56 protein-coding genes (2 of these 56 running past the window's edge) are annotated in these 55,493 nt (G+C 73.3%); 18 read left to right on the top strand and 38 right to left on the bottom strand.

Going from position 1 to position 55,493, the window contains the following annotated elements:
* Positions 1–402: the beginning of a cytochrome P450 gene (locus tag AC29IT_RS00795; RefSeq protein WP_488217461.1), read on the bottom strand. It extends 825 nt beyond the left edge of the window; the window shows 402 of its 1,227 coding nt (coding positions 1–402); it begins with the start codon at positions 400–402; its stop codon lies off the left edge, out of view.
* Positions 403–639: 237 nt separating this feature from the next.
* Here AC29IT_RS00795 and AC29IT_RS00790 point away from each other — a divergent pair, with 237 nt between their 5' ends.
* Both AC29IT_RS00790 and AC29IT_RS00785 read left to right on the top strand, forming a co-directional pair.
* The gene (locus AC29IT_RS00790; protein WP_358441647.1) at positions 640–1,785 is read left to right on the top strand and encodes a steroid 3-ketoacyl-CoA thiolase; all 1,146 of its coding nucleotides are present in this window, start codon (positions 640–642) and stop codon (positions 1,783–1,785) included.
* A 4-nt stretch (positions 1,786–1,789) separates the two neighbouring features.
* Positions 1,790–3,373, top strand: coding sequence for a FadD3 family acyl-CoA ligase (locus AC29IT_RS00785; protein ID WP_488217460.1), 1,584 nt, complete (start codon positions 1,790–1,792; stop codon positions 3,371–3,373).
* A gap of 150 nt (positions 3,374–3,523) precedes the next feature.
* Here the strand turns inward: AC29IT_RS00785 and AC29IT_RS00780 are convergent, their stop codons facing one another.
* From AC29IT_RS00780 to AC29IT_RS00740, 9 genes are all read right to left on the bottom strand, one after another.
* Positions 3,524–4,384: an SAM-dependent methyltransferase gene (locus AC29IT_RS00780; RefSeq protein WP_488217459.1), complete on the bottom strand. Its 861-nt coding sequence runs from the start codon at positions 4,382–4,384 to the stop codon at positions 3,524–3,526.
* Positions 4,385–4,448: 64 nt separating this feature from the next.
* Entirely contained in the window at positions 4,449–4,982 is a 534-nt protein-coding gene (gene hsaB, locus AC29IT_RS00775; RefSeq protein WP_488217458.1) for a 3-hydroxy-9,10-secoandrosta-1,3,5(10)-triene-9,17-dione monooxygenase reductase subunit, read from the bottom strand.
* Positions 4,979–5,881 (bottom strand): iron-dependent extradiol dioxygenase HsaC, encoded by a 903-nt coding sequence (hsaC, locus tag AC29IT_RS00770; RefSeq protein ID WP_488217457.1) that lies wholly within the window; start codon positions 5,879–5,881, stop codon positions 4,979–4,981. The genes hsaB and hsaC overlap by 4 nt, the downstream gene beginning before the upstream one ends.
* Positions 5,882–5,899: 18 nt before the next feature.
* Positions 5,900–6,778, bottom strand: a complete 879-nt coding sequence (gene hsaD, locus AC29IT_RS00765; protein WP_488217456.1) for a 4,5:9,10-diseco-3-hydroxy-5,9,17-trioxoandrosta-1(10),2-diene-4-oate hydrolase — start codon at positions 6,776–6,778, stop codon at positions 5,900–5,902.
* A gap of 11 nt (positions 6,779–6,789) precedes the next feature.
* On the bottom strand, positions 6,790–7,968 hold the full coding sequence (gene hsaA / locus AC29IT_RS00760; RefSeq protein WP_358441630.1) for a 3-hydroxy-9,10-secoandrosta-1,3,5(10)-triene-9,17-dione monooxygenase oxygenase subunit: 1,179 nt from the start codon (positions 7,966–7,968) through the stop codon (positions 6,790–6,792).
* Between the two features lie 111 nt (positions 7,969–8,079).
* On the bottom strand, positions 8,080–9,171 hold the full coding sequence (gene dmpG / locus AC29IT_RS00755; RefSeq protein WP_358441628.1) for a 4-hydroxy-2-oxovalerate aldolase: 1,092 nt from the start codon (positions 9,169–9,171) through the stop codon (positions 8,080–8,082).
* On the bottom strand, positions 9,168–10,079 hold the full coding sequence (locus AC29IT_RS00750; protein ID WP_488217455.1) for an acetaldehyde dehydrogenase (acetylating): 912 nt from the start codon (positions 10,077–10,079) through the stop codon (positions 9,168–9,170). Before AC29IT_RS00750 ends, dmpG begins: the two co-directional genes overlap by 4 nt.
* Before the next feature lie 19 nt (positions 10,080–10,098).
* Positions 10,099–10,893, bottom strand: a complete 795-nt coding sequence (locus AC29IT_RS00745) for a 2-keto-4-pentenoate hydratase (RefSeq protein ID WP_488217454.1) — start codon at positions 10,891–10,893, stop codon at positions 10,099–10,101.
* Entirely contained in the window at positions 10,880–12,478 is a 1,599-nt protein-coding gene (locus AC29IT_RS00740; RefSeq protein WP_488217453.1) for an FAD-binding protein, read from the bottom strand. Before AC29IT_RS00740 ends, AC29IT_RS00745 begins: the two co-directional genes overlap by 14 nt.
* A gap of 128 nt (positions 12,479–12,606) precedes the next feature.
* On the opposite strand from AC29IT_RS00740, the gene kstD reads away from it, so the two are divergent.
* Genes kstD through AC29IT_RS00715 form a run of 5 tightly spaced genes read left to right on the top strand, consistent with a single transcriptional unit; the run spans position 12,607 to position 17,643 of the window.
* A complete protein-coding gene (kstD, locus tag AC29IT_RS00735; RefSeq protein WP_488217452.1) occupies positions 12,607–14,322 on the top strand; it encodes a 3-oxosteroid 1-dehydrogenase in 1,716 nt (571 codons plus the stop codon).
* Positions 14,319–15,458: a 3-ketosteroid-9-alpha-monooxygenase, oxygenase component gene (locus AC29IT_RS00730; RefSeq protein ID WP_358441613.1), complete on the top strand. Its 1,140-nt coding sequence runs from the start codon at positions 14,319–14,321 to the stop codon at positions 15,456–15,458. The genes kstD and AC29IT_RS00730 overlap by 4 nt, the downstream gene beginning before the upstream one ends.
* Positions 15,455–15,763: a hypothetical protein gene (locus AC29IT_RS00725; protein WP_488217451.1), complete on the top strand. Its 309-nt coding sequence runs from the start codon at positions 15,455–15,457 to the stop codon at positions 15,761–15,763. The genes AC29IT_RS00730 and AC29IT_RS00725 overlap by 4 nt, the downstream gene beginning before the upstream one ends.
* Entirely contained in the window at positions 15,760–16,767 is a 1,008-nt protein-coding gene (locus AC29IT_RS00720) for a 2Fe-2S iron-sulfur cluster-binding protein (protein WP_488217450.1), read from the top strand. Before AC29IT_RS00725 ends, AC29IT_RS00720 begins: the two co-directional genes overlap by 4 nt.
* Before the next feature lie 9 nt (positions 16,768–16,776).
* On the top strand, positions 16,777–17,643 hold the full coding sequence (locus AC29IT_RS00715) for a MaoC/PaaZ C-terminal domain-containing protein (RefSeq protein ID WP_488217449.1): 867 nt from the start codon (positions 16,777–16,779) through the stop codon (positions 17,641–17,643).
* Between the two features lie 71 nt (positions 17,644–17,714).
* Here AC29IT_RS00715 and AC29IT_RS00710 read toward each other — a convergent pair whose 3' ends face one another.
* Complete coding sequence (locus tag AC29IT_RS00710) at positions 17,715–18,776, bottom strand: glycoside hydrolase family 76 protein (RefSeq protein ID WP_358441600.1); 1,062 nt, start codon at positions 18,774–18,776, stop codon at positions 17,715–17,717.
* 408 nt (positions 18,777–19,184) lie between these two features.
* On the opposite strand from AC29IT_RS00710, the gene helR reads away from it, so the two are divergent.
* A complete protein-coding gene (helR, locus tag AC29IT_RS00705) occupies positions 19,185–21,395 on the top strand; it encodes an RNA polymerase recycling motor ATPase HelR (RefSeq protein WP_488217448.1) in 2,211 nt (736 codons plus the stop codon).
* Positions 21,396–22,299: 904 nt separating this feature from the next.
* Here helR and AC29IT_RS00700 read toward each other — a convergent pair.
* Positions 22,300–23,535, bottom strand: a complete 1,236-nt coding sequence (locus tag AC29IT_RS00700) for an epoxide hydrolase family protein (protein WP_488217447.1) — start codon at positions 23,533–23,535, stop codon at positions 22,300–22,302.
* A 248-nt stretch (positions 23,536–23,783) separates the two neighbouring features.
* Between AC29IT_RS00700 and AC29IT_RS00695 the strand changes: the two genes are divergently transcribed.
* Positions 23,784–24,722, top strand: a complete 939-nt coding sequence (locus AC29IT_RS00695) for an aldo/keto reductase (RefSeq protein ID WP_488217899.1) — start codon at positions 23,784–23,786, stop codon at positions 24,720–24,722.
* Between the two features lie 174 nt (positions 24,723–24,896).
* Positions 24,897–26,162 (top strand): low temperature requirement protein A, encoded by a 1,266-nt coding sequence (locus AC29IT_RS00690; RefSeq protein ID WP_488217446.1) that lies wholly within the window; start codon positions 24,897–24,899, stop codon positions 26,160–26,162.
* Positions 26,163–26,204: 42 nt separating this feature from the next.
* Here AC29IT_RS00690 and AC29IT_RS00685 read toward each other — a convergent pair whose 3' ends face one another.
* The 6 genes from AC29IT_RS00685 to AC29IT_RS00660 form a co-directional block, all read right to left on the bottom strand.
* A complete protein-coding gene (locus AC29IT_RS00685) occupies positions 26,205–27,377 on the bottom strand; it encodes an MFS transporter (protein WP_488217445.1) in 1,173 nt (390 codons plus the stop codon).
* On the bottom strand, positions 27,374–28,027 hold the full coding sequence (locus AC29IT_RS00680) for a GntR family transcriptional regulator (RefSeq protein WP_488217444.1): 654 nt from the start codon (positions 28,025–28,027) through the stop codon (positions 27,374–27,376). The genes AC29IT_RS00685 and AC29IT_RS00680 overlap by 4 nt, the downstream gene beginning before the upstream one ends.
* A 184-nt stretch (positions 28,028–28,211) precedes the next feature.
* The gene (locus AC29IT_RS00675) at positions 28,212–28,397 is read right to left on the bottom strand and encodes a hypothetical protein (protein WP_358446161.1); all 186 of its coding nucleotides are present in this window, start codon (positions 28,395–28,397) and stop codon (positions 28,212–28,214) included.
* Between the two features lie 66 nt (positions 28,398–28,463).
* Positions 28,464–28,664: a DUF397 domain-containing protein gene (locus AC29IT_RS00670; RefSeq protein WP_488217443.1), complete on the bottom strand. Its 201-nt coding sequence runs from the start codon at positions 28,662–28,664 to the stop codon at positions 28,464–28,466.
* A 94-nt stretch (positions 28,665–28,758) separates the two neighbouring features.
* Positions 28,759–28,956, bottom strand: a complete 198-nt coding sequence (locus tag AC29IT_RS00665) for a DUF397 domain-containing protein (protein ID WP_488217442.1) — start codon at positions 28,954–28,956, stop codon at positions 28,759–28,761.
* A 4-nt stretch (positions 28,957–28,960) separates the two neighbouring features.
* Entirely contained in the window at positions 28,961–29,815 is an 855-nt protein-coding gene (locus AC29IT_RS00660; RefSeq protein ID WP_488217441.1) for a helix-turn-helix domain-containing protein, read from the bottom strand.
* A gap of 91 nt (positions 29,816–29,906) precedes the next feature.
* Between AC29IT_RS00660 and AC29IT_RS00655 the strand changes: the two genes are divergently transcribed.
* From AC29IT_RS00655 to AC29IT_RS00645, 3 genes are all read left to right on the top strand, one after another.
* Entirely contained in the window at positions 29,907–30,164 is a 258-nt protein-coding gene (locus AC29IT_RS00655) for an HC3 family zinc finger protein (RefSeq protein ID WP_488217440.1), read from the top strand.
* A gap of 560 nt (positions 30,165–30,724) precedes the next feature.
* Complete coding sequence (locus AC29IT_RS00650; protein ID WP_488217439.1) at positions 30,725–31,237, top strand: hypothetical protein; 513 nt, start codon at positions 30,725–30,727, stop codon at positions 31,235–31,237.
* 83 nt (positions 31,238–31,320) lie between these two features.
* Positions 31,321–31,677 carry a hypothetical protein gene (locus tag AC29IT_RS00645; RefSeq protein ID WP_488217438.1) on the top strand — a complete coding sequence of 119 codons (357 nt, stop codon included), beginning with the start codon at positions 31,321–31,323 and terminating at the stop codon, positions 31,675–31,677.
* A gap of 29 nt (positions 31,678–31,706) precedes the next feature.
* Here the strand turns inward: AC29IT_RS00645 and AC29IT_RS00640 are convergent, their stop codons facing one another.
* From AC29IT_RS00640 to wrbA, 4 genes are all read right to left on the bottom strand, one after another.
* On the bottom strand, positions 31,707–32,564 hold the full coding sequence (locus tag AC29IT_RS00640) for a helix-turn-helix domain-containing protein (RefSeq protein ID WP_488217437.1): 858 nt from the start codon (positions 32,562–32,564) through the stop codon (positions 31,707–31,709).
* A gap of 134 nt (positions 32,565–32,698) precedes the next feature.
* On the bottom strand, positions 32,699–33,313 hold the full coding sequence (locus AC29IT_RS00635) for an alpha/beta hydrolase (RefSeq protein WP_488217436.1): 615 nt from the start codon (positions 33,311–33,313) through the stop codon (positions 32,699–32,701).
* A complete protein-coding gene (locus AC29IT_RS00630) occupies positions 33,310–34,275 on the bottom strand; it encodes a ring-cleaving dioxygenase (RefSeq protein ID WP_358446132.1) in 966 nt (321 codons plus the stop codon). The genes AC29IT_RS00635 and AC29IT_RS00630 overlap by 4 nt, the downstream gene beginning before the upstream one ends.
* Positions 34,276–34,426: 151 nt before the next feature.
* Entirely contained in the window at positions 34,427–35,038 is a 612-nt protein-coding gene (gene wrbA / locus AC29IT_RS00625; protein ID WP_358446130.1) for an NAD(P)H:quinone oxidoreductase, read from the bottom strand.
* Positions 35,039–35,297: 259 nt separating this feature from the next.
* On the opposite strand from wrbA, the gene AC29IT_RS00620 reads away from it, so the two are divergent.
* The gene (locus AC29IT_RS00620) at positions 35,298–35,735 is read left to right on the top strand and encodes a MarR family winged helix-turn-helix transcriptional regulator (protein ID WP_358446178.1); all 438 of its coding nucleotides are present in this window, start codon (positions 35,298–35,300) and stop codon (positions 35,733–35,735) included.
* On the opposite strand, the gene AC29IT_RS00615 is transcribed toward AC29IT_RS00620, so the two are convergent.
* Positions 35,732–36,244, bottom strand: coding sequence for a 2'-5' RNA ligase family protein (locus AC29IT_RS00615; RefSeq protein WP_488217435.1), 513 nt, complete (start codon positions 36,242–36,244; stop codon positions 35,732–35,734). The genes AC29IT_RS00620 and AC29IT_RS00615 overlap by 4 nt on opposite strands.
* A gap of 192 nt (positions 36,245–36,436) precedes the next feature.
* Here AC29IT_RS00615 and AC29IT_RS00610 point away from each other — a divergent pair, with 192 nt between their 5' ends.
* Complete coding sequence (locus AC29IT_RS00610) at positions 36,437–37,195, top strand: TetR/AcrR family transcriptional regulator (protein WP_358446124.1); 759 nt, start codon at positions 36,437–36,439, stop codon at positions 37,193–37,195.
* Between the two features lie 341 nt (positions 37,196–37,536).
* On the opposite strand, the gene AC29IT_RS00605 is transcribed toward AC29IT_RS00610, so the two are convergent.
* The 6 genes from AC29IT_RS00605 to AC29IT_RS00580 all read right to left on the bottom strand — a co-directional run bounded on the left by AC29IT_RS00605 (position 37,537) and on the right by AC29IT_RS00580 (position 44,497).
* The gene (locus AC29IT_RS00605) at positions 37,537–38,553 is read right to left on the bottom strand and encodes an Acg family FMN-binding oxidoreductase (protein ID WP_488217434.1); all 1,017 of its coding nucleotides are present in this window, start codon (positions 38,551–38,553) and stop codon (positions 37,537–37,539) included.
* A 356-nt stretch (positions 38,554–38,909) separates the two neighbouring features.
* Positions 38,910–39,095, bottom strand: coding sequence for a hypothetical protein (locus tag AC29IT_RS00600; RefSeq protein ID WP_488217433.1), 186 nt, complete (start codon positions 39,093–39,095; stop codon positions 38,910–38,912).
* 167 nt (positions 39,096–39,262) lie between these two features.
* Positions 39,263–41,032, bottom strand: coding sequence for an acetyl/propionyl/methylcrotonyl-CoA carboxylase subunit alpha (locus AC29IT_RS00595; protein ID WP_488217432.1), 1,770 nt, complete (start codon positions 41,030–41,032; stop codon positions 39,263–39,265).
* A gap of 106 nt (positions 41,033–41,138) precedes the next feature.
* Positions 41,139–41,432 (bottom strand): acyl-CoA carboxylase subunit epsilon, encoded by a 294-nt coding sequence (locus tag AC29IT_RS00590; protein WP_488217431.1) that lies wholly within the window; start codon positions 41,430–41,432, stop codon positions 41,139–41,141.
* A gap of 10 nt (positions 41,433–41,442) precedes the next feature.
* On the bottom strand, positions 41,443–43,080 hold the full coding sequence (locus AC29IT_RS00585; protein WP_488217430.1) for an acyl-CoA carboxylase subunit beta: 1,638 nt from the start codon (positions 43,078–43,080) through the stop codon (positions 41,443–41,445).
* A 244-nt stretch (positions 43,081–43,324) separates the two neighbouring features.
* Positions 43,325–44,497, bottom strand: coding sequence for a TetR/AcrR family transcriptional regulator (locus tag AC29IT_RS00580; RefSeq protein ID WP_358446086.1), 1,173 nt, complete (start codon positions 44,495–44,497; stop codon positions 43,325–43,327).
* A 197-nt stretch (positions 44,498–44,694) separates the two neighbouring features.
* On the opposite strand from AC29IT_RS00580, the gene AC29IT_RS00575 reads away from it, so the two are divergent.
* Together AC29IT_RS00575 and AC29IT_RS00570 are read left to right on the top strand one after the other, a co-directional pair.
* Positions 44,695–45,495 carry an enoyl-CoA hydratase-related protein gene (locus AC29IT_RS00575; protein ID WP_488217429.1) on the top strand — a complete coding sequence of 267 codons (801 nt, stop codon included), beginning with the start codon at positions 44,695–44,697 and terminating at the stop codon, positions 45,493–45,495.
* 79 nt (positions 45,496–45,574) lie between these two features.
* Positions 45,575–46,492: an oxygenase MpaB family protein gene (locus AC29IT_RS00570; RefSeq protein WP_358446091.1), complete on the top strand. Its 918-nt coding sequence runs from the start codon at positions 45,575–45,577 to the stop codon at positions 46,490–46,492.
* Between the two features lie 148 nt (positions 46,493–46,640).
* On the opposite strand, the gene AC29IT_RS00565 is transcribed toward AC29IT_RS00570, so the two are convergent.
* Positions 46,641–47,510 (bottom strand): SDR family NAD(P)-dependent oxidoreductase, encoded by an 870-nt coding sequence (locus AC29IT_RS00565; RefSeq protein WP_488217428.1) that lies wholly within the window; start codon positions 47,508–47,510, stop codon positions 46,641–46,643.
* Positions 47,511–47,589: 79 nt separating this feature from the next.
* Between AC29IT_RS00565 and AC29IT_RS00560 the strand changes: the two genes are divergently transcribed.
* Complete coding sequence (locus AC29IT_RS00560) at positions 47,590–48,192, top strand: TetR family transcriptional regulator (protein WP_488217427.1); 603 nt, start codon at positions 47,590–47,592, stop codon at positions 48,190–48,192.
* A gap of 158 nt (positions 48,193–48,350) precedes the next feature.
* On the opposite strand, the gene AC29IT_RS00555 is transcribed toward AC29IT_RS00560, so the two are convergent.
* The 8 genes in view from AC29IT_RS00555 to AC29IT_RS00520 are tightly spaced (each overlapping or abutting the next) and all read right to left on the bottom strand, a layout consistent with a single transcriptional unit that may run on beyond the window.
* Complete coding sequence (locus tag AC29IT_RS00555) at positions 48,351–48,950, bottom strand: VirB8/TrbF family protein (protein ID WP_488217426.1); 600 nt, start codon at positions 48,948–48,950, stop codon at positions 48,351–48,353.
* Complete coding sequence (locus AC29IT_RS00550) at positions 48,947–50,134, bottom strand: MlaD family protein (protein WP_488217425.1); 1,188 nt, start codon at positions 50,132–50,134, stop codon at positions 48,947–48,949. The genes AC29IT_RS00555 and AC29IT_RS00550 overlap by 4 nt, the downstream gene beginning before the upstream one ends.
* The gene (locus AC29IT_RS00545) at positions 50,131–51,174 is read right to left on the bottom strand and encodes an MCE family protein (RefSeq protein WP_488217424.1); all 1,044 of its coding nucleotides are present in this window, start codon (positions 51,172–51,174) and stop codon (positions 50,131–50,133) included. The genes AC29IT_RS00550 and AC29IT_RS00545 overlap by 4 nt, the downstream gene beginning before the upstream one ends.
* The gene (locus AC29IT_RS00540) at positions 51,171–52,253 is read right to left on the bottom strand and encodes an MCE family protein (RefSeq protein WP_488217423.1); all 1,083 of its coding nucleotides are present in this window, start codon (positions 52,251–52,253) and stop codon (positions 51,171–51,173) included. The genes AC29IT_RS00545 and AC29IT_RS00540 overlap by 4 nt, the downstream gene beginning before the upstream one ends.
* Positions 52,250–53,248: an MCE family protein gene (locus AC29IT_RS00535; RefSeq protein WP_358446111.1), complete on the bottom strand. Its 999-nt coding sequence runs from the start codon at positions 53,246–53,248 to the stop codon at positions 52,250–52,252. Before AC29IT_RS00535 ends, AC29IT_RS00540 begins: the two co-directional genes overlap by 4 nt.
* Positions 53,245–54,246 (bottom strand): MCE family protein, encoded by a 1,002-nt coding sequence (locus AC29IT_RS00530; RefSeq protein ID WP_488217422.1) that lies wholly within the window; start codon positions 54,244–54,246, stop codon positions 53,245–53,247. Before AC29IT_RS00530 ends, AC29IT_RS00535 begins: the two co-directional genes overlap by 4 nt.
* Positions 54,243–55,445, bottom strand: coding sequence for an MCE family protein (locus AC29IT_RS00525; RefSeq protein WP_488217421.1), 1,203 nt, complete (start codon positions 55,443–55,445; stop codon positions 54,243–54,245). The genes AC29IT_RS00530 and AC29IT_RS00525 overlap by 4 nt, the downstream gene beginning before the upstream one ends.
* Positions 55,445–55,493 carry the final stretch of an MlaE family ABC transporter permease gene (locus AC29IT_RS00520; protein WP_358446117.1) on the bottom strand. 812 nt of this gene lie beyond the right edge of the window, so only the last 49 of its 861 coding nucleotides appear in the window; the start codon falls outside the window, past its right edge — the gene reads right to left on this strand; it ends in the stop codon at positions 55,445–55,447. Before AC29IT_RS00520 ends, AC29IT_RS00525 begins: the two co-directional genes overlap by 1 nt.

The following is a 55,493-nucleotide window of genomic DNA, read 5'->3' as shown; positions in this document are numbered from 1 at the left end:
GGCGCGCGCGTGCAGGGCGTCCCGCAGGCCGTTGATGGCGCGCGGGGTGAAGCCGCGGGCGACGATGCCGCGCAGCTTGGTGTGCTCGGGCGGATCCATGTTGAGCAGGATGAACCGCTGCATCTCGATCTGCTCGCGGTTCATCTCCGCGGTGAAGCGGGTGATCGCGGTGTTCTCCCAGGAGGAGTAGACGTCGCTGCGGCGCGAGACCTCCTTGACCTCGGCGTGCCTGGTCACCACCCAGTAGCCCTCGTCGTCGTAGCCCGCCTTGCCGCGGGGCAGCGGGTTCCACCACACCGGTGCGGTGCTCCGGAGTTCGGCGAACTCGCGCATGGGCAGCCGTTCCGCGTAGAGGTCGGGGTCGGTGAAGTCGAAGCCGGGCGGGATGTGGGGGGAGACCACGGCAACCTCCTGCGGGCCGCACGGAGACACGAGTCCACGAAAGAGAACTTGTTCTATGTGAACCGAACCACATTTCAGCCGGGCGGTAAACCCCCGTAACAGTGATGATCACTCGTGACCGGTGTCGCGCTCCGGTTTTACCGCCCCGCCCGCCCGCTCGGACGACGGCTCCTTGTTCGTATCGAGAACACGTTCTACATTGAATGTTCCGCTCGTTCGCGCCGGAAGGAGACGACGGTGGGCAACCCGGTGATCGTGGACGCGGCCCGCACTCCGATCGGCAGGCGCCGAGGAGCACTCGCCGGCCTGCACCCCGCGGAACTGCTCGGCACCGCCCAGCGCGGGCTGCTCGACCGGGCCGGGATCGACCCGGAACTCGTCGAGCAGGTCATCGGCGGCTGCGTCACGCAGGCCGGCGCGCAGGCGGGCAACATCACCCGCACCGCCTGGCTGCATTCGGGACTGCCCGAGGCGACCGGCTGCACCACCGTCGACGCCCAGTGCGGTTCGGCGCAGCAGGCCGCGCACCTGGTCGCAGGCCTGATCAGCGCCGGCGCCGTGGACGTCGGCGTCGCCTGCGGCGTGGAGGCGATGAGCCGGGTACCGCTGGGCGCCAACATCGGCACCGAGGCAGGACGGCCGCGGCCCGATTCCTGGGACCTGGACCTGCCGAACCAGTACCTGGCCGCCGACCGGATCGCCGAACGGCGCGGCCTGGACCGCGCGGAGGTGGACCTGTTCGGGCTGCGCTCGCAGCACCTCGCCCGCGCCGCCTGGGACGAGGACCGGTTCGCCCGCGAGATCGTGCCCACCCGCGCCCCCGCCCCGGACGGCGGCACCCACCTGGTCACCCGCGACGGAGGGCTGCGCGAGACCAGCGCGGAGGCGCTCGCCGGGCTGAAACCCGTGCTGGACGGCGGATTCCACACCGCGGGCACCTCCTCGCAGATCTCCGACGGGGCCGCCGCGGTGCTGCTCGCCGACGCCGACCGGGCCACCGCGCTCGGCCTGCGCCCGCGCGCCCGGATCGTCGCGCAGTGCCTCGTCGGCGCCGAGCCCTACTACCACCTGGACGGGCCGGTGCAGGCCACCACGAGGGTGCTGGAGCGGTCCGGGATGAAGATCGGTGACATCGACCTGTTCGAGGTGAACGAGGCGTTCGCCTCCGTCGTGCTGTCCTGGGCCGCGGTGCACCGGCCCGACCTGGAGCGGGTGAACGTCAACGGCGGCGCCATCGCGCTGGGCCACCCGGTCGGCGCCACCGGGGCGCGGCTGATCACCAGCGCACTGCACGAACTGGAGCGGCGGGACGCGAGCACCGCGCTGATCACGATGTGCGCGGGCGGGGCGCTGTCCACCGGGACCATCATCGAGCGGATCTGACGCCGTGGGCGCCCCGGAGACGGTGCCCGCCGCGCTCGACCTCGCCGCCGAGCGCTTCGGCGACCGCGACGCCGTGGTGGACCCGGCGCTGCGGCTGACCTACCGGGAGCTGCGCGGGCAGGTCCGCGCGCTGGCGGGCTTCCTGCTCGCCGACGGGGTGCGCGCCGGGGACCGGGTGGCGCTGAACTCGCCGAACACCGGGCACTGGGTGGTGGCGGCACTGGCCGCGCTGCACGTGGGCGCGGTGCTGGTGCCGATCAACACCCGGTTCACCGCGGCCGAGACCCGCGATGTGCTGGCCCGCAGCTCGGCGAGCGCGCTGCTGGTGGCCGGGACGTTCCTCGGCCGCGACCGGCTGCGGGAACTGCGCGGGCAGGGCGGTGCGCGCGCCGCGACCCCGGTGCCCGGCTTGCCCGAGCTGCGCACCGTGCTGCGCATCCCCGTGGAGGGCGCCGAAGCTCCGGTGCCGTGCTGCGCGGACTGGGCCGAGCTCGGCGGGCGGGCGCTCCCGGCCGAGCGGGTCGACGAGGCGGCGGCCCGGGTGCGCGGCACCGATCCCAGCGACCTGCTCTACACCTCCGGGACCACCGGGCGCAGCAAGGGCGTGCTCAGCGCGCACCGCCAGGCCCTCGCCGTCGCCGACGCGTGGGCGAGCTGCGGGCGAGTGGACGAGACCGACCGGTACCTGGTGGTGAACCCGTTCTTCCACAGCTTCGGCTACAAGGCGGGCATCCTGGTGTGCCTGCTGCGCGGGGCGGCGATCGTGCCGGTGCCGGTGTTCGACACCCGCGCGGTGCTGGAGCTGGTGCACTGCGAGCGGATCACCGTGCTGCCCGGGCCGCCCACCCTCTACCAGTCCATCTTGGACGATGCGGCACGCGCCGAGCACGACCTCTCCAGCCTGCGGCTGGCCGTCACCGGGGCGGCGTCGGTGCCGCAGGTGCTGGTGGAACGGATGCAGCGAGAACTCAGCTTCCGCACCGTGCTCACCGCCTACGGGTTGACCGAAGCGGTGGTCGCCACCATGTGCTCCCCGACCGACGACGCCGCGGCGGTCGCCACCACCTGCGGGCGGCCCACCGCCGGCTTCGAACTGCGCATCGCGGACCCCGACGGCCGCGCCCTGCCCGCCGGGGAGGTCGGCGAGGTGCTGCTGCGCGGCCCGAACACGATGCTCGGCTACCGGGACGAACCGGCGCAGACCCGCGCCGCCATCGACGCCGACGGCTGGCTGCACACCGGCGACCTCGGCCGGGTGGACCGCGGCGGCAGGCTCACCATCACCGACCGGCTCAAGGACATGTACATCTGCGGCGGGTTCAACGTGTACCCGGCCGAGGTCGAGCAGGCGATCGCCCGGCTGCCCGGCGTCGCCGAGTCCGCCGTGGTCGGCGTGCCCGACGCCCGCCTCGGCGAGGTCGGCAAGGCCTACGTGGTCGCGTCCCCCGGCCGAGCCCTCACCGCCGAGGAGGTCCTGGCCCACTGCCGCGAGCACCTCGCCAACTTCAAGCTCCCCCGCCACGTCGAGTTCCGGACCGCCCTCCCCCGCACCCCCACCGGCAAGATCCGCAAACCCGACCTGCGGTGAGTCACTGCTTGTCTCGCTTCGGTTGCCGCGTAGTGCTTGGGTGGCGGAACCTCAGCGGCGGTGCCGGTGTCTCAGGTGGTCGTTGGCTCAGCGGCTTCGCCGCTGACGGGAAACCGACCCGACCCACCGGGCAGGTTCAGAGACAGGCAGTCACCCGGGCAGGCGCACCCCGCTCGCGTAGCCACCGGAGTCCGCCTCGGGTGCGGCGCGACCCCACCGCAGGGCGAGCTCGGCGTGCGGGTGGAAGTCGACGCGCCAGCCGCGCTCGTCGAGCCGGTGGGCGTTGTCCCGGTCGACGCCGGTCTCGCCCGCGCTGGGCGCCGCGCCGCGGCCGACGAACTCGCGCATCCGGCGGTAGGTCTCGTCGTCCGGGGCGGTGATCGCGGTCTTCGCGAGCCTGCTGCCGGGCGGGCTGAGCTCGGTGATGGTGTCCAGCACCGCGGTGGCGTCCGCGGGCGGGAGGTAGGCGAGCACCCCCTCCTCCAGCCACGCGGTGCGGCGGGTGGGGTCGAAACCGGCGGCGGCCAGGTCGGCGGCCCAGTTCCCGCGCAGGTCGGTGGGGACGACCACCCGGCGGGCCGCGGAGGCGGGGCGTTCGGGGTGGCCGCGCAACACCGGTTCCTTGAACGCGAACATCGCGGGCGAGTCCAGCTCGAAGCACACCACGTGCACGGGCAGCGGGAGCCGCAGCACCCGCGTGCTCAGCCCGGCGCCGACCTCGACGACCTGGGTGCAGCCCGCTTCGACCGCGCCCGACAGCTGCTCGTCGAAGTGGCGGGTGGCGACCACGCGTCCGTCGTGGAAGTTCTCGACCAGTCCGAGCAGGCGTTCCCAGGACTGCGTGGCGCCGTCGGGTGCGCGCCGGAGTTCGGCTTCGGCCGCGTCGGCGAACGCGCGCGCATAGGGGTCCGCGATCAGGCGGTCCGCTCGGTCGGTCTCGCGCGCCCGGATGAGCGCGACGCCCACGGCGGTGCGGCCCACCCCGGTGAGCGGTTCCGGTGTGCCGGGCATCGGCGCCTCCCCCGTTCGGCCGCCGCCAACCTACATCGCGGCCGGTGCCTGCGGGGCCGCCTCGTCAGAGCCAGTCGTCCTCGCGGGGCCAGTTCAGGGGCGGCGGGGGTTCTTCGACGTTCGCGTAGGTCCCGCGGTAGAACAGCAGCGGACGGTGCGGATCGCCTTCGCCGAGGGCGTGCACCCGGCCGACGACGACGTAGTGGTCGCCCGCTTCGTGGACCGCTTCGACCGCGCAGTCCGCCCACGCCAGCACGTCGTCGAGCACCGGAGAACCCGAGGGCGCCGGGTGCCAGCCGACGGTGGCGAACTTGTCGGCACCACCACGGCCGAACGCGGCGCTGACCGCCTCCTGCCCGTCGGCGAGCACGTTGACGCAGAACCGCCCGGAAGCCGCCAGCAGCGGCCAGGTCCGGGAACCGCGGCCGGGGCAGAACAGCACCAGCGGCGGGTCCAGCGACAACGCCGCGAACGACTGGCAGGTGAATCCGATCGGGCGGTCGCCGTCCCGGCCGGCGACGACGGTGACACCGGTGCAGAACCGGCCGAGGACGCGGCGGAAACTCGCCTGGTCCGGTTCGGCCCGCGCCCGGGTCATCCGCGGGCCCCGATGCCGAAGTCGTGGCCCCACAGGCTCACCGCGGTGCTCTCCCGGGCGACCCAGTCCTCGTCGGCGACCTGCCTGCCCTCGCAGCCGAACTCGACGTCGAAGCCGCCGGGCGAGCGCAGGTAGAACGACAGCATCAGGTCGTTGACGTGCCTGCCGAGCGTCGCCGACAGCGGCACCTTCCGGCGCTGCGCGCGGTCCAGGGCCAGCCCGACGTCGTCGACGTCGGCGACCTCCACCATGAGGTGGACGATGCCGCTGGGCGTGGGCATCGGCAGGAACGCGAGGCTGTGGTGGCGCGGGTTGCAGCCGAAGAACCGCAGCCACGCCGGTTCGCCGTCGGCGGGCCTGCCGACGAGTTCGGGGGCGAGCCGCATCGAGTCGCGCAGCCGGAACCCAAGCACGTCGCGGTAGAAGTGCAGCGCCGCCGCGTCGTCGTGGGTGGACAGCACCACGTGCCCGAGCCCCTGCTCCTCGGTGACGAACCGGTGCCCGTAGGGACTGACCACGCGGCGGTGCCGCAGTGCGGCGCCGTGGAAGACCTCCTGGGTGTTGCCGGACGGGTCCTCGAACCTGATCAGCCCGCACACCCGGCGGTCGGCGAGGTCGGCGGCGTCCCCGGCCTTCCAGGACACCCCGGCGGCGTCGAGGTTCCGGGCCACTTCGGCCACTTCCGCTTCGTTCGCGGCCTCCCAGCCGGTCTGGGCGAGCCGGTCGGCCTCCCCCGGGACGATCACCAGCCGCGCCGGGAAGTCGTCCATCCGGAAGTACACCGCGTCCGGGTCCGGCCCGTCGCCCTCGATCATGCCGAGGACCTTGGTGCCGAACACCCGCCACGCCTCGACGTCGGTGGCCTCGATCCGCAGGTATCCCAGCGAGCGGATGCCCATCGCGCACTCCCTCGATCGTCAGTCAAGCAAGAAGTCCAGGGCGAGCCGGTTGAACTCGGCGCACTTCTCCAGCTGCGCCCAGTGCCCGCAGCCGCCGAAGACGTGCAGCTGCGCGCGCGGGATCAGCTTGAGCGCGAGCAGCGCCCCGTCCAGCGGGTTCACCCGGTCCTCGCGGCCCCACACCAGCAGCACCCGCTGCCGCAGCCGGTAGGCCTCCCGCCACAGCAGGCCCTGCTCGAAGGTCTCGGCGCGGCGGAACGACTCGCCCATCGCACGCATCGCGGCCAGCGATTCCGGGGTGGAGGCGGCCGCGTAGCGCTGCTCGACCAGTTCGTCGGTGATCAGCGACTGGTCGTGCACCATGGTGCGCAGGAACGCCGCGAGCTTCTCCCTGCTCGGCCCGGGCGGGGCGCCGAACTCGGAGAGCCGCCGCACGCCTTCGGTGGGGTCGGCGGCGAACAGGTTCAGGCTCAGCCCGCCCGGCCCCATCAGCACCAGCCGCCCGGCCCGGTCCGGGTGCTCCAGCGCGAAGCGGACCGCGGTGCCGCCGCCGAGCGAGTTCCCCAGCAGGTGCGCGCGTTCCAGCCCGAGCACGTCGAACAGCTCGTGCAGGGCGGTGGCGCTGTGGGTGAAGTACTGGCCGTGCTCGGTGGGCTTGCCGGAGCGGCCGAAGCCGGGCTGGTCCACGGCGATGGTGCGGAAGTGCCGGGCGAGCGCGGGGACGTTGCGGTGGAAGTTGCTCCAGGCGGAGGCGCCGGGGCCGCCGCCGTGCAGCAGCACCACGGTGTCGGCGTGCTCGGCGCCCGCCTCGTGGTAGTGCAACCGCAGCCCGGACGGGAGTTCGGCGGTGCGGCCGGTGGAGTGCTCGTCGAGCTCGGTTTCCGCTGCGGTGCCCACGGTTTCTCCCCTCACACCATCGAATCCTTGATCGGCAGGCCGAATTCGCCGGTGCCGAACATCGTGTAGGCGCGTTCCGGGTCGTTGGCGGCGTGCACCCGCCCGGCGTGCGCGTCGCGCCAGAACCGCTGGATGGGGGTGCCGGTGGCCAGCGCCCGCCCGCCGGAGTTCTCGAAGAGCCGGTCCACGGCCTCGATGCAGCGGGTGGTGGCGCGGACCTGGTCGCGGCGGGCGCGCAGCCGCAGCGGCATCGGCACCGGCTCGCCCGCGGCGACGAGGTCGTACTCCTCGGCGATGTTGCCGCTGAGCTGCAGCCAGGCGGCGTCGATCTCGCTGGCGGCCTCGGCGATGCGGACCTTCGCGAACGGGTCCTCCTTGGCCTTCTCCCCCGCGTAGGCGGCCCGGACCCGCGCGCCCTGGTGCTCGACGTGCGCGTCGTAGGCGCCCTGGGCCATGCCGATGATGGGCGCGGTGATGGTGGTGGGGTGCACGGTGCCCCACGGCAGCCGGTACAGCGGGCCGGTGTTGATCACGTGGCCGGGGCAGTCGACCTCGGACATGGCCAGGAAGCTCAGCGCGCGGTGCGCGGGCACGAACACGTCGTCCACGACGACGTCGTTGCTGCCGCTGCCGCGCAGGCCGACGGTGTCCCACACGTCGTCGATGCGGTAGTCGCCCAGCGGCACCAGGTAGGTGCAGAAGTCGACCGCCTTGCCGGTCGCGTCGCAGGCGGGCCCGCCGACGAAGGCCCAGCGGGCGTGGTCGCAGCCGGAGGAGAAGCTCCACCGCCCGGACAGCCGGTAGCCGCCGTCGACGACGGTCGCCTTCCCCATCGGCGCGTAGGAGGACGACACCAGGGTGCCGGGGTCGTCGGCCCACACCTCGTCCTGCGCCTGCTGCGGGAACAGCGCGAGGTGCCAGGGGTGCACGCCGAGGATGGAGGCGACCCAGCCGGTGGAGCCGCAGGCGCTGCCGAGCAGCCGGACGGCGCGGTAGAAGTCGACCGGGTGGGCTTCGACGCCGTCGTAGCGGGCGGGTTGCAGCAGCCGGAAGAACCCGGACCGCTGGAGTTCCTCGATGGTCTCGTCGGGGATGCGGCGGGCGTCCTCGGCCTTCTGCGCGCGTTCCCGCAGCCCCGGGAGCAGCCCGCGCACTTCGTCGACGATCCGCCGCCCGTCCTGCTCGCTCATCGCGCGCTCCCGTCCCCGTGCCCGCGGGCACGTCGTGGAACCTGTTCCGCCGTGGCTCGGTTCGCGGTGGCGGATTCCCGTTCCGGACGGTCCGCGCGCCGCCCGCCGATACTAGAACATGTTCTCATTCGTGTCGAGGATCCGAGCGCCGTCCACATCGGACCGCGCCGCTTCCGCCCGCAGTTCCAGGGCCAGCGCGATCAGCTGGTCCTCCTGCCCGCCGACGAGCTTGCGCTCCCCCGCCCGCACCAGCAGCGCCGCCGCGTCCACCCCGTAGCGCTCGGCCTGCACCTCGGCGTGGCGCAGGAAGCTGGAGTACACCCCGGCGTAGCCCATCATCAGCGCCGAGCGGTCCAGCAGGCATTCCTGCGGCATCGCCGGTCGCACCACGTCCTCGGCGGCGTCGGCGATCGCGAAGAAGTCCACGCCGGTGCGGATGCCGAGCTTGTCGCACACCCCGGTGAACGCCTCCACCGGCGTGTTCCCCGCCCCCGCGCCGAACCGGCGGGCGCTGCCGTCGATCTGCACCGCGCCCGCCCGCGCGGCGGCCACCGAGTTCGCCACCGCCACGCCCAGGTTCTCGTGCCCGTGGAACCCGACCTGCGCGTCCGCGCCGACCTCGGCGGCGATGGCCGCGACCCGGTCGGCGACCTGCTCCAGCACCAGGGCGCCCGCGGAATCCACCACGTACACGCACTGGCAGCCCGCGTCGACCATGATGCGGGCCTGCGCGGCCAGTTCCTCCGGCGGCCGGGAGTGCGCCATCATCAGGAAGCCGACGGTCTCCAGGCCGCGTTCCCTGGCCAGCCGGAAGTGCTGCACCGACACGTCGGCCTCGGTGCAGTGCGTGGCGATCCGGCACACCTGGGCGCCGCCGTCCTGGGCGGCGGCGATGTCGTCGAGCACGCCGACGCCGGGCAGCACCAGGAACGCGATCTTCGCGCGGCGGGCGGTGCGGGCGGCGAGCGCGATCAGCTCCTGCTCGGGCGTGGCGGAGAAGCCGTAGGTGAACGAGGAACCGCCGAGCCCGTCGCCGTGGCTCACCTCGATCACCGGCACGCCGGCGCCGTCGAGCGCGATGACGATCGCGCGCACCTCCTCGGCGGTGAACCGGTGCCGCTTGTGGTGCGAGCCGTCACGCAGCGAGGTGTCGGTGATGCGCACGTCCAGCGAGTCGGAGAACGTCCTGGGCAGCCGGGTCACGAGATCCGCTCCTCCGCGTCGGCCGCGCGGCCCGCGCGGACGAGCTGCTCGCCCACCCGCACCGCCGCGGCGGTCATGATGTCCAGATTCCCCGCGTACGGCGGGAGGAAGTCGCCCGCGCCTTCGACCTCGACGAACACCCCGACCCGCAGGTCGTCGCCGAGCAGGTCGAACTGCGGGTCGCCCAGCAGCCGGTAGCCGGGCACGTACTCGGCGATCTCGGCGACCATCCGGCGCAGCGAGCCGCCGATCGCGTCCTGGTCGGCATCCGGTGGCACCGCGCAGAACACGGTGTCCCGCATGATCATCGGCGGGTCGGCGGGGTTGAGCACGATAATGGCCTTGCCGCGCTCGGCGCCGCCGATGCGCTCGATGCCGCGGGCGGTGGTGCGGGTGAACTCGTCGATGTTCGCCCGCGTCCCGGGGCCCGCCGACACCGACGCGACCGAGGCCACGATCTCGGCGTAGCGCACCGGCGCGGTCCGGGAGACGGCGTGCACCAGCGGGATCGTGGCCTGCCCGCCGCAGGTGATCAGGTTCAGGTCGGGTGCCGCGAGGTGCTCGCCGAGGTTCACCGGCGGCACCACCGCCGGTCCCACCGCGGCCGGGGTGAGGTCGACGGCGCGGATCCCGGCCGCGGCGTAGCGGGGCGCGTGGGCGCGGTGCACCGCGGCCGAGGTCGCCTCGAACACCACGTCGGGCAGTTCCTCCTGCGCCAGCAGCCAGTCCACCCCGCCCGCGCCGGCGGCCACCCCGAGGTCGCGGGCGCGGCGCAACCCGGCGCTGCCCGGGTCGACACCCGCCATCCAGCGCGGCTCCAGCAGCGGGGACCGGTGCAGCTTGTGCAGCAGGTCGGTGCCGATGTTGCCGGATCCCACGATCGCCGCGGTCGCCTTGCCGGTACTCATCATCGAGCTCCTCGAAGCGTCATCGGAACGTCACCGACGCGGTGCCGAGGCACCGCCCGCCGGTGCTGAATTCAGCGGTGAAAGCCCGCCCCGCGACCACGTCCACGGCCCGGGTGCACGAGCCGGGCAGCACCACGTGCCCGGCGCGCAGCCGCACCCCGAACCCGGCGACCTTGCGCGCCAGCCACGCCACGGCCCGCACCGGATCGCCGAGCACCGCGTCCGACCGCCCCTCCGCGATGCGCTCCCCGTCCCGCTCCAGCACCGCGTCGATGGCGCGCGGATCGACCGAGTCCGGCGGAATCCGCTGCTCCCCCAGCACGAATCCGGCGGAGGAGGCGTTGTCGGCGATGGTGTCGGCGAGCCGGATCCGCCAGTCCGCGATGCGGCTGTCGATCAGCTCGATCGCGGGCACCAGCGCCGCGGTCCCGGCCAGCACGTCGCGTTCGGTGCAGCCGTGGCCGGGCAGGTCGGCGCCGAGCAGGAACCCGACCTCCACCTCCACCCGCGGGAAGCAGAAGCGGTCCGCCGCGACCGGCACGTCCGGGTCGAGGCGCATGTCGGCGAGCAGGTGGCCGTAGTCGGGTTCGTCCACGCCCATCATCGCCTGCATCACCGGGGAGGACAGGCCCACCTTGTGCCCCACCACCGAGGTGCCGGGCAGCCGCCGCCGGATGTTGCCGAGCTGGATCTCGTAGGCGTCGTCGGCGGTCAGCAGCGGGTGCGAGTCGGTCAGCGGCGGGATCGGGGCCCGGTCCCGCTCGGCCCGCCGCAGCCGGGCCGCCAGGTCGTCGCGCTGGTCATCCGTGAGCACGGTCCCCTCCTCCGCCGAGCACCCGTCGTCCCGCGCGCCGCCCGGAGAACACGCAGTCGGCCAGCGAGAGCCCGCTGATGTACGAGTTCGAGCACAGCCCCACCGCGGTGCGGCCCGCCGCGTGCAGCCCGGGCACCGGCCGGCGCCGCTCGTCGAGGACCGCGCCGGTGTCCTCGTCGACGAGCAGGCCGCCGAGGGTGAGCATCGGGCACGGGTAGGCGGCGCTGGGCCGGATCGACAGGTCCAGCAGCGTGTACGGCGGGGTGCGCAGCGGCCGCACGAACTCGGCGGGTTTGCCCACCGGGTCCGCGCCGGGCGCGGCGATGTCGTGGGCGCGGGCGGTGGCGGCGAGCCCGGCCGGGTCGATCCCGGCGCGCACGGCGACCTCGGCGATCGTCGGCGCGGTCACCGAGCGGCGGTGCAGCAGGTGCAACGCCTGCAGCAGCTGGAACCACACGGCCTGGCGGGGCAGCGAGCGGATCGCGCGCCGCCGGGTCTCGGCGTCGATGAGCAGCCAGCCGCGCCCGCCGTGGTGCCGGACCAGCGCGTCGCCGAGCGCCGCGCCGTAGCGGGATTCGTCGCAGACCCGCCGTCCGCGCTCGTCGACGAGGACGCCGTGCAGGAGCTCGCTGGGCGGGGTGATGAACCGCCACACCGAGACGTTGCCGAGCTTGCCGGTGGCACCGCCCGCGGACCGGCCGAGCCGGATGCCGCTGCCGTCGTCGGCGCGGGTGCCCAGCGGCAGTCCGCCGCGGTGGCGCGGGGCGTGCTCGCGCAGCGCTTCCCGGTCGGCGATGAACCCACCCGCGGCGAGCACCACGCCGCTGCGGGCGCGCACCCGCAGCGGGGCGGCGTGGCGGCGTTCGACCCGTTCGGCGATCGCGTGCAGCCGCCGGGCCGCGGCGGGCAGGTAGATGCCGGGTTTCGCGGCCAGCCGCGCGCTGAGGCGGTGCCGGGCCCGCGCGGGCCCGGGCGCGTCGCGCAGGGTGGCGCACTCGACGCCGCGCACCCCGCCCTCCTCGCTGATCAGCCCGGTGGCGCGGGTCTGGTCGAGGACCCGGACCCCGGCGGCGCGCACCGCCGCGGCCAGCGCGGCGTGCAGCACCTTCCCGGAGGTGCCGCGTCCGAGCGGCCGGTGCCCGCGCGGTGCGGGCCGGGCGAGGTCGCGGAACCCGCCCGCGGCCTCGCTGCCGGAGTAGTAGAGGTGGTGGCGGCGGCTCGGGTAGGAGGTCTTGTACGGCGCGAGGGCGTGGCCGAAGCGCACTCCCCTGGCCTCCAGCCAGTCGATCATCGCGGGCCCGTCCGCGCAGAAGCGGCGCAGCGTCGCCGGGGACACCGCGTCCCCGACCTCGGCGCGCAGGTAGGCGTACACGTCCTCGACCGAGTCGGTGACGCCCGCGGCGCGCTGCGGCCGGGTGCCGCCCCCGGCGTAGACGATGCCGCCGGAGAGCCTGCTGGTGCCGCCCCCGCCGAACCGGTCGAGCACGACGACCTCGGCACCGGACTCGGCGGCTTCGAGCGCGGCGCAGGCGCCCGCGACGCCGAACCCCACGACGACCACGTCCGCCTCGACGTCCTCACCCACGATGCCCTCCGAGTGGAACAAGTTCTGCACCGGCCCGGCGACCGCATGTCCATGTTCCCGGTCATCACCGTAGCGCCATGTCCGCTAAAACTATAACCTGTTTCAGTATTGCGAGCGATGGAGGTGGCATGAGCGCACCCGTCCCGACACCCGACGACCGGTTCGACGTCGTGGTGGTAGGCAGCGGCGCGGCCGGGATGACCGCGGCGATCACCGCCGCGCGGGCCGGCCTGCGCGTGGTGCTGGTGGAGAAGGCCGCCCGCTATGGCGGCTCCACCGCGCGCTCCGGCGGCGGGCTGTGGCTGCCGGGCAACGCGGCGCTCACCCGCCGCGGCGACACCCCCGAGCAGGCCGCGGCCTACCTCGACCACATCATCGGCGACACCGCACCCGCCGAACTGCGCCGCACGCTCCTCGAACACGGGCCCGCGATGCTCGACGAGGTCCTCGCCGCCACCCCGCTGCGGGTGCGGTGGGTGCCCGGCTACTCCGACTACTACCCCGAAGCCCCCGGCGGCCGCGCCGACGGCCGGTCCGTGGAACCGGAACCGCTCGACGGCCGGATCCTCGGCGAGGAGCTGGACCGGCTGGAACCGGACTTCACCAAGGCACCACCGAACTTCGCCGTCACCCAGGCCGACTTCCGCTGGCTCAACCTCGTCGCCCGGCACCCGCGCGGCGTGCTGCGCGCCCTGCGCGTCGGCACCCGCTACCTGCTCGCCACCCTGCTGCGCAAACGGCTGCTGGTGCGCGGGCAGGCGCTCGCCGCCGGATTGCGCGCCGGGCTCCGCGACCTCGGCGTACCGCTGTGGCTGAACACCCCGCTGCTCGACCTGCTGCACGAGGACGGCCGCGTCACCGGCGTCCTGGTGCGCCGCGACGGCGCGGAGGTCGCGCTGCGCGCCCGGCGCGGCGTGCTGCTGGCCGCGGGCGGCTTCGAACGCGACGCGGAGATGCGCCGCCGCCACCAGCGCGCCCCCATCGGCGCCGACTGGACCGTCGGCGCCGCCGCCAACACCGGCGACGCGATCCGCGCCGCCCACGGCCTCGGCGCCGACGTCGACCTGATGGACGACGCCTGGTGGGGACCGTCGATCCCGCTCACCGGCGGACCGTGGTTCTGCCTCGCCGAACGCACCCTGCCCGGCTGCCTGCTGGTCAACGGCGACGGCGAGCGCTTCGTCAACGAGGCCGCGCCCTACGTCGACGCCGTGCACGCCATGTACGGGCCCGGCGACGGACCCGCCCGCAACATCCCCACCTGGCTGATCGCCGACCAGCGCTACCGGAACCGCTACGTGTTCGCCGGGCTCGGCCCGCGCCGCCCGTTCCCCCGCCGCTGGTACGACGCCGGAGTCATCCACCGCGCGGACACCCTCGCCGAACTCGCCGCCGCCATCGACGTGCCCGCCGAGGCACTGCGCAGCACCGTCGACCGGTTCAACGCGCACGCCCGCACCGGCGAGGACGCCGATTTCGGCCGCGGCCGCAGCGCCTACGACCGCTACTACGGCGACCCCACCAACCGGCCCAACCCGTGCCTGGCGGAGCTGACCAGCGCCCCGTTCTACGCGGTGCGCATCGTGCCCGGCGACCTCGGCACCAAGGGCGGGCTGCGCACCGACGCCCGCGCCCGCGTGCTGCGCGCCGACGGCGAACCGATCCCCGGCCTCTACGCGGCGGGCAACACCGCCGCCGCCGCGATGGGCCGCACCTACGCCGGACCGGGCGCCACCCTCGGCCCGGCCATGACCTTCGGCCACCTGGCCGCGCTGCACATGGCAGGCGCGGCACCCGAACGCGCTGCGAACCCCGGCAGGGGTGAACGGAGGAGCCGGCGATGACGCCGAACGACGACATCGACGTGCGCACCATCGACGTCGGAACCCCGCCCACCCGGTTCGCCCGCGGCTGGCACTGCCTCGGGCTCGCCGAGACCTTCAAGGACGGCAGACCGCACCCCGTCCACGCCTTCGGCGGCAAGCTGGTCGTCTTCCAAGCGGGCGACGGCGCGCTGCACGTCCTAGACGCCTACTGCAGGCACATGGGCGGCGACCTCAGCCAAGGCAGCATCAAGGGCGACGCCGTCGCCTGCCCGTTCCACGACTGGCGCTGGTCCGGCGAAGGCCGCTGCGTCGGCATCCCCTACGCCAAGCGCATCCCGCTGCGCGCCCGCACCCAGGCCTGGACCTGCCTGGAGCGCAACGGGCAGCTGTTCGTCTGGCACGACCCGGAAGGCTCCGCACCCACCGACGAGGTCGCCATCCCCGAACTCCCCGAAGTCGGCGACCCGGAGTGGAGCAGCTGGACCTGGGACTCGGTGTTCATCGAAGGCTCGCACTGCCGCGAGATCGTGGACAACGTGGTGGACATGGCGCACTTCTTCTACGTGCACTTCGCCTTCCCCACCTACTTCAAGAACGTCTTCGACGGGCACGTCGCCACCCAGTACCTCAACACCAAGGGCCGGCCCGACGTCGGCTCCCGCTCCAACTACGCCGGCGAGGACAACCTCGGCGTCTCCGAAGCCTCCTACTACGGACCCTCCTACATGATCGACCGGCTGTGGAACCAGCACCGCGGCACCACCGTCGAGACCATCCTGATCAACTGCCACTACCCGGTCACCGCGAACTCCTTCGTGCTGCAGTGGGGCGTGCTGGCCAAGAAGCTGCCCGGTCTCACCGACGAGCAGGCCGACGTGATGGCCGCCAAGATCGCCAAGAGCACCAGCGTCGGATTCCTGCAGGACGTCGAGATCTGGCGCAACAAGACCCGCATCGACAACCCGCTGCTGTGCGAGGAGGACGGCCCCGTCTACCAGCTCCGCCGCTGGTACGAGCAGTTCTACACCGACGCCGCCGACCTCACCGAGGACATGACCGGCCGCTTCGAGTTCGAAGTGGACACCACCCGCGCGAACATCGCCTGGGAGCAGGAGGTCGCCGACAACCTGGCCCGCCGGGCGGACTCGCCGTGACCCCGCCGAACTGGGCCAAGGCCCCCGCCGGCGACGACGCGCTGCACGAGCGCACCGCCGCCGACCGCCGCGAACAGCTCGAAGGCGGACTGCGGCCGGTGCGCTGCGACCGGTGCGGCACCTGCGTGCTGGCCAAGAAGAACAGCCCCGCCCACACCAGCGTCCAATGGACCCGCCGCGCCGCCGAGGACTGCCCGCGGCTCGCCGAAGCCGCTCGCGGCGGCAGCACCGCGCACGTTCCCGGCTGCCCCGACCTGGCGGACAGCATCGGCGCGCGGCTGCGGCACGATCGGGAGGCGCCATGATCCACCGGCTCAAGGTCGACGAGGTCATCGAAGAATCCCCGGACGCCCGCTCCCTCGTGTTCGCCGCCCCCGAGGACGACTTCTCCTACCGCCCAGGACAATTCCTCACCCTGCGGGTACCGGACGAGCACGGCGGCTCCCTCGCCCGCTGCTACTCGCTGTCCAGCTCCCCGCACACCGGCGACGCCCTGCAGGTCACCGTCAAGCGCGTCCCCGGCGGCCGCGGCTCCAACTGGCTGTGCGACCACGTCACCGCCGGATCGGTGCTGGACGTGCTACCGCCCGACGGCGGCTTCGGCCCGGCCGCGCTGGACACCGACTTCCTGCTGCTGGCAGGCGGCAGCGGCATCACCCCGATCATGTCCATCGCGCGCTCCGCGCTCGCCGCCGGAACCGGGCGCATCGCGCTGCTCTACGCCAACCGGGACGAACGCTCGGTGATCTTCGCGGGCGCGCTGCGGGAACTCGCCGCCGAGCACCCGGACCGGCTCGTGGTGCTGCACTGGCTGGAAACCGTGCAGGGACTGCCGGACGCGGCGGCGCTGCGCGCGCTGACCGCCCCCTTCGCCGACCGCGAGGCGTTCGTGTGCGGACCGGGCCCGTTCATGGACGCCGCCACCGACGCCCTCGCCGCCACGCCCGGCCGGGTGCACGTGGAACGCTTCCACTCGCTGACCGCCAACCCCTTCGAGCAGGACCCGCCGATCGCCGCCGACGACGGCGAGGGAGGATCGGCGACCGCGCACGTGGACATCGACGGCGAACGGCACCGGCTGGACTGGCCCCGGCGGCAGCGGCTGCTGGACCTGCTGCTGGACCGCGGCATCGACGCCCCGTTCTCCTGCAGGCAGGGCGCGTGCAGCGCCTGCGCCTGCCGGATCACCGGCGGGGAGGTCAGCATGGAGCGCAACGACATCCTGGAGCAGCAGGACCTCGACGAGGGGATCGTGCTGGCCTGCCAGTCGTTCCCCGTCACCGACGAGGTCCACGTCAGCTACGAGTGAAGGAGCCGCATGCCCATCGACCCGGACGTCGCGATCGGCGCCACCGTCGCCGACCAGGACGTGACCTGGACCGAATCCGACGTGCTGCTCTACCACCTGGCGCTCGGCGCCGGAGACCCGCCGACCGATCCGGGCGAACTGCGCTACACCTACGAGCAGGACCTGCACGTGCTGCCCACCTTCGCGGTGGTGGCGCCGAACCTGCGCCAGTTCGAACCACCCGCGCTGTCCTTCCCCGGCGTCGAAGTCGACCTGGCGCAGGTGCTGCACGGCTCGCAGGAGATCACCCCGCACCGCCCGCTGCCGGTCGCCGGCGGCGCCCGCGCGACCACCCGGATCGTGGACGTGCTGGACAAGGGCACGGCCGCGGTGATCGTGCAGGAGACGGTGCTCACCGACGCGGACGGGCCGCTGTGCTCCGCCCGCTCGATGATCTTCGCTCGCGGCGAGGGCGGCTTCGGCGGGTACCGCGGCTCCACCCCGCGCGTCGACCTGCCGGAGCGCGAACCGGACCTCGTGGTGGACGCGCGCACCGAACCCCGGCAGGCGCTGCTGTACCGGCTCTGCGGCGACCGCAACCCGCTGCACGCCGATCCCGCGTTCGCCGCGGCCGCCGGGTTCGCGCGCCCGATCCTGCACGGGCTGTGCACCTACGGCGTGGTGTGCAAGTCCATCGTGGACACCGCGCTCGACGGCGAGGTCGCCCGCGTCGCCTCCTTCGGCGCCCGCTTCGCCGGCGTCGTGCACCCCGGCGAGACCCTCCGCACCCGGCTCTGGACCGAACCCGGCGGCACCCTGCTCGCCACCACCACCGTCCCGGAACGGGACGACACCGTCGTCCTCGACGGCATCACCCTCACCACCCACCGGAGGTGAATGGCCCATTCGCCCAGCCCCACCGGGCGAATGGGCCATTCACCCGCTGCACCGTCGGGGGCGGCGCCCGCTCAGGTGCGGCCCGCGGCGTTGAGCAGGTCCAGCGCGCTGTGCTGGCAGCCGTGCCCCACGCCCGGCTCCACCCACGGACCGTTCCAGTGCGGACCGTAGGAGTCCTGCGCGTCGCGATCGCGCGCGTGGGCCGCATCCGCCTGCCGCGCCAGGTAACCGGTGTACGGGTGATCGGCCAGCTCCGCGTTCAGCACCCCCAGCCCCCGCACGTACGGCCCCTTGAACGACGCCCCGTCCCCGTCGCAGTCGTCCCCCTCGACCGGCTCGCGCAGGATCCCGTCCGGGTTCAGGTAGCCGGACCCGGTCGAGGTGTCGGCGAGCTCCCGCGCCCGCTCCAGCAGCGCCGCATCCCCGGTCGCGCGGTGCAGCTCCACCAGCCCGCCCAGCAGCACGCCCTGGTTGTACGTCCAGGTGGTGTCGCCGTTGTTCGCGCAGTCCCCGGTCAGCCCGTCGTTCACCAGCCCGTTCGCGCCGATCATGCCGCTGCCCTCGAACCACGCCCACCCGTCGCGGGCCCGCTGCAGGTAGGTGGTGTCGCCGGGAATCCTGTTGTGCAGCGCCGCGTTCAGCTCGACGTAGAGCTCGTTGGTGATCGCGTTCTTGTAGGCCTTGTCCCGGTGCCACAGCACCCCGCCACCGCACTCCGGCGTCCAGTGCGCCGCCATGTGATCGGCGTCGGCGCGCGCCGTAGCCAGGTACCGCTCGTCGCCGGTGAGGTCGTGCGCGGCGACCCACGCCAGCCCCCACCACCCGGTGTCGTCGAGGTAGTCGTTGCGGAAGTTCCCGCCCTGGGCGTTCAGGTTCAGGTCGTAGGTGCGCGCGATGGCGTGCTCGTGCTCGCGATCCCCGCCGACCCGGATGCTCTCGATCAGCGCCGTCAGCGCGTTCGCCGAGGTCCACCAGTTCCCGGTGTCGAACAGCCCGATGTCCTCGCGGTAGCGCCCCATCAGCGCGCTCGCGGCGGCGGTGCCCGGACTGTCCGCCGCGGGGGCCGCGACGGCCGCGGCCGGGGCGCACAGCAGCAGGCAGCACAGCAGGCCGAGCACTCGGAATCCGGTCATGGCAGCCCCCTCCGCCCCGCCCGGCGCCGCGCGGGAGCGCTTCCACGATCACCGGGCCCGCGCGGCGGTGTCAACGCCGCTCACCCCGGCGGCGGCAGGCCGCTGCCGGTCCACTCCGGAGCGTGGAGGAAGCTGGACGCGAAAAAAGGGGAGCCACCGCTCCCCTTCCCCGTCCAACTTATAACGCACCGGGGTCCTTGCGGCAAGACCCCCGCCATGGCGCACAATCATCCGCCGAAGCCGAGACCTGCGAAAACGAGATGTGTCCTCGTCCACATCCGAGGTCGGCGCGGGCGCGGCCGGGAATGGGAGCGCGCCCGGCAGCGGTTGCGAACGGGGGGACGAGCAGCGGATCCGACCGGTGTTCGAGCAGTGCGAGGAAGACGGTTCAGCGACTGTGAGGGGCCCGTGTCAGCACAGGGGTACGAAGAGGAATTGCGGTCCGAGCGCGACTACGTCGCCGGGCTCTACACGAGGCTCGACGCGGAGCGCGCCCGGGTGCGCGGCGAGTACCGGGCATCGCTGCGCGGTGACGGCGAGTCGCTGGTCGAGCGGGACGTGCAGGTGCGCGCGCTGGCGAGCGAGGTGCGGCGGCTCGACGTGGTGGACAACGGGCTGTGCTTCGGCAGGCTCGAAGCGGAGTCCGGCGAACGCTCCTACATCGGCCGAATCGGCCTGTTCGACGCCGACGACGACTACGAGCCGCTGCTGCTGGACTGGCGCGCCCCGGCGGCCCGCCCGTTCTACGTGGCGACCGGCGCGCACCCGGAGGGCGTGCGCACCCGCCGCCAGTTCCGCACCAACAACCGCGAGGTGCTGGGCTTCACCGACGAGCACCTGGGCGGCCCCGGCGGCGGCGAGGAGGGCGACGCCGCGCTGCTGGCGGCGGTGAACGCGCCGCGCGGCGGCGAGATGCGCGACATCGTCGCGACCATCCAGGCCGAGCAGGACGAGATCATCCGGCTGGAGCACCAGGGCGTGCTGGTGATCGAGGGCGGGCCGGGCACCGGCAAGACGGTGGTGGCGCTGCACCGCGTCGCCTACCTGCTGTACACGAAGCGGGAGCGGATGGAGCGCCACGGCGTGCTGGTGGTGGGCCCCAACCCGGCGTTCCTGCACCACATCGGCCGGGTGCTGCCGTCGCTGGGCGAGACCGACGTGGTGTTCATGACGCCCGGCGACCTGGTGCCGGGCCTACAGGTCACCGCCGAGGACGTCCCGGAGGTCGCGCGGGCCAAGGGCTCGCTGCGGATGCTCGACGTGCTGGCCGCCGCCGTCGCCGACCGCCAGCGCCTGCCCGAGGCACCGCTGCCGATCGAGCTGTCCGACGCCGCGGTGCGCATCGACGCCGACACCGCCGAGTGGGCGCGGCAGGAGGCGCGGGACACCGGGCTGCCGCACAACGAGGCGCGGGCCACCTTCATCGAGATCGTCACCTACGTGCTCACCGAACGGGCGATCACCCGCATCGGCCGGGGCTGGCTGGACAAGCAGGATGTGGCGGCCCGCGAGCAGCTGCGCCGCGACCTGCGCGCGGAACTGGCCGAGAAGCCGGAGTTCGCCGCCGCGCTCGACGAGCTGTGGCCGGTGCTCACCCCCGAGGAGCTGCTGTCCGAGCTGTACACCTCGCCGGAGCGGCTGCGCGCCGCGGGAGCCGACGCGGGCCTGCTGCGCACCGACGGTGCCGCGTGGACGGTGTCGGACGTGCCGCTGCTCGACGAGCTGGTGGACCTGCTGGGGCGGGACGAGCTCGCCGAGCAGGCCGCGAAGCAGGCCGCCGAGCGGGAGCGCAAGGCCGAGCAGGAGTACGCGGCGGGCGTCCTGGAGATCATGGAGGTGGAGCGGCACGACATGATGGACGACGAGGACCACCTGCTCGCCCAGGACCTGGTGTACGCCGAGGACCTCGCCGACCGGTTCGTGCAGCACGACACCCGCAGCCTCGCCGAGCGCGCCGCCGCCGACCGGGACTGGACCTACCGGCACGTCGTCGTCGACGAAGCGCAAGAACTGTCCGAAATGGACTGGCGGGTGCTGATGCGGCGCTGCCCCGCGCGGTCGTTCACCGTGGTCGGCGACCTCGCGCAGCGCCGCTCGGCGGCCGGGGCGAGCTCCTGGGGTTCGATGCTGGACCGGTACGTGCCGGGCCGCTGGCAGTACCGGCCGCTGTCGGTGAACTACCGCACCCCGGCGGAGATCATGGCGGTCGCCAGCGCGCTGCTCGCCGAGTTCGCCCCGGAGGTGACCGCACCGGAATCGGTCCGCTCCTGCGGCGTGCCCCCGTGGTCGCGGCAGGTCACCGACGAGGAGCTACCCGCCGCCGTCGACGAGTTCGTGCGGGCGGAGGCCGAGCGCGAGGGCACCAGCGTGGTGATCGGCCCGCCGGACGTGCCGGGCGCGGTGCCCGCGTCGGAGACGAAGGGCCTGGAGTACGACGCGGTGCTGGTGGTCGACCCGGACCGCATCCTCGCCGACGGCCCGCGCGGCGCGGCCGAGCTGTACGTGGCGCTGACCCGCGCCACCCAGCGGCTCGGCGTGCTGCACCGGGAACCGCTGCCCCGGGCGCTGTCCGGGCTGGCGGAGCTCGACGGCCCGGTGCCCGCGGGTTCGACTCGGTAACCGCCGGACGGCCGCGGCCGGAGCCTTGCTCCTCCGCGGCCGTCGTGGCTTTGGCCTTCCGAGCATTGATTTCACTCGACACTGAACTGATCGCATCATTTGACGACTTCGGGCAGGCGCGCCGCTCGGGGCGCCGAGCGGCGCGGGTCAAGCCTTCAGGCCGAGCGGCTCGGACCGGCCGTGAGATCCGCGACCGCCCTGGCGAGGCGCGTCCGCAGACCTCACCCGCGACACCCGGGCCCACTCCCCTCGTGCCGCCCGGCAGTCTCGACGTCCCGGCGGATCCGTTGCGCGGGCGCGGAATCACCGACGATCCCGACACCGCCGATGCCGAGCAGGTGACCGAGGGCGTCCGGCGCACCGCGGTACCGGCGCCCCGCTGCACCCGCCACCTCTGCCCAGGCGGCCACGCCACCGACCATCCGCTCCCCCGTCGCGGCTCCGGCAGCCGCTGCCCCGCCGCGATCCGGACATCCACGTCACCGGCATCCGCGCCGTCCACCGCGGGCCAGGCATCCACGTCCCCGGTCGCGCGCAGCAGGTGCGGCTCCGCGGTGCCGACGAGCCGCACCGCCTCGGCCGGCCGCAGCGGCGTGGCCGGCGACGTCCCGCGGCTCGATGCGGGCGCACCGGACATGGCGCGCCGCCGACCGGACTGGCTCGCCCACCCCGGACGTCTCGCCCCGGCGACCGCGAGCCCAGCGCGCCGGACGTTCCCCCGCGAACGGGCGGGTTCGCCGACCCGCGGGCTCCGCCGTGCTCCTCGGCCGGACCCGGGTTCCTTCCCGAGCATTGATTTCACTCGACACTGAAGCAATTGCCCCGTTCGATGTCACCGGCGCGCGGCTCACCCCAGGTGAACGGCCCGGATCACCGGAACCGCTCACCTGGCGGGTGGCGCCGGTCAGGGCCTGCGGTCGCGGAAGGTGCGGCGCAGGTCGTCCACCCAGGCGGTGGGGTTCTCCCACGGGATGAAGTGCCCGCCGCGATCGTGCGCGGCGACGTTCACGTGGTTGAACCAGGCGCCCTGCGGCCCCTCCTCGAACGCCCGGACCCGCTCGGCGGCGGTGCGGATGCCCGGCGGGTTCTCGTAGCCGACGAAGGTGAGCCCGACCGGCGCCTGCACCACCGGCTTCCGGTCGTGGGCGGGAGTCCACGGGTACCGGTTGGCGTTGGCGTAGTAGCGCAGCGACGTGCCGATCGAGTTCGTCGCCCAGTAGATCGTGGCGTGCGTGAGCAGCTCGTCCCTGGTGAACACCGATTCGAGCGCACCACCGTTGTCGCTCCACGAGTTCCACCGCTCCAGCAGCCACGCGAGCAGCCCGGCCGGTGAATCGCTCAGCCCGTGCGCCAGGGTCGCGCCGTCGAGCACGTGCACGGCGAGGTGCGAGGCCGAGCGGCGGTCCAGCTCCACGATCCGGTCCCGCACCTCGGCGGGCTGGTCGTCGGTGAGCGGCCGGTTGCGCGCGAAGTCCCAGGCGCGCGGGCCGGTGAAGAAGTCCAACGGCAGCCCGGAACCGATGTGGATGCCGTACAGCTCGTCGGCGTACTTGTGCCCGAGCTGGCTGGACACGATGCCGCCGATGTCGCAGCCCCCGGCGGCGTACTTCTCGTGCCCCAGCACCTCGGTCATCAGGACGTGCCAGAGGTCGGCGACCTTCCAGAAGTTCACGTCGGGAAAACCGGTCAGCGGCCCGGGGAACCCGAAGCCGGGCAGCGACGGCACGATCACCTCGAACGCGTCCGCCGGGTCACCGCCGAACGCGGCCGGGTCGGCGAGCGGGTCGATCACCTTCGACCAGTGCCAGAACGTCCACGGCCAGCCGTGGGTGAGGATCAGCGGGATCGGGCGCGGCCCGCGGCCCGGTTTGCGCATGAAGTGCACCGGCACTCCGGCGACGGTCACCTGGTAGTGCCCATAGGAGTTGATCGCGGCCTCCGCGGCCCGCCAGTCGTAGCCGTCGCGCCAGTGCTCGACCAGCTCGCGCAGGTAGCCGGCGGGGACGCCGTAGGACCAGTCCGCGTTCCCCTCGTCCAGCGGCGATCTGGTCGCGGCGAGGCGGGCGCGGAGGTCGTCGAGCACCTCGCCCGGCACGTGGATCGGGTCCGGTTCCAGCGGGAAGGGACGCGCGGTGGTCATCAAGTGGTCCTCACTCGGCAGGGGGTCGGTCCGCGGAGCCGGTGCCGAGCGCCGACGTGCTGTGCGCGCGGCGCTGCGGCACCGGCGCGAACGTTCGGGCTGTGCGCAGTGAGACTTCCACGCCTCCCTCGCGGGCGACAGCGGCCGAGTGGCCCGCACGCCGCGGCGCGATGCCGGATTCCGGGTGGGCAGCGCGCCGAAGCTCGCACCTCCGGCCGGTGAGCTGTTCTGATGGGGGCATGACAGAGCTGCGCACCCTGGGTTCCTCCGACCTCGCCGTGTCCCGCCTCTGCTTGGGCGGCAACGTGTTCGGCTGGACCGCCGACGCGACCGAGTCCTTCGCCGTCCTCGACGGCTACACCGCCGCGGGCGGCAACTTCATCGACACCGCCGACTCGTACATGACCAGACCGGACAACGAGCCCGGGCAGTCCGAGCGGATCATCGGCGACTGGCTCGCCTCCCGCGGCAACCGGGACGAGGTGGTCGTCGCGACGAAGGTCAGCAACCACCCGGACTTCCGGGGGCTCGCGCCCGACACCATCAAGGGCGCGGCGGAGGCCTCGCTGCGGCGGCTGGGCACCGACCGGATCGACCTGTACTACACGCACTTCGACGACGAGTCGGTGCCGGTGCCGGACATCATCACCGCGCTCGACGAGCTGGTGCGGGCGGGCAAGGTCCGCGCGATCGCCGCCTCCAACATCAGCCCGCAGCGGCTCGCCGACTCGCTGGAGTTCTCCGAGCGGGAGGGGCTGGCCCGCTACGTCGCGCTGCAACCGCACTACAACCTGGTCTCCCGGGACACCTACGAGGGCGAGCGGCGGGACCTCGTGGAACGCGCCGGGCTGGGCTGCGTGCCGTACTTCGCGCTCGCCTCCGGGTTCCTCACCGGCAAGTACCGGCCGGGGAAGGACGTGGACAGCGTGCGCAGCGAACCGCGGCTGGCCGGGCGGTACGCGGACGACGAGCGCGGCGCACGGGTGCTCGCCGCGCTGGACGAGGTCGCCGCGGCGCGGGGTGCGGCGCACGCGACGGTGGCGCTCGCGTGGCTGGCGCAGCAGCCGACGGTGGTCGCGCCGATCGCGTCCGCCCGCAGCACCGAGCAGCTGCCCGCGCTGCTGGCGATGCACGACCTGACCCTCACCGCCGAGGAGCTGCGCGCCCTGGACGCGGCCTCCGCCTGACGCGCACCACACCGAGGTGAATGGCCCATTCGACCAACGTGGCTGGGCGGATGGGCCATTCACCTCAGGTGGGGGTGCTGCCGATCACCGCCACCCGAACCCCCGAACGGACCAGCGGCGCATACGATCACCCCCGGCCCGACGAATGCGACCGATCCGAACGGGAATCCGAACATGAGCGAGCACGACCACGCCGACGGCCTGGCGCACCCGCGCGTGCCGATGACCGGGCGCGACCCGGAGGAGGGCGGCCGCGTCGCCTCCCCGCTGGAGCTGCTGTTCGACCTGACCTTCGTGGTCGCCGTCGGCACCGCGGCCTCCTACTTCGCCGAGACCATCGCGGAAGGCCACGTGCTGCCCGCGATCGGCGCCTTCGTGCTGGCGATGTTCGCGATCGGCGTCGCGTGGATCAGCTTCAGCTGGTTCGCGTCCGCCTTCGACACCGACGACTGGCTGTACCGGGCGCTGACGATGCTGCAGATGGTCGGCGTGGTCGTCTTCGCCCTCGGCCTGCCCGCGATGTTCACCGGCCTCGCCGAGGGAGATCACCTGGAAGTGCGGGTGATGGTGCTCGGCTACGTCGTGATGCGGGTCGCGATGGTCCTCCAGTGGTGGCGGGCGGCCCGCGAGTCCCCCGAGTACCGGTCGGTGGCGTTCGCGAACATCCGCTGGACGATCATCGCCCAGGTCGGTTGGGTGGTGATCGCGTTCCTCGAACTGCCGATCGGCGCCGGTCTCGCCGCGTTCACCGCGTTCGGACTGCTGGAACTGGCGCTGCCCGTGTTCGCCCAGGGCCGGGCGAACGGGACGCCGTGGCACCCGCACCACATGGCGGAGCGCTACAGCCTGTTCGCGATCATCACGCTCGGCGAGGGCGTGGTCGGGACCATCGCCTCCTCCAGCGGACTCCTCGGCGGCGGCAGCGGGATGAACTGGAGCGGCGACGCGATCGCCGTGGTCGTCGCCGGGGTCGGGCTCACCTTCGGCATGTGGTGGGTGTACTTCGCGGTGCCGTTCGGGGAGATCCTGGACCGGCGGCGCGGCCACGGGTACCTGTTCGGCTACGGGCACGTCCTGGTGTTCGCCGGGATCGCCGGAGCCGGGGCCGGGCTGCACCTGGCCGGTCTCCAGCTGGAGCACCACTCGACGGTCGGCAACAGCACGGTGGTGCTGGCGCTGGCCGTCCCCGTCGGGCTGTACCTGCTGATGGTCTACCTGCTGCACGAGGTGCTGCTGGCGCAGGTGGACCGGCTGCACCTGCTGCTGATCGCGATCACCCTCGCGGTGCTGGCGGCGGCGGTGCTGCTGGCCGCGGCGGGCGTGGGGATCGCGGTGTGCCTGCTGGTGGTGATGCTCGCGCCGTGGGTCACCGTGGTCGGCTACGAGACGATCGGGCACCGGCACCAGCGCAGCGCCCTGGACGGGCTGCGGCAGCGGTGATCGCTCGCCGGTGACCCCGGAACTCCGGTGGTGCGGCCCCGCTCAGCCGTCGCGGCCTGCGCCGTCGAACGGCAGGCCGCGGGCGAGGACCGCGGTGCCCGCGAGCCCGATGGCGGTGGCGAGCAGCACGCCCGCCGCGCCGACCCCGCTGGCGACGAGGCCGACCGCGCCGGGCAGCACGACCTGTCCGGCGCGATTCCCGGTGAGCCGCAACGACATCGCGCGTCCGCGCAGGCCGGGCGGGGTGGATTCGGCGAGCCACGACATGGTCAGCGGCTGCCCCACGCCGAGCCCGAGCCCGGCGAGCAGCACCGCCACGGCCAGCGCCCACACCGGCACCGGTGCGGCGGTGACCGCGAGCCCCACCGCGGCGGCGGTGATGCTCAGCACCAGCAGCCTCCGGCGGCCCAGCAGCCGGGTGGTGCTGCCGAGGAAGAACCGGGACACCATCGAGGCCACCGCCCGCAGCCCCAGCAGGGCGCCGACCACGCCGGAGGCGATGTGCCGCTCCGCGCCGAGCGCGGGCAGGTACACCACCGACAGGTCCACCGCCGCCAGCACCACGCAGCTCGTGCACAGCGCGGGCAGCAGGCCGGGCAGCCGCAGCAACCCCCGCACGCCCGTCGAGCCCTCCGCCGCGGGGGCGGTGGACGGCGCCCCGCTGGTGATCCCGAACGAGCACACCAGCAGTGCGACGGCGAGCGCCGTCGCCCCCCAGAAGATCGGCGTGGTGTCCGGGATCGCCGCCGCACCGCCGAACACGACGATCAGCAGCGGCCCGACGGCCTGCCCGAGCGAGGCGGCGAACGTGTAGTAGCCGAACGCCGCGTCCAGCCGCGCCGAGGACGTCATGTTCGCCACCAGCGCCTGCTGCCCGATCACCGAGCACAGGTGCGCGGTGCCCAGCAGCACGTTGCCCACCACGAGCCCCAGCACCGAACCGCCGAGCGCGAGGAACGCCACGCCCGCCGCGCACATCAGCACGCCGCCGGTGACCATCACCCGCCGCTCCCCCAGCCGGTCCACGATGTGCCCGGCGGGCAGCGCCAGCACCAGCGGGACCAGCGCGAAGCTGCCGGAGAGCACGCCCAGCCAGGACGCGGGCACGTCCAGCTCCAGCGCGCGGTAGGAGGTGGCGGGCCGCAGCACGAACGTGACGACCTGGGTCAGCACCGCGTGGGCCAGCAGCACCCACACCCGCCGGTCGAGCTTCACGAGGTGCCGCCGTGCAGCAGGCTGCGCGCGGAGCGGGCGCTGAGGCTGGCGTCGATGTGCGTGCGCATCAGGTCGGCCGCGGCGTCGGCGTCCCCGGCGATGACGTGTTCGGCGAGCAGCCGGTGCTCGTCGTCGCGCTCGTTGCGCTCCGCGGAGCTGCGGCCTTCGGCGAGCGCGTGCATCCGGTACCGGTCGGCCTTGTCCCACAGGCCTTCGAGCGCCTCGATGAGCAGGTCGTTGTGCGAGGCGCGGTAGATCGCGGCGTGGAATCGGCGCTGCTCGGCGAGCTGCTGCAGCGACGGGTCGTTCGGCAGGGCCCGCTGCTCGTCGACGGAGCGGCGGATCTCGGCGATGTCGTCCTTGGTGCGGCGTTCCGCGGCGAGCGCGGCGGCCATCGGGTCCAGCACCCGCCGCAGCTCCACCAGGTCGCGGACCTCTTCGCCGCTGAGCTGGGTGACGCGGGCGTCGCGGTGCGCGTCGAGCTCCACGAACCGTTCCGTCATCAGCCTGCGCAGCGCCTCCCGCAGCGGGGTGGTGCTGATCCCGATGGTGCGGGCGAGCGTCGCCTGGTTGAGCACCGAGCCCGGCGGGAACTCGCCGGAGAGGATCTTCTCGCGCACGCTCACGTAGGCGTACTCGCTCTTGGTCATGCGCGCTGCAGCCGGTTCGTCCATGCACCCGCCCTTCGATCGCTTATAGCCTCGCACATCGGCGCGGCCGGATGCATCGAAGGTGTCATCGGCACAGGTGGTGACGTCGGCGACAGCGGGACCGGATCTCCTCGGACGCCGGATTCGACCCGACCGCCGACGGAGGTTATAAGCTAGGCGACGCTCACTTCGAGGCGTCCTTGCCGCGCTGCCAGAACAGCACGCCGCCCTGCGCGACGGCGGCGAGCGCCACGAGCCCGACGGCGAGCCCCGTCATCCAGGACCAGCCGACGTAGAACGCCAACCCGACCACCAAGGCGAGGACGATGAGCGTCCTGATCAGGAACAACGTCATGCTCCGCGTGCTCATCAGGACACCCCTCCCCGTTCCGGACCGGCGCCGCGCCGCCCCCGCGGAACCCTACCGACCGGCTGATCAGCGGTCGTAGCGACCGGACTTGACCGCCCCCAGGAACGCCGCGAACCCCACCGCCGACGCGACCAGAACCGGAGACTCCGCACCGAGCTTGCTGTCCCGGAGAAGAGCCCGCCCAGGCACGTTCACCGCCACCTCCACGCAGTTGTTCCCCTGCCCGCTACGGGATGCCTTGCGCCACTTCGCTGAAGAAATCGACATGTCGAGAGCCTCCTTCGCACTTCTGGGACCTCCGCCGCATCCGGCGGATCAGCGGCGAGTCCGAAGGATCACCGCCCGGTCCAGCACCTGCCGATCAGCGGTCGTACTTGCCGGATTTGACCGCCCCGAGGAACGCCGCGAAACCGTCCGCCGACGCGACCAGCACTGGGGACGCCTCGCCGAGCTTGCTGTCCCGGAGGAGAACTCGTCCAGGCAAGTTCAACGCTGCTTCCACACAGGCGTTCGCTTGTCCCGATCGCGCGGACTTGATCCAGTTCGGCTCCGGAAGCACGTTGCTACTCCTTCATGCGTGCGGCGTGATCATCAGCGATGGTACGCAGCAGCACGCACGACTCAGCCTCCTCCAATGCACTGGTCTGCAACGAAGCGAACAGCCGAGCCAGCTCGGTCACATCTCTGCTGTCCTCGATGACGTGCCCGCCGAGCGGGGTGTCGCTGAACGCCACGTCGTCATGCCCAGGGTCCGAGAACCGAAGCAACAAGATCGGACCGTGCAGTCCGACATGCGCTCCGGCTTCAAACGGGAGAACGCGCAACCGGACGTTGGCCTGGGAGGCGAGCTCGCCGAGCCGTTCCAGTTGCTCGGCCATCACCGAGCGGGAGCCCATGACGCGCCACAGGGCTTCCTCAGCGATGACGACGTGCAGGGAAAGGCCGCTGTCGAGTTCCAACCGCCGCTGACGGTTGAGGCGAACGTCAGTCCACCGCTGAACCTCGGCATCCGACAGGTTCAGCCGACCGGTCCGGTGCACCGCACGCGCGTATTCCTCGGTCTGCAACAGTCCTGGAACCACACCGAGTTCGAAGTGGAAGATCTCGGATGCTTCGGCTTCAAAGCCGACGAACGGCTCCAGGTACGCCGGAAGTTTGTACGACTGCCACCAGCCGCGTTTGCCGCTCTCGCGGCGCAACTGCTGCATCTGCTCGGCCATCTCCTCATCGGCACCGTAGAGCCGGAGCAGCGCAGCGAGATCGGGGGCGCCGACGCGGGTGAATCCGCGTTCCCAGTGGCCGACTGTGGCACGCGCTTTCTCTACGTGGGCTGCCGCCTCGTCCAACGACAGTCGTGCAGCCTGTCGCAGTTCGCGGAGCTTGCGCCCCAGGTGGATTTGCCGCGCCGTGCTTGCCATGTCGCACACCCTTGCATGCTGATCGCCGGAACATTGATCACCTGGTCGAGCGTATCGACCCGAATACCCGGTAGACGTTACCGTCTAACTCATGGAAAAGATGACCAGGCCGAGCGGACCTATCGGTAGATCGACCCACCACTTCTGGCGCCCGGCGGGAGACGGACGCAGGCACGCGTTCCGGGGATCTCGGTGGGACGGGCGGACGACCGAGGTGGTCACGGTGTGCGGCGACGAGGTGACGTTGTCGGCCGACACCGACGAGACCGCGTGGGTCGTCGCCCCCAGCTGTCTCGACTGCAACGGCTTGCTGCTGCGGGAGAAGCGCGGAGGAGGCGGGCATGGATGATCGAGGGCTTCGCGGTCGATGCGACCGGACTGACGCACGTGGCGGAGCTTCGCACCGGCCGGACGCTGTGCGGTGCCGTTGTGGTGGCGGCGCGATCGGCGGTCCCGGCGGGCACCTGTGGTTCTTGTGTCGCGGAGACGCTGCTCGCCCGAGCGCGGCGAGCCCCCCGCGTCCGGAACGGACCGGAGCTTGGGCGCGGGGCCCGGGCGGGGGCCGCTGGCATCGTGTCCTGCGGTGTGCTGGAGGCAGCCTCCCCCGAGCCTGCGGCGGACACGTGCGCGGGCCGCTGGATTTGCGCCGGACCGAGCCCGCGGACCTGACCGCTCGGTGCCCTCGCTGCCTGGCCGCGACCGAGACCGGACACGAGGGACCGTGCGCCGCGTGACCTGACCTCGGGTCCGGTGCGCCGGACCCGCGCGAGCCTCCTGTGCGCCGCGACCTCCCCCGATCCGGGTCGCGCGAGGGAGGACGGGACCCCGCATCCGCCCAGGCGGGTGCGGGGTCCTTCGCGCTTCGGGATCGGGTTGCTCGTGGGGTGGGGTTCGGGGTGGGGTCTGGGGATGGTCGATGTGGTGGTGCCGGGGTCGGCGGACGACGGGCTGGTCGATGCGGTGGCGGACTTGCTGGGTGCGCAGGTGCGGGCGGGGGCCGCGCTCGGGTGGGTGGAACCGCCGCCGCGCGCGGAGATCGCCGAGCTGATCGGCGGGATCCTCGCCGACGGGCCGGGCGAGGCCGCGTGCGCGGTGGCCCGGGACGCGGGCGAGCTCGTCGGATTCGGGTACTGGCGGCGCTACGCGCTCGAGCACGACCAGGGACACCGAGCCCTGGCTGATCGAGGCAGCGGCGGAAGGCATGTCGGCGAACGGGCCGCAGAACGGCGGCTGAACCGGAATGGGAACCGGATTTCGCGGGTCCCGTCGCAGAAACGCAGAATCGTGCAACGAGTGGTCGCACGATGTGCACGGAATCCGCAATGGCACCGAATATCCGCACGGCCGCGGCGAAAAGCCGAATCGATCTGCGCAGAATCGTTCCGCGCGACCGGCGAACGGGCTAATCTCCGTTTCGCGTGATTCCACTCAGGACGGGAGTCGTCATGGGCGCAGAGAACCGGACGCGCAATGTCATGTCCGGCGCCAGCAGCCGGACCTTTCAGGTGGGGACGCTCCACGGCGACCTGACGATCTCCGACGGCGTCCCGCGGACGCGGCGTCGCCTGGCGGTCTGCGCGGCGCTCGCCGCCACGGTCCTGACGCTGCACTCCCCCCAGCCGACCACGCCCGCACCCGGGCCGGAGCGGTCGCCGCAGGTCGCGGAATCCGGCGCGCCGCCGGTGCCGAAACCGTGGGAGATCTCCTCGTCGGGCACCGGTCGCGGGGACACCGAGCTGTCCTCCCGATCGGGCACGCCCGACGGCCCGTCCAGCGGGGCGCAATGCCGGGGCACCGGCGCGAACACGCACTGCGAGGTGTCCTCCGGGGTGACCATCACCCCTGGGGAACCGCCGCGCTGACACCCGATCACCACCAGCTGAGCGGCCCTTCACCTGTGGTGGTGCGGGGAATCCGGAGCGGAGCGGGTGACCTGCGGGGCGTTGAGGCTGCCGAGCAGGGCGAGGGCTTCGGCGGACGGGCTGCCGGGTTCGGCGCGGTAGACCATCAGCTGCTGGCCGGGGGCGCTGTGCACCGAGAACGTCTCGTAGGTCAACGCCATCTCCCCCACCTGCGGGTGGAAGAACCGCTTGGACTCGTGCGCCTTGCGCCGGACGTCGTGCCGGGCCCACAACCGGCGGAATTCGGCGCTGTGCAAGGACAACTCGCCGATCAGCTCCACCAGCCGGGGATCGTCGCGGTCGAGGGCCGCGGCCGCGTGCAGCCCGGCGACGGTGTTCTCCGCGATCCGCTCCCAGTCCAGGAAGAACCGGTGCGCGTCCGCGTCGAGGAAGACCATCCGCACCAGGTCACCGCTGTAGGTGTGCCCGCCGTAGAGGGCGGCGCCGAGCTCGTTGTCGGCGAGGACGGTGTAGTAGCGGTCCAGCACGACCGCCGGGGTGCCGGGCCAGGACTCCAGCAGCCGCAGCAGGTTCGGGCTCACCCGCTCCGACCTCGACGGGCGCCGGACGGTGCCGGGCCGGGTGAGGCGGTGCAGGTGGGTCGTGGCCTCCGCGTCCAGGTGCAGCACCGCGGCCAGCGCGTCGATCACCTGCGGCGAGGGGTTGCGCTCCCGGCCCTGCTCCAGCCGCACGTAGTAGTCGGAGCTGACCCCGGCCAGCGAGGCGAGCTCTTCGCGGCGCAGCCCCGCGACCCGCCGCCTGCCGACCGCGGGCAGGTTCCAGTCCTCGGGCCGGACCTGGGCGCGCCGGGCGCGGAGGAACTCGCCGAGGGGGTTGTCGCCGTCCATGTCGTCCAGGCTAAGCGCATCCGGCGGCCGGAGGGTGGCCGCGGAACTCCTAGGCAGCGGCGGCGGGCACGGGAAAGGCGGGCCGTCCACCCCACCCGGGGAACGACCCGCCTTCCACCCTCCCCGACCCGATCTCAGGTGCGGGCGAGCCACTGCACGGCGTCGCGCACGCCGTCCGCGGTGATCTGGTGCCCGCCAGGGTGCCAGTGGGTGGTGATCTCCGCACCACGAGCGGTCAGCGCCTCGACCAGTCCGTTCGCGGCGGTCAGCGGTGCCATCGGGTCGGCGCGCCCGTTGCCGAGGAACACGCGGGTGCCGGTGAGGTCGTGTTCGGGCGCGTCCGGGACGGGCAGCATCGCGGCGAACAGCACCGCCTCGGTCAGCACGTCCGGGCGCAGCAGGGTCAGCGCGGCCGCGATGTTGGCGCCGTTGGAGAAACCGACCGCGACCAGCCGCCTGCCGCGCCAGCCGTAGGCGTCCACGGCCTCGGTGAGGAAATCGGCGAGCTGGTGGGTGCGGGCCACGACGTCCTCGGTGTCGAACACGCCCTCGGCGAGCCGCCGGAACCAGCGGGCCGCGCCGCCCTCGGACACCGGCCCGGCGGGGGCGAGCACCGGGGACCGCGGGCTGAGCTGCTCGGCCAGCCCGCGCAAGTCGCCCGGCGAGCCGCCGGTGCCGTGCAGCAGCACCAGGACCGGCGCGTCCGGATCGCCGTCGGCGTGCTCGTGCGGAAGGGACAGCGCGGTCACTCCGCCACCTCCGGGTTGTTCTCGGCCGGCAGGTCCAGCTTCGGCAGCATCCGGTCGATGTCCGCGCGCTTCGGCTCCAGCCACGGCGGCAGCTTCAGCGCGCGCCCCAGTTCCAGCAGCGGTTCGTCCGCGGTGAAGCCGGGTTCGTCGGTGGCGATCTCCAGCAGGGTGCCGCCGGGTTCGCGGAAGTAGATGGAGCGGAAGTACTGCCGGTCCAGGATGGACGTGACGTTCACCCCGTCGCCGAGGAGCTCCTCCCGCCACGCGGCCTGGGTGGCCTCGTCCGGCGCCCGCCACGCCACGTGGTGCACCGCGCCCGCCGCGACCAGGCCGCGCGGGGCGTCCGGGGTGACCAGCACGTCGACGAAGGCACCCGGTCCGCCGTCCCCGGCGGTGAACCGGAGGCGGTTCTGCTCCTGCGCGGCGAATTCGAGGCCGAGGCCGCGGAACATCTCGGCGGTCGCGTCCTCGTGCGCGACCGACAGCGTCACCGAGTGCAGGCCGCGCACCCCGTGCTCGGCGGGCACGGTGCCGCCTTCCCACGGTGCGCGCGGATCGCCCTGCGGGTGCGCGACCAGGGACAGCGCCAGGCCGTCCGGATCGCGGAAGGTCAGCGCGTCCTCGCCGTCCCGGTTGTGCACCCGGCTCGTCTCGACGCCCTGCTCGGCGAGGTGACGCTGCCACCAGCCGATGGAGGCCTCGGGCACGGAGAACGACGTGGTGGTGGCCTGGCCGGTGCCGTGCCGACCGCTGGGCGCGTCCTTCCACGGGAAGAAGGTCAGCAGCGAACCGGGCTTGCCGGACTCGTCGCCGTAGTAGAGGTGGTAGGTGCCCGGGTCGTCGAAGTTGACCGTCGTCTTGACCAGGCGCAGGCCCAACGTCCGCAGGTAGAAGTCCGCGTTGCGCTGCGGATCGCCCGCGATCGCCGTGACGTGGTGCAGCCCGCTCGTCGCGATGCTCATCGAATTCTCCACTGCTGGAAGGGGAACCCGCGTCCTGCCGGGCGCGAGTGCACGGGTGTCCGGCGGTCCTCCCGCCGAAGTCCCCCCGATCGGGAGGACCGCCGGAGCTTCCGCCGCCCGCAGGGCCACCGAAGCGGTCGGGCGGAAGCGGTCAGGCGCCGTTCTTCAGGCGCCGCGCGATCTCGACGACGCGGCGGGCCTGCACCCCGGCGGCGGTACGCGTCTCGTCGTCCACCGGCAGCTGGCCTTGGGCGTCGACGTGGCTGGTGCCGTACGGGTTGCCGTCGATGAACTTGGAGCCGTCGGTGTAGCCGGGGCTCACGATGATGCCGCCGAAGTGGTGGATCGTGTTGTACAGCGCGAGCAGCGTGGACTCCTGGCCGCCGTGCTTGGTGGCGCTGGAGGTGAAGCCGCTGTAGACCTTGTCGGCCAGCAGGCCCTGCTGCCACTCGCCGCCGAGGGTGTCGATGAACTGCTTGAGCTGGGCGGCGATGTTGCCGTAGCGGGTGGGCGAACCGAAGATCACCGCGTCGGCCCACACGACGTCGTCGGCCGCGACCTCCGGCACCGACCGGGTGGCCTCGACGTTGGCGCGCCACGCGGGGTTCGCGTCGATGGCGGCGTCGGGGGCCAGCTCGGGCGCCTTGCGCAGGCGCACCTCGGCGCCGGCCTTCTCCGCCTCGGCGACCAGGGCGTTCGCGATCTCGTTGATCGTGCCGGTCGACGAGTAGTAGATGACGCTGAGCTTGACGGGGTCGGCCATGAACAACTCCTTCGCGGGGCCGGGCGTCGAACCCGGCCTGGGTTTCCTCCGGGGAGCTCGGCGGCTCCTCGGCGAGGACCCTACTCAGATTTTCTCTTCCTCGCAAGATACTTTCCGGCGAAACAGCGAGCAGGTAGACTCACCCGGGCGAACCAACCATTCGAGGGGAGAACAGGTGAGCGGCGGTAGCGCCACGAACGCGGGGCAGGCGGCGGGGAACGCGGCCACGCACCCGGATCCCGGCACCGACGACGACGAGATCGTCACCTGGTGGGGACTGGTGATCGAGGGCTATCACCTCACCCAGGAACGCCTGATGAGCGAGATCGCCGACCGCTTCGGCCTCGCCCCCGGTTCCTTCGACATCCTGCTGCGCCTGGTGCGCTCGCCCGAGCACAAGATGCCGATGACCCGCCTGGCCCGGGAGGCCGCGCTCAGCAGCGGCGGCTTCACCAAGGTCGCCGACCGGCTCGCCGCCGCCGACCTCATCGTGCGCGAACCCTGCGACACCGACCGCCGCGTCACCTACGCGGTGCTCACCGAGCACGGCCTGGACATGGCAGAGCGGGCCCGCGAGGCGTGCGCCGAGATCCTGCGCCGCCGCGTCCTCGCCCCGCTCGGGCTGGACCGGTCCGAGGCGCTCGCCGAAGCGATGCGCACGCTGCGCGCCGCCAACGGCGAGGACGGGCTCTACTAGCCGCGCAACGGCAACCGGGCCCGCACCGACCAGCCGCCGTCCAGCTCCACCAGCCACGCCTCGGCCAGCAGCGCGGGCGGTGGCAGCGCGCCCGCCACGTGTTCGGCGATCTCCCGCGCCCGCTGCGGGGTCACGTCCAGCGCGACCGTGACGTGCGGGTCCGGGTCGCCGTACCTGCCGTCGTACGGGCGCAGGTCCCAGCGCGCGGCGAGTTCCGCGGTCAGCTCGCGCAGCGGGCCGTCCGGTTCGGGCCGCAGCGGCACGAAACCGTCGTCGAGGTGCCGCTGCGCCACGTCCGCGGTGAACTTCACCCGCAGCGGCGCGCGGCGCCCGATGAGCTCGGCCAGTTCGGCGAGCGCCGCCTCGTCCACCTCCGGCAAGAACGGGTACAGCACCGTGAGGTGCGCGGGCAGGCCCGGCCGCACCGCGCCGGGGAACCGCTCCCCCACCTCGCTCAGCAGCGCGTCGGCGGCGGGAACGGGGAACAGGACTGCGGTGGCCGCTGGCATGACTCCCTTATACCGCGCCGAGATCGCCCCGTCCCGCCGAACGGCGGACGCCACCGGACCGTTCAGGCGAACGATCCGCCCGAGCGGATGATCAGGCCCGGCCACGCGGCACCGGCCGTTGGCTAGGCTGGGTGGCCGATCGGACCCCGGCGCGCGGCGGTCCGGATACCCGGACGGCGAACAGGAGCGTGCATGGTGGTCAGGAAGCGGGATCCGGCGCGGACGCTGGCACTGCTGTGGCGAGCGCCGGAGCACCGCTCCCGCAAACCCGGGCTCGGCGCGGACGAGATCGTGCGGGCCGGCATCGAGCTCGCCGACGCCGACGGCCTCGCCGCGCTGTCGATGCGCGGCGTCGCCGAACGGCTCGGCGCGGGCACCATGTCGCTCTACACCTACGTGCCGAGCAAGGAAGACCTCATCGACGTCATGCTCGACACCGTCTACGGCGAGACCGAGCCGCCCGGACCCGACCTCACCGGCTGGCGCGCGAAGCTGGAGCACGTGGCGCGGCAGAACTGGGAACTGCACCGCAAGCACCCGTGGACGCTGGAGATCGGTACCGCCCGCCCCGTGCTCGGCCCGCAGGAGACCGCGAAGTACGAGCGCGAACTGGCCACGGTCGACGGCATCGGGCTCACCGAGGTCGAGATGGATTCGGTGCTGAGCCTCGTGCTCGGGCACGCGCGCACCGCCGCGCGCGGGGCCGCGGAAGCCGCCGACGCCGAACGCCGCACCGGGCTCACCGACGAGCAGTGGTGGCAGGCGCACGCGCCGCTGCTGGACCGGCTGATCGACCCGGATCGCTTCCCCACCGCGGCGAAGGTGGGCACCGCGGCGGGTTCGGCGCACGGTGCGGCGACGAACGCGGCGCACCACTTCGAGTTCGGACTGGCCCGCGTGCTGGACGGCGTGGAGGTGCTCATCCGCTCCCGCGAGCGGTCCGGGAGTTGACGAGACGCCCGCGCACGCCGTTGTGGGCGGACGTCCCACGGGGAGGGAACCACATCGGCGCGCGCCGATCCACGTCCGGCGATCACCCGCAGGGGTTCCCCCCGCGAACCGCGGCTCACCGCCCGTCTCGCTGCTGCTGCCGCGTAGTGCTCGGGTAGCGGAACCTCAGCGACTTCCCCGCTGCGGGATCGATGTCCGATGCATGTCCGGCGCACGGCGACATCGCCGTCCTCGCGAGGAAGCCGCAGAACCCGCTGCGGTGCCGGTGTCTCAGGTGGTCGTCCGGCTACGCCGCTGACCGGAACCGACCCGACCCGCCGCGCAGGTTCGGAGACGGGCGGTCAGGGCGCCGCCACCGGTCGCGGCCGCGTGATCAGGGTGTCCTCCGGGGCGCGCCGCGGCGTCGGCGGGACCGGGGTGCCGTAGCCGATGCGCAGCACCGCCTGCGGTTCCAGCGTTCCGCCGAGCAGCGCGCGGAGTTCGGCGCGGGTCTCCCGCACCTCGATCACCTGGGAGAGCATCGAGGCGGACAGCCCCAGCGAGGTCGCGGTGAGCAGCAGCCGCTGCATCGCCTCCCCCGCTTCCAGGTCGGCCTGCCTGCCGCGGCCGTAGGAGCACAGCACCAGCAGCAGCGGATCGTCCTCGAAGTCCTTGCCCGGCACCCGCGGCCTGCCGCGCCCGCCGGAGTAGTCGCGCAGCACCCATTCGTCCTGCGGTTCGCGGACCGGTCCCGCCGAGGCGGCCTGCACGCCTTCCGGCGCACCGTCGCGCAATCCCGTCCACTGCGCCAGCTCCGCGCGGAACGCCGCGTCACCGAGCTGCCGGTCGTGCGCCCGGCGCACCAGGCCGAGCAGTTCGGCGCGCTGCGGGCGGTCCACCACGTGCAGCCAGGAATGCTCGGCGGACACCGAACCGACCAGCGCGGTGCGGTGGGCCTTCGACACCGGGGACGCGAGGAACGGGCGCCGGTTGGTGCGGCGGGCGGTGATGGCGCGCAGCAGCGCGGAGTGCTCCGCCCGCACCTGCACGGAGCCGCCGCGCCGCACGTGCGCCAGCAGCTCCGGTTCCCGTTCGCTGGGCAGCAGCGTGACCAGCGGGCGCACCCCGACGTGTTCCAGTGCCAGCCGCAGGTCGTACAGCGCAGCCCCGCAGCCGAGCCGCAGTTCCCGGTCCTCCGGGTCGGTGCCGGGCATCCGGCGGCCGAGGTCGGCGTGCAGCTCGATCACGTCGGAGGTCACCCGGAACAGCCACGGCTGCCGGTTGTGCAGCGACGGGGCCCGGCCCGCCAGCCGCAGCACCTGCGCGACCTGCTCCGGCGCCAGCCCCAGTGCCGCCGGGAATGCGGACACGCCGTCCATGACCTCGTCCTCCTGCCCGCGGGAGCGCCCACTACCTCGCGCGACCACGATGCAGCCCGACCACCCCGCGCGGACATGGGCCAAAGTCCCCCATCCCCACCACGACCAGCAACGACTTCAGCCGAGCAATCCCGAACCGCCTCCGAGCAGGCGCACATCATCTCTCCTGTCAGCGGCGAAGCCGCTGATCCGCCGACCACCAGAGCAACTCGCACCGCCGCGGGTTCTCAGCGGCTTCCTCGCGAGGACAGCGTTTTCTCCTGTGGCGGAGCCACCGGTGAAAACGATCCCGCAGCGAGGAAGCCGCTGAGGTTCCGCCACCCGATCCCCGAGCAGCGGAACCAGCGAGAGCAAGCTCAGGTGAGCTGCGGGATGCGGCGGGCGGTGGGGCGGGATGTCGCTTGGTAGCAGGGCCGGCAGACCTCTCCCGTGGAGGTCATCGTGAGCTGCGGGGCGAGCAGCCGGAGGCCGTGCTCGGGGGTCTCCTGGCAGATGCCGTGGTGGCCGGCTTGGCGGCACAGGCAGGTGCACAACGCGTCCATCGTTCCTCCTCGAGGAGTGTCGGTCGCACGCACCGCCGCGACCACATCGTCGTCCACAGTGGATTCTCGTCCGGATCTCCCGCCGCCGCGTGGGTTTCCGCCGCGGCCGGGTGCGGGTTTGCGGTACCGGTGCCCCGCCGGGCGCGCACCGCCCGGCGGGGATCCGATCAGTCCTCGATCGTGCAGAGCACCGCGCCCTGCGACACCGAGTCGCCCGGTGCGGCGCTGAGACCGGTGACCGTGCCGTCCTTGTGCGCGGTGACGGGGTTCTCCATCTTCATGGCCTCCAGCACGCCGATCAGCTCCCCGGCGGCGACCTGCGCGCCTTCGTCCACGGCGAGCTTGATCAGGGTGCCCTGCATGGGTGCGGTGACCGCGTTGCCGGAGACCGCTCCGCCCGCGCCACCGGCGGCGCGCTTGCGCGGCTTCTTCTTCGCCGCCGCGGCCGGTGCGGTACCGCCGCCCAGGTCCGCGGGCAGCGAGACCTCCACGCGGCGGCCGTCGACCTCGACGATCACCGTGCGGCGCGGCGCGGTCTCCTCCTCCGGCGGGACCGAGTCGTCGAACGGGGCGAGCCGGTTGTCGAACTCAGTCTCGATCCACCGGGTGTGCACGGTGAACGACTCCAGGCCGGTCTCGGCGACGTAGGCCGGGTCGCGCAGCACGGCGCGGTGGAACGGCAGCACGGTGGCGATGCCCTCGACCTGCATCTCCTCCAGCACGCGGCGGGCCCGCGCGATGGCCTGCGGGCGGTCGGCGCCGGTGACGATCACCTTCGCCAGCAGCGAGTCGAACTGGCCGCCGATCACGCTGCCCGATTCCACGCCCGCGTCCACCCGCACGCCGGGTCCGGCGGGGGCGACGAACCGGGTCACGGTGCCGGGGGCGGGCAGGAAGTTGCGGCCGGGGTCCTCGCCGTTGATCCGGAACTCGATGGAGTGGCCGATCGGGGTGGGGTCGGCGTCCAGGTCGAGGTGCTCGCCCGCGGCGATGCGGAACTGCTCGTTGACCAGGTCCAGCCCGGTCGTCTCCTCGGAGACGGGGTGCTCGACCTGCAGCCGGGTGTTGACTTCCAGGAAGGAGATGGTGCCGTCGGCGCCGACGAGGAACTCGACGGTCCCGGCGCCGTGGTAGCCGGCCTGCGCGCAGATGGCGCGGGCGGCGGTGTGGATCTGCGCGCGCTGCGCCTCGCTGAGGAACGGGGCGGGCGCCTCCTCCACCAGCTTCTGGTGCCTGCGCTGCAGCGAGCAGTCCCGGGTGCCGACGACGATCACCTTGCCGTGCTGGTCGGCGAGCACCTGGGCCTCGACGTGCCGCGGCCGGTCCAGGTAGCGCTCCACGAAGCACTCGCCGCGGCCGAAGGCCGACACGGCTTCGCGCACCGCGGAGTCGAACAGCTCCGGGATCTCCTCCAGCGTGCGGGCGACCTTGAGGCCGCGGCCGCCACCGCCGAACGCGGCCTTGATCGCGACCGGCAGCCCGTGCTCCCGGGCGAAGGCGACGATCTCGTCGGCGTCGGCGACCGGGTCCTCGGTGCCCGGCACCAGCGGCGCCCCGGCGGCCAGCGCGATCTTGCGGGCGGTGACCTTGTCGCCGAGGTCGCGGATCGCCTGCGGCGTCGGGCCGATCCACACCAGCCCGGCGTCCAGCACGGCCTGCGCGAAGTCGGCGTTCTCGGACAGGAAGCCGTAGCCCGGGTGGACCGCGTCCGCCCCGGCGCGGTTCGCCGCGGAGATCACCTTCTGGAAGTCCAGGTACGACTCGGCGGCGGTGGTGCCGCCCAGCGCGAACGCCTCGTCGGCGAGGCGCACGAACACCGCGTCGGCGTCCGGTTCGGCGTACACGGCCACCGAGGCGATGCCGGCGTCCCGGCACGCCCGCACCACTCGCACCGCGATCTCGCCGCGGTTGGCCACCAGAACCTTCTTCAACCCCATGGTGTTCACACCATCCCTGTACGCAGTGGTCGTGTCCCGCCGGTTCCCGGGGCGGGAACCGGCCGGTCGTTCTTCGGGGCGCGCGCGGCGCCGGAAGCGGCGCGCATCAGCGCGGCCGCGTGGAGTAGCGCCACGCCCCTGCGCCGGGACGCGGGGCGCCCTGCGCCGGGCCGAACCGCAGCCGGTCCGCGCGGGACGCCCAGTACGACACCGGCCCGCGCGGTTCCGCGGCCGGTGCGGTGGTGCTGAGCGCGGTGATCGTCGCGGTCAGCGCGGCGAGCTCGGTGTCGGTGGGCGCGCCGCGCACGACCCGCAGCAGCGGGGTCCGCGGCGCGGCGGTGCCGTCGTCCTCGCCGGTCAGCACGTCGAGCCGCGGCGCGTTCTCGTCCGGAGTGCTCATCGCGGCTCCTTCACAGCGGGATGTTGCCGTGCTTCTTGGCGGGCAGGGATTCGCGCTTGTCCGCCAGCATCCGCAGCGACCGGGCGAGGTAGCCGCGGGTGTGCGAGGGCGGGATCACCGAGTCGACGTAGCCGCGTTCGGCCGCCACGTACGGGTTGCACAGGGTGTCCTCGTACTCCTGCTGGAGCTGGGCGCGCAGCGCCTCGACGTCCTCGCCGCGCTCGGCGGCCTCCTTGAGCCTGCGCCGGTACAGGATGTTCGCCGCGCCCTGGGCACCCATCACCGCGATCTGCGCGGTCGGCCAGGCCAGGTTGATGTCCGCGCCGAGGTGCTTGGAGCCCATCACGTCGTAGGCGCCGCCGTAGGCCTTGCGGGTGATCACGGTGACGAGCGGGACGGTCGCCTCGGCGTAGGCGTAGAGCAGCTTGGCGCCGCGCCGGATGATGCCGTTCCACTCCTGGTCCGTGCCGGGCAGGAACCCGGGCACGTCCACGAAGGTCAGCACCGGCACGTTGAACGCGTCGCAGGTGCGCACGAACCGCGCGGCCTTCTCGCTGGCGTCGATGTCGAGGGTGCCCGCCATCTGGGTGGGCTGGTTGGCGACGACGCCGACGCTGCGCCCTTCGACGCGGCCGAAGCCGACGACGATGTTCGGCGCGAACAGCGCGGAGACCTCCAGGAACTCGCCGTCGTCGAGGACGCGGGCGAGCACTTCCTTGACGTCGTAGGGCTGGTTCGGCGAGTCCGGCACCAGGGTGTCGAGTTCGAGGTCGGACTCCCCCACGCCGTCGGCGATCGAGCCGGCTTCGGCGTCCGCGTCGAACGCGGGCGGGTCGGAGAGGTTGTTCGACGGCAGGAACGACAGCAGTTCCTTGACGTAGTCGACCGCGTCCTGCTCGTCGGAGGCCAGGTAGTGCGCGTTGCCGGAGCGGGAGTTGTGCGTGCGGGCGCCGCCGAGCTCCTCGAAGCTGACCTCTTCGCCGGTGACGGTCTTGATCACGTCGGGCCCGGTGATGAACATGTGCGAGGTCTGGTCGACCATCACGGTGAAGTCGGTGATCGCCGGGGAGTACACCGCCCCGCCCGCGCACGGCCCCACGACCAGCGAGATCTGCGGGATGACGCCGGAGGCGTGCGTGTTGCGCTTGAAGATCTCGGCGTAGAGCCCGAGCGCGGCCACGCCCTCCTGGATGCGGGCGCCGCCGGAGTCGTTGATGCCGACCAGCGGGCAGCCGGTCTTGAGCGCCAAGTCCATCACCTTGACGATCTTCTCGCCGAACACTTCGCCGAGGGAGCCGCCGAAGACGGTGAAGTCCTGCGAGAACAGGCAGATCTTGCGCCCGTCGACGGTGCCGTAGCCGGTGACGACGCCGTCGCCGTAGGGCCGGTCGGCGTCCAGGCCGAAGTTGGTGGAGCGGTGCCGGGCGTGCTCGTCGAGCTCCACGAACGAACCGGGGTCGAGCAGCAGGTCGATGCGTTCGCGGGCGGTGAGCTTGCCCTTGGCGTGCTGGCGTTCGATGGCCCGGTCGGAGCCGGCGTGCACCGCCTCGTGGTTGCGCCGGTACAGGTCCGCCAGCCGGCCGGCGGTGGTGTGGATGTCCGGCTCCTCCGCCGGCGGGACGCCCACCGGTTCCGTCGCGCTGCTCATCGCTCCTGCGACCGCCATTCCTCGCTCGTGGACGAATTCCGCGGCCGTGCGCGCCGATCCTCGTTCCGGTGGACCGCGTGGGCACGGCCGGAACCCGGCGTCGCCCGGGTTCCCCGAGCGGAGGTTAATCCGCGGGCGTCCGGCGAGTCAACCGAGAAGTGAGCAGGCCCTACCCCGGACCCGATCGGTGAAGCGCCGGGCTACGACCGGGCCGGGCGGGAAAAGTGAACGGCGGCTAGTGCGATCACGATCCGCTGGTGAACATCAGCGCGGCACCGGCCCGGCGGACCGCCTCCGGGGCGCGGACCGTGCCGGTGCGGGCCATGTCGTTGGCCAGCGTCAACGTGGCCTGCACCAGGACCCGCGCGGTCGCCGCGTCGAGCTCCGGGCGCACCTCCTGCAGCAGCGCCACCCACTCGGACACGTACTCGTGCTGGGTCTGCCGCGCCCGGTGCCGTTCGTGGTCGGGCAGGTGCCCGACCTCGCCGACGAGGATGTCGATGAACCCGCCGTGGTCGAGGGCGAAGGTGATGTAGGACCACAGCAGCGCGCGCAGCGCCTCCGCCGCGTCGGTCTGCCGCACCAGGGTGCGGCCGAGGTCGATCTCCAGCCACGCCGAGCCGCGGGTGATCACCGCGTCGAGCAGTTCCTGCTTGCTGGCGAAGTGGTTGTAGACGCTGGGCCCGGCGATGCCGACCTCGGCGCCGATCTCCTCGGTGGTCACGGCCGCGTAGCCGCGTTCGGCGAACAGCCGGGTCGCCGCGGACAGCAGCTGGCGCCGCCGGGACGACCCGCCGCGCTGCAGCAGCAGGGCGTCCGCGTCCGGGGTGGCCGCGCCACGCCCGGACAGCAGCGGCGGCAGCCCGGCGATGGTGACGATCACGTCCCGCAGCAGCGCCTCGAACTGGGTCCGCGGCAGCTCGACCCGGTGGTAGGACGGGCTGGTCAGCGCGCTGAACAGGCACCAGCCGCGGAACCGCGCGTCCTCCTCGGCCAGGTCGGGGCGCCAGGAGCGGGCGAGGTCGGCGAGCCCGCCCGCGACGACCCGCAGCTGGTCCTTGAGCTCGTCGCGGTCCGCGGCTGGCAGGTGCCGGGCCTCCCGCTGCCAGAGCACCCCGAGCTCGCGGTGGTCCAGCGCGGTCGCGGCCAGTTCCCGCACCACCGCGTCCAGGTCGTCGGAACGCGCCCCCAGCACCCGCTCGAACGGGTGCAGGTGGTCGAGCACGACCCGGTGCAGCAGCAGCTGCTTGCCCTTGAAGTGGCGGTACAGCGCGGACGGGCCGACCCCGACGGCCTCGGCGATGTCGCTGACGCCGACGCGCGCGTAACCCTGCTCGTAGAACAGGCGGGACGCGGCGGCGATGATGAGCTCCCGCCGGTTCCGCGGCCGGGTCCCACCCGGCTTCGTCTCGGCCACTGGACCGACCTCCCGGCACGCTCGTCGCGGCGCGTTCGCGCCGCGTCACGGGGCCAGGATAGGCCGCGTCCCGCCGCGCTCGGCTCCTCCCGCGCCCCGCCCCGGATCCGCTACGGTCAGCGCTGACCGCGAACAGTGGATCTCGGCCGGGCGGCGCGCGGCCGATCCGGCCAGCAGCCCCCGAAGGAGCCCCCGGCATGAGCAGCACCAGCGGGATCCGCACCAGCACCGGCGACGGCGTGCGCACCGTCCACTTCACCCGCTCGGAGCAGCGCAACGCGATGGACGGGGCGATGTTCGCCGCCTACTACACCGCGCTCGCCGAAGCCGACGACGACCCGGCGGTGCGGGCGATCGTGGTCACCGGCGACGGCGACTGGTTCTGCAGCGGCGCCGACCCGGACACCCTGCACCTGCTGGCCGGGGACGACGCGCCCGACCTGGAGGCATCGCTCGGGCACCCGCCGCACCTGCCGATGACGTTGCGGAAACCGCTGATCGCAGCCGTGAACGGCGGTGCCGCCGGGCTGGGGCTCGCGCAGGCGCTGTTCGCCGACGTGCGGTTCCTCGCCGACGGCGCCCGGCTGTCCACCGCGTTCAGCAGGCTCGGCCTGATCGGCGAGTACGGCACCGCCTGGCTGCTGCCCCGTCTCGTCGGCGTTGCCACGGCGATGGACCTGCTGCTGTCCGCGCGGAAGGTCGACGCGGCGGAGGCGAAGGCGCTCGGCCTGGTGCAGCACGTGCTGCCGCGGAACGAGGTGCTGCCCGCCGCCCAGGACTACGCCCGCACCCTCGCCGCGCACTGCTCGCCGCGGTCGATGGCGATCATCAAGCAGCAGGTGTGGCGCGGGCTCGACCTCGACGGCCCGCAGGCCGTCGCCGATTCGGTGCGGCTGATGGGCGAATCGCTGCGGGCACCCGATTTCCAGGCCGCCGTGCAGCGGCTCGGGCAGCGCGAACCGATCGACTTCCCCCCGCTGCCGCCGCGATCGCAGTAGCCTCCGTCACACCCGGTGCGCCCGTCTCGTTGCACCCGTCGAGGGCTCGGCCGGACCCGGCCCGCAGAGGAGGTTGGACATGGCACGCACCTGGTTGCGGCGCATCGCGGAACTGGACCCGGTCACCGACCATCAAGAGATCTACCGGATTTCCGCCGGCTGCGAGTTCCCCTTCGACTACCAGCGGGCGCTGGAGTTCGCCCTGTTCCGCACCTACTGCGTGCCGAGCATCTCGGCGCTGCTGGCGGCCACCGGCGAATTCGAGAAGCGCCCGCAGCAGCGCTACGACGACACCGCGCTGCTGATGACCGAGATCGCCGAACACGGCTACGACTCCGAGCGCGGCAAGCAGGCGCTGCGGGTGATCAACCGGGCGCACGGGCGGTACGTGATCTCCAACGACGACATGCTGTACGTGCTCTCGACGTTCGTCTACGACCCGGTGGACTGGATCGACCGGTTCGGCTGGCGGCGGCTGCACCCGCACGAGCGGGACGCGGCGTTCCACTACTTCCAGGCCGTCGGCAAGCGGATGGGCATCAAGGACATCCCGCCGACGTTCGCCGAGTTCCGCCGGTTCAAGGCCGACTACGAGCGGGAGCACTTCCGCTACTCGGACACCAACCACGCGGTGGGCCGCTACACGATGGACCTGTTCTGCTCCTGGTTCCCGAAGCCGCTGCGGCCCGCGGTGGGGCTGGGCGTGCGGGCGCTGCTGGACGAGCCGATGCTCACCGCGTTCGGGTTCCGCGCCGCACCGGCGTGGGTCGGGGTGGCGGCGCGCGGCGGGCTGAAGGCGCGCTCGGCGGTGGTGCGGCTGCTGCCGGAGCGGCGGATCTCGAAGCTCACGCAGGACCCGAAGAGCCGCACCTACCCGAACTACCCGCACGGCTACACGCCCGAGGACCTCGGCGCGCCCCCGCCGCCGAGCGACCTCGACCCGAAGTGGCTGCGCCGCAGCTGCCCCTTCCCCGCGCCGAGCGAGCAGACCAGCTGACCGCGGACACCACGACCCGCGCGGGTGCACACGCACCCCGGCTCGTGGCCCCGCCCCGAACCGGATCGAGGTCTCCGACGACCGGTGGCGACCGAGCGGCTGCCCGGTCCGGAGACCTCGACCGCGACTCGCGGAGCCGGGACGGGCGCTACGCCCCCGGGGACGTGCAGGACCGGATGCCGACGAGCGGGGCGGTCGCCCGCCAGAGCCGATCGATCAGCGCCTCGTCGTGGACCTGCCGGTTCGTCTGCCGCGAGCTGGCGGGCTTCTGCTGGGAGTAGAAGCGGCCGGGTCGCCAGTCGACCCCGGGGGCACCGGTGAGGAAGTGGGCGAGGTTCGATCCCCCCTTCTCCGGTGAGATCAGGGCGAGCCGGGACAACGGGGTCCGGTACATCAGCCGGGTCATGACGTTGTCGTTCTCGGCGCCGAAGGAGGTCCGCACGTTGCCCGGGTCGAACGAAACGGCGTTGATCCCGGCGTCGCCGTAGCGGGCGTGCAGCCCTTGGGCGAACAGGATGTTCGCGAGCTTCGCGTCGCCGTAGGCCCGCATCGGCGTGTAGCTCCGCTCGTGGTTCAGGTCGTCGACGTCGACTCGACCCACGAGCCTGGCCGAGACGCTCGAGGTGTTGACCACGACGCCGTCCCCGGCCTGCAGCCGGTCCAGCAGCAGGTGCGTGAGCAGGAACGGCGCGAGCAGGTTGACCTGGAAGGTCTTCTCGTTGCCGTCGACGGTCACGGTGCGTTCGCCGAAGATGGCGCCCGCGTTGTTCGCGAGGGCGTCGATGCGGTCGAACGCCTCCCGGATCTCCGACCCGAGACGTCGCACATCGTCGAGTCGCGTGAAGTCCGCGACGAAGTGCGCCGCGGCCCCGACCTCCCGGGCGGTGGCCGCCGTCCTCTCGGCGGACCGTCCCACGATCACCAGCCGGCTCTCCGGCCGGGTCCGTGCGATCTGCCGCGCCGCCTCGGCGCCGATCCCGTCGGACCCGCCGGTGATGACAAGTACTCGTCCCGCCATTGCACACCCCGCTGTGGCATCCATGAGTTGCTGTTGGCACTACAGTGCCACATGCGTCTCAGGAAGGTAGCATGGCGTCATGACGGCTGACCTGACGCTTCGGGAGCGGACGCGGCGTGCGGTGCGCGCGGAGATCGTCGATGCGGCGATGGACCTGTTCCTCAGCCGAGGTTTCGAGGCGACCACGGTCGAGGAGATCGCCGGCGCCGCAGGAATCTCCCGGCGCAGCTACTTCCGCTACTTCCTGAACAAGGACGAGGCGCTCGCCGAGGCACTCGCCGCCACCGGCCGGACGATCGCGCAGGCGCTCACCGAACGCCCCCGGGACGAGCCGCCGTGGGACGCACTCCGGCGGGCTTTCGACCCGCTGATCGAGCGGACCGGCGAGCCGAACGCAGCGGCCCTCGCCAGGCTCATGCTCGAACGCCCGAGCCTCCAGCAGGGGAAGGACACCGCCTGGCTGGCGGAAATCGCCTCCGCCCTCGAACAGCGCCTGCCCGCCGGTGCGAGCTCGCTCGACGCGCGCGCTCTCACGGCCTCCGCGATCGCGTGCCTCCACGCCGCGCAGGAGCAGTGGCTCGAACCGGGCGACGGCCGAGACCTCGGAACGCTGCTGACCACCACCATGAGCGCCGTCCGCCGCTTCACGGCGACGACCGCCGCCACCTCCACACCCGCCTAGCTCTCCAGCCCTCCACCCGCCTGGCCCTCCACCCGTCCGGCAGGGCCCCGCTGCCACCCGCCCGCCGCGTCCGGCGCGGAAAACCGGGCGGGCGACCTGGGCGGAGCGCCCGGCGCTCCGAACGGAGCCGGACCGGCAGGTGCCCGCCGCGACGCAGGTCAGATCAGCTGAACGTCATCGATGAGCCACTGGTCGCCGGGGTGCACCAGCGTCAGGCGCATCCGGGTGCGGTCCACCCGCGGTTCGGGGCTGTTGGTGTTGGTGATGCTCTGGTCGACGAACAGCAGCAGCACCGCGCGGTCCGGGCTCGATTCGGCCACGCCCGCGTGCAGCACCTCGCCCTTCGAGGTGGCCTGGTACTGCTGGATGAGCTGGGTGAGCCCGGCGCTGACCTCCTGGTACTGGCGGGCGAACGCCGGTGAGGAGTGCTGCGCGACCCGGTCGAAGTTCCCGGCCAGGTCCTGGTGGTCGTAGGTGGTCAGCGACAGCGCGTACTCCCGGCCCGCGGCGAGCGCCTCGGCGCGGGCGGCGTCCTCGGCGCTGCGCTGGTGCCACCGCCAGCCGGTGAAGGCGAGGCCGCCGAGCAGCAGCAGGACGACGGCGGCGCCGAGGACCGCCTTGCCCCCGGGGCGCCGTCGCCGCGCCGGCTCCGGCGCGCCGCTCCGTGCGTCGTCCACAGTGGACTCCGCAGTGGGCTCCGCGGTGTGCTCCTCCACCGGTCCGGTCTCGTCCCGGCCGGTCGCCGACTCGCTGCTCATCGCACTCCCTGGAACATGATCGAGGACCACGGCCGTGGCCCCAGCACCTCGCCGTCCGCGCTCGGTTCCGCGGTGGCGGGGGCACCCGGCGCCGGGTGCCGCACCGGCTCGGCGGCCGGTGTCGGAGGGCGCGGCGCGCTGTCGGCGCCGCGCTGTTCGAGGCCCGGCCCCGGCGCGCAGCTCCAGTCGAGCCGCGGGTCGCGCGGGGCGGTGTCGGTCGGGGTGCGCCGCTCGGTGCCGTAGTAGCAGGCGGGACCTTGCGCGGCGACGAGGTAGAAGTCGGCGACGTCGCCGTGCACGATGCTCGCCAGGTCGGACAGCCCCTGCGGCAGCGCGGTCATCGTCTCGCGCAGCGCGGGCACGTGGGCGCCGAGCACGTCCCCGGTGGTGAGCAGGTTGCCGAGCAGCGCGCTCGCGTCCCGCTCGTTGCGCGCGAGCAGGTCGGAGACGGATCGGGTGGTGCCGGGCGCGGTCTCGGCGAGGTGGCGCAACGCCGGCTCCTGCGCGCGGGCCTGGTCGGCGAGCTCCCGCACCGACGCCGCCAGCGCGGGCAGCCCGTCGGCGGAGTCCAGCAGCGCCGGTCCCTGCTCGGCGAGGTTCGCCAGCTGCGGTTCCCGCTCCACCGCGAGCCGGGTGAGGTCGCGGGTGCCGTCCAGGATGCGGCGCAGCTGCGGGGCGGTGCCGTCGAGCCCGGCGGCGGCCTCGGACAGCACCCGCACGTCGTGCGGGTCGATGCTCGCGGCGAGGTCGGTGGCGTGCACCAGCAGGGTGTCCAGCGGCAGCGGGGTGCGGGTGCGCTCGGCGGTGATGACGTCGCCGTCGCGCAGGTAGGGCGGCGCGTCGGTGCCGGGCCGCAGGTCGAGGTGCTGCACCGCCATCGGGGTGTCCATGCTGATCCGCGCGGTGGTGCTCACCGGGACGCGACTGCCCGGGTCCAGCAGCAGCCGCAGCGTGACGCCGTCCCCGCCGGGGTCGAGCCCGACGGATTCGACGGTGCCGGTGCGCACTCCGCGGTAGGTGACCTGCGAGGTCGCGGCGAGGCCCGCCGCGTCCGGCATCCGCACCGCCACCCGCACCGGTGTGCCGAGGGCGCGCGGCCCGAGCGTCGTGCCGAGCACGGACGCGCCGCAGCCGAGCCCGATGACCAGGAACAGGACGAGCTGGATCAGCACGGCGCGGCTCATCGGGTGCCTCCGGTCAGCAGGTCGGCGGCGGAGCCGGGCGGCACCAGCGCCGGTCCGGGCACCGGTGGCGGCCGCCCGGTCAGCAGCGGCAGCAGGCTGCCGGAGACGTCGAGGGTGCCGTCCAGGTTCAGGTAGTCGCCGGGGATGGCGCCGCCCAGCCGCTGCTGGAAGGTGCGCAGCGAGGTGAGCGTGTCGGCGAGGTCGCCGTTGAACCCGGCCAGCGCGTCCAGCACCGGCCGCAGCGCGTCGAGCTGCGCGGCGAAGGCGGGACCGGCTTCGCGCACGATCCCGTCGCCGCTGCGGCCGAGTTCGGTGACGCCGGTGAGCAGCCGGTCGAACCGCGCCCGCTGCCCCAGCAGCACGTCCACGGCCGGAGAGAGGTCGTGCAGCGCGGCCTCCAGCAGCGGGGTGTTCGCCGCGGTCTCGGCGGAGAGCCGGTGCAGCGCGTCGACGGCGGTGTCGAACTCGGCGCGGCGCGAGTCCACTTCGGACAGCAGGTCGTCCAGCCGGTGCAGCAGGTCCCGCACCTCCGCTTCCCGCCCGCCGAGCGCGGTGTCGAGCTCGGTGGCGATGGTGCGGGCCTGGTCGAGCCCGCTGCCGCCGAGCACCGCGCCGAGGGCGGCCAGGGTGGTCTCCAGGTCCGGGCCGCGGGCGGTGCGCTCCAGCGGGATGGTGGCGCCGTCGGCGAGCGGCTCGGTGGTGGTCGGCCGCGCGGGCGGTTCGAGCACCACGAACTGCTCGCCGAGCGCGGAGGTCAGCTCCAGGCGCGCGGCGGTGTCCGCGGGCAACCGCAGTCCGGGCCGCAGCTCCAGCACCGCCACCGCGGTGAAGTCCTCGGTGGACAGCGCGCGCACGTGGCCGACGGTGTCCTGCCCGATCCGCACGGCGCCGCCGACGGGCAGCTCGGAGACGTCCTCGAACACGGCGGAGATCCGGGTTCCGCCGCTCTCCCCGGTCGGCAGCTCGTGCAGGCTCAGCCCGCAGCCGCCGGTCAACAGCGCGACGCCCAGCAGCAGCGGAAGCAGCCTGGTGGTGCTCATCGGCCACCTCCGGACAGGGCGCGCAGCGGGTCCAGCTCGGGCGGGAACGGGATCGGGTTGACCAGGCCGGGCGCGGAGCACAGCGGGACGGGGATGCGCTCGCACAGCCGCGCGGTGGCCGGGAACTGGTCGAGGGAGGTGGAGATGTTCAGCCGGATGCGCAGCCGCTCGTCCTCGGTGATGGCGCGGCTGAAGTTGCCGAACACCAGCGGCAGCTGGGTGAGCACTTCGGCGAGCTGCTCGCGCTGCGCGGCGACCTGCCCGGTGGTGCCCGCGAGGTCGTGCACGCTGCCGGTGAGGTCCTCGCCGTGCTCGCGGAGCAGGGCGTCGGCTTCGGCGAGCGCCCGGTTCAGCCTGCCGACGGTCTCGTCCAGGTGCAGCCGTTCGGCGTCGTAGTCCCGGCCCGCCTGCCGCACCCCGGCCGCCAGCGAATCCACTGTGGACTTGTGCGCGGACAGCGCGCGCACCAGCGAGTCCAGGTTCCCGATCAGCGCCCCGATCCGCTCGCCGTCCCCCGCCAGCACTCCGGTGGCCCCGGCGAGCCGGTCGATCGCGGTGCGCAGCTTCGGCCCGTTGCCGTCGGCCGCCGTCGCCGCCCGGTGCAGCAGCGCCCCGAGGTCGCCCTGGTCGTCCAGCCCGTCCGGGCCGAGGGCGGTGAGCACGGTGTCCAGCGAGGACATCAGCTCGTCCCAGCGGATCGGGGCGTGCGCGCGCTCGGCGGGGATCACGCCGCCGTCGGCGAGCCGGGGACCACCGGTGTAGCCGGGGCCGAGTTCCACGAACCGGTCGCTGATCAGCTGCGGGCTCAGCACGTAGGCGTGCGCGTCGGCGGGCACCGGCACGTCCGGGCGGATCCGCATCCGCACCCGCACCACCGGCCCGCGCGGCGACACCTCCTCGACGAGCCCGACCGGCACCCCCAGCACCTGCACCGCGCTGCCCGGGTAGATGCCGTCGACGCTGGCGAAGTCGGCCGACGCGGTGCGCGCCGGATCGGGCCGCAGCAGCGCGTACCAGCCGCCGACCAGCAGCAGCGCGGTGGTGCAGCCGAGCGCGATCGCACGGGTCGTCCGGCTCATCGGCACCCCTCGAGCAGTCCGGCCAGGCACAGCAGGTTGTCCGGCAGCGGCCCGGCGGGCCCGGCGACGTCGCCCCAGCTGCCGTTGCCGGTGGCGTTGGCCAGCGATCTCCCCGCGGGACCGAGGGTGGCGATGGTGGTGGCGATGGCCTGCTCGTCGCGGTGCAGCGCGGCGGTGATCTCCCGCAGGTCGCCCAGCAGCGGCCCGAGCTTCGCCGAGTTGGCGCCGAGGAACTCGTCCAGCCGGGCGCTCAGCGCGTCCACGTCGTCGATGAGCCGCAGCACCGTCTCCCGCCGTTCGGTGAGGGTGCGCACGACCAGGTCGGCGTCGCCGAGCAGCCGCACCAGGGTGTCCTGCTGGCGCACCAGCGCGTCGGTGGTGTCGCGGGCGCCGTCGAGCAGCGCGTCGAGCTGCTCGTCGTGCCGGTCGACGAGCGCGGCGGCGCCGGTGATGCCGTCCAGCGCCCGTCCCACCAGCTCCGGGTCGTCGGGCATCGCCTCGCCCGCGGTGCGCATCATCTCGCGCAGCGCGGGCAGGTCCAGCTCCTCGGTGGTGCCGGTGGCGTCGGCGCCGAGCTCGTCGAGGCTGTACGGCACCCGGGTCCGGTCGAGCGGGATCACCGCCCCGGCGTCGAGTTCGCCGGTCCCGGCCGGTTCGACGGCGAGGTAGCGGGCACCCATCACCGTGGCCAGCCGCACCGAGGCGGAGGTCGCGGTGCCGAGCCGCTGCTCGGCGTCCAGCCGGAACGCCACCCGCACCCGGTCCCCGGCGAGCACCATCCCGGTCACCCGGCCGGCGGGCACCCCGGCGACGTGCACCTGGGCGTCGGCGGTGAGCCCGGCCGCGTTGGCGAACTCGGCGGTGTACTCCCGGGTCCGCCACAGGAACGACAGCTGCGGCACCGCGACCACGCCGCCGAGGACCAGCAGCAGCACCAGGATGCCCGCCCCGCCGGTGATGAGCGGATCGTCCCGCCACGCCGCTCGCCGTCTCATCGGCACACCTCCGAATGCGGGCCGCCACCGAGGTCGACCTGCGCCCCGGCGACCGACAACCGCAGGTTGCAGACGTAGATGTTGACCCAGCTCCCGTAGTCCAGCGTCCGGTTCAACCTGGTCACCAGCTCCGGCAACCCCTGCACGGCGGTGTCGAAGCGGTGCTGCTCGGCGACCCATCCGCGGGAGAGCTCGCCGAGCGCGTCCACGTCGCGGGTCAGGCCCGGGGTGATCCGGTCCATCGAGCCGCGCACCGAGTTCGCCAGCGCGCCACCCGCGTCGAGGGCCCCGGCGATGCGCTCCCGGTCCGCGGCGACCGAGGAGGTGAGTTCGCCGAGCCCGCCGATGAGCGCGTGCAGCTCGTCGCGGTGCTCGCCGGTGGTGCGCAGCACCGCGGTCAGGTTCCCCAGCACCTCGCCGATGACCTGGTCGCGTTCGGCGAGCCCGGCGGTCACCGACACGACCCGTTCCAGCAGCGCGGTGAGGGTGCCGGATTCGCCCTGGAACACCGCGATCAGCTCGTGCGCGAGGCGGTTGGCCTGCTGCGGGTCCAGCGCGTCGAACAGCGGCTTGAACCCGTTCATCAGCGCGGTGAGCTCCAGCGCGGGGCGGGTCCGCTCCAGCGGGATCGTGGCCCCGGCCGGGAGTTCCGGTCCGCCGCGCGCGGTGGAGTCGAGGGCGAGGTACCGGCCGCCGAGCAGGTCGGCGTAGCGGACCGCGGCGCGGGTGTCGGCGGGCAGCGGCTGCTCGGCGAGCACGTCGAAGTCCACCACGGCGGTCCCGTCCCGCAGCCGCACGTCGGTGACGGCGCCGACCCGGACCCCGGCGATGCGAATCTCGCTGCCCTGCCGGACGCCTTGGACGTCGGTGAACTCGGCGCGGTAGGCGCGGGTGGCGCCGTCCAGCGGGTGGTTCAGCGTGTTCACGACGAGCACGGCGCAGAGCACGGCCGTGGTGGTGAAGGCGGTGAACTTGGCGGCGGTCGCGGCGAGGCTCATGGCAGCACCACCTGCGTGCCGCGCAGCACCGGGCCCGCCAGCAGGCCGACCAGCTCCGGACCACCGTCCGATGTGGACTCGACGGGGAACGCCTCCCGCAGCGCGGCCTTCTCCGCGGCGGACCCGACCGGGCCGACCGCTCCCCCGGTCGCGACCGGTGCCGGACAGCCCGGCCCGTCCAGGCCCGGGTAGCGCGGGCAGTCCGCCGCGTCGTACGGGTAGGGGTCGTCCAGCGTCACCGGCGCGCGGATCTGGAAGCGCCCGTCGACGAAGGTCCGGCTCGCGTTCGTGGTGAACTCCCGCAGCTCGCGCAGCGTCGCGGTGATCCCGTCCGCGTTCCCGCCGAGCACCGCCGAGACCGGTTCCGCGGTGCGCACCACCTGCACGGCGCGCACCCCGTTCTCGTCCAGGAACCGCTGGGACCGCTCGGTCAGCTCGGCACCCGCGTCGAGCAGCTCGGTCAGGTTCTCCCGCTGGGCCACCACCGCCCGGGACAGCACGACCGCGTCGTCGACGGTGGCCAGCAGATCCGGGGCCGCGGTGGCGAGCTGGTCGGCGAGCCCCGCGACCTCGCCGATCCGATCGGCGGTGCGGGCCGGGTCGATCCGCCCGGTCAGCTCGTGCAGCCCGTCGATGGTCTCGCCGAGCTCGGCGCCGCGGCCGCGCAGCGCGTCCGCCACGGTCCCCAGCGCCACCTGCAGCTCGGCGGGCCGCAGCGAGTCCAGCAGCGCGAACATCCGGGTGTAGGCCGCGTAGATGCGCACCGCCTCCGCCCCGGTGTCGGCCTCGATCCGGTCCCCGGCGGCGAGCCGCGGGCCGGTGCCGTCCGAGCCGTCCGGGGCGGCGAGCTCTACGTACTGGTCGCCGAACAGCGTCTTCGGCAGCACCCGCACCCGCACCGAGGCGGGCACGACGGCCAGCGCGGCCGGCTCCATCCGCAGCAGCAGCCGCGCACCTCCGGCGTCCGGTGCCACGTCGGCGAGCTCGCCGACCACGACCCCGCGGTAGCGCACCGCGGAGCCCTCCCGCACCGGTCCGGCCGCGGCGGGCACCGCCGCGTGCACCTCGGGTGCCTGCCGGAACGCGCCCGCTCCGCCGACGACCGCGAACGCGGCGGCGCCCAGCACCAGCAGCACGCCGCCGAGCCCGCGCACCGCCAGCGCGTTCCGGCTCGCCCCGTGCCGGGACAGGTCCACCATCAGCGCACCCCCAGCGCGGGCAGGCTGGGGCTCAGGCCCCAGAACAGC

Source organism: Saccharopolyspora sp. MMCC62, assembly GCF_057736575.1.
The sequence above is the reverse complement of the archived record's forward strand: the minus strand, read 5'-3'. Positions and strand labels throughout refer to the sequence as shown.

Coding starts and splice junctions, on each gene's coding strand:
- AC29IT_RS00660 (WP_488217441.1), bottom strand. CDS start 29,815: ATGGCAAGCACGGCGCGGCAAATCCACCTGGGGCGCAAGCTCCGCGAA.
- AC29IT_RS00555 (WP_488217426.1), bottom strand. CDS start 48,950: ATGAGCAGCGAGTCGGCGACCGGCCGGGACGAGACCGGACCGGTGGAG.
- kstD (WP_488217452.1), top strand. CDS start 12,607: ATGAGCGCACCCGTCCCGACACCCGACGACCGGTTCGACGTCGTGGTG.
- AC29IT_RS00720 (WP_488217450.1), top strand. CDS start 15,760: ATGATCCACCGGCTCAAGGTCGACGAGGTCATCGAAGAATCCCCGGAC.
- AC29IT_RS00650 (WP_488217439.1), top strand. CDS start 30,725: ATGGTCGATGTGGTGGTGCCGGGGTCGGCGGACGACGGGCTGGTCGAT.
- hsaB (WP_488217458.1), bottom strand. CDS start 4,982: ATGACCCGGGCGCGGGCCGAACCGGACCAGGCGAGTTTCCGCCGCGTC.
- AC29IT_RS00560 (WP_488217427.1), top strand. CDS start 47,590: ATGACGGCTGACCTGACGCTTCGGGAGCGGACGCGGCGTGCGGTGCGC.
- AC29IT_RS00675 (WP_358446161.1), bottom strand. CDS start 28,397: ATGAGCACGCGGAGCATGACGTTGTTCCTGATCAGGACGCTCATCGTC.
- wrbA (WP_358446130.1), bottom strand. CDS start 35,038: ATGGCCGACCCCGTCAAGCTCAGCGTCATCTACTACTCGTCGACCGGC.
- AC29IT_RS00680 (WP_488217444.1), bottom strand. CDS start 28,027: ATGACCAAGAGCGAGTACGCCTACGTGAGCGTGCGCGAGAAGATCCTC.
- AC29IT_RS00525 (WP_488217421.1), bottom strand. CDS start 55,445: ATGGTGGACCTGTCCCGGCACGGGGCGAGCCGGAACGCGCTGGCGGTG.
- hsaC (WP_488217457.1), bottom strand. CDS start 5,881: ATGGGCATCCGCTCGCTGGGATACCTGCGGATCGAGGCCACCGACGTC.
- hsaA (WP_358441630.1), bottom strand. CDS start 7,968: ATGAGCGAGCAGGACGGGCGGCGGATCGTCGACGAAGTGCGCGGGCTG.
- AC29IT_RS00605 (WP_488217434.1), bottom strand. CDS start 38,553: ATGGACGGCGTGTCCGCATTCCCGGCGGCACTGGGGCTGGCGCCGGAG.
- AC29IT_RS00540 (WP_488217423.1), bottom strand. CDS start 52,253: ATGAGCCGGACGACCCGTGCGATCGCGCTCGGCTGCACCACCGCGCTG.
- AC29IT_RS00565 (WP_488217428.1), bottom strand. CDS start 47,510: ATGGCGGGACGAGTACTTGTCATCACCGGCGGGTCCGACGGGATCGGC.
- AC29IT_RS00550 (WP_488217425.1), bottom strand. CDS start 50,134: ATGAGCCGCGCCGTGCTGATCCAGCTCGTCCTGTTCCTGGTCATCGGG.
- AC29IT_RS00750 (WP_488217455.1), bottom strand. CDS start 10,079: ATGAGTACCGGCAAGGCGACCGCGGCGATCGTGGGATCCGGCAACATC.
- AC29IT_RS00730 (WP_358441613.1), top strand. CDS start 14,319: ATGACGCCGAACGACGACATCGACGTGCGCACCATCGACGTCGGAACC.
- AC29IT_RS00710 (WP_358441600.1), bottom strand. CDS start 18,776: ATGACCGGATTCCGAGTGCTCGGCCTGCTGTGCTGCCTGCTGCTGTGC.
- AC29IT_RS00545 (WP_488217424.1), bottom strand. CDS start 51,174: ATGAGCACCACCAGGCTGCTTCCGCTGCTGCTGGGCGTCGCGCTGTTG.
- AC29IT_RS00690 (WP_488217446.1), top strand. CDS start 24,897: ATGAGCGAGCACGACCACGCCGACGGCCTGGCGCACCCGCGCGTGCCG.
- AC29IT_RS00615 (WP_488217435.1), bottom strand. CDS start 36,244: ATGCCAGCGGCCACCGCAGTCCTGTTCCCCGTTCCCGCCGCCGACGCG.
- AC29IT_RS00610 (WP_358446124.1), top strand. CDS start 36,437: ATGGTGGTCAGGAAGCGGGATCCGGCGCGGACGCTGGCACTGCTGTGG.
- AC29IT_RS00595 (WP_488217432.1), bottom strand. CDS start 41,032: ATGGGGTTGAAGAAGGTTCTGGTGGCCAACCGCGGCGAGATCGCGGTG.
- AC29IT_RS00535 (WP_358446111.1), bottom strand. CDS start 53,248: ATGAGACGGCGAGCGGCGTGGCGGGACGATCCGCTCATCACCGGCGGG.
- AC29IT_RS00655 (WP_488217440.1), top strand. CDS start 29,907: ATGGAAAAGATGACCAGGCCGAGCGGACCTATCGGTAGATCGACCCAC.
- AC29IT_RS00530 (WP_488217422.1), bottom strand. CDS start 54,246: ATGAGCCTCGCCGCGACCGCCGCCAAGTTCACCGCCTTCACCACCACG.
- AC29IT_RS00630 (WP_358446132.1), bottom strand. CDS start 34,275: ATGAGCATCGCGACGAGCGGGCTGCACCACGTCACGGCGATCGCGGGC.
- AC29IT_RS00715 (WP_488217449.1), top strand. CDS start 16,777: ATGCCCATCGACCCGGACGTCGCGATCGGCGCCACCGTCGCCGACCAG.
- AC29IT_RS00590 (WP_488217431.1), bottom strand. CDS start 41,432: ATGAGCACTCCGGACGAGAACGCGCCGCGGCTCGACGTGCTGACCGGC.
- AC29IT_RS00640 (WP_488217437.1), bottom strand. CDS start 32,564: ATGGACGGCGACAACCCCCTCGGCGAGTTCCTCCGCGCCCGGCGCGCC.
- AC29IT_RS00575 (WP_488217429.1), top strand. CDS start 44,695: ATGAGCAGCACCAGCGGGATCCGCACCAGCACCGGCGACGGCGTGCGC.
- AC29IT_RS00670 (WP_488217443.1), bottom strand. CDS start 28,664: ATGTCGATTTCTTCAGCGAAGTGGCGCAAGGCATCCCGTAGCGGGCAG.
- AC29IT_RS00570 (WP_358446091.1), top strand. CDS start 45,575: ATGGCACGCACCTGGTTGCGGCGCATCGCGGAACTGGACCCGGTCACC.
- AC29IT_RS00780 (WP_488217459.1), bottom strand. CDS start 4,384: ATGCCCGGCACACCGGAACCGCTCACCGGGGTGGGCCGCACCGCCGTG.
- AC29IT_RS00600 (WP_488217433.1), bottom strand. CDS start 39,095: ATGGACGCGTTGTGCACCTGCCTGTGCCGCCAAGCCGGCCACCACGGC.
- AC29IT_RS00700 (WP_488217447.1), bottom strand. CDS start 23,535: ATGACCACCGCGCGTCCCTTCCCGCTGGAACCGGACCCGATCCACGTG.
- AC29IT_RS00585 (WP_488217430.1), bottom strand. CDS start 43,080: ATGAGCAGCGCGACGGAACCGGTGGGCGTCCCGCCGGCGGAGGAGCCG.